The organism is Streptomyces sp. NPDC020898 (genome assembly GCF_044333925.1).
Classification (GTDB): domain Bacteria; phylum Actinomycetota; class Actinomycetes; order Streptomycetales; family Streptomycetaceae; genus Streptomyces.
Genome location: NZ_JBIRRV010000003.1, coordinates 542,739 through 598,551 on the forward strand (window position 1 = coordinate 542,739; position 55,813 = coordinate 598,551).

Annotated in this window: 58 protein-coding genes (1 of these 58 running past the window's edge); 39 read left to right on the forward strand and 19 right to left on the reverse strand. The window is 70.5% G+C overall.

Annotation, left to right across the window (positions count from 1 at the left end; translation table 11 throughout):
• Positions 1-119 precede the first annotated feature (119 nt).
• Positions 120-770, reverse strand: a complete 651-nt coding sequence (locus ACH4TV_RS13650) for a TetR/AcrR family transcriptional regulator (RefSeq protein WP_398397485.1) — start codon at positions 768-770, stop codon at positions 120-122.
• A gap of 190 nt (positions 771-960) precedes the next feature.
• Here ACH4TV_RS13650 and ACH4TV_RS13655 point away from each other — a divergent pair, with 190 nt between their 5' ends.
• Genes ACH4TV_RS13655 through ACH4TV_RS13680 form a run of 6 tightly spaced genes read left to right on the forward strand, consistent with a single transcriptional unit; the run spans position 961 to position 6,994 of the window.
• Positions 961-2,238 carry an acyl-CoA dehydrogenase family protein gene (locus ACH4TV_RS13655; protein ID WP_398397487.1) on the forward strand — a complete coding sequence of 426 codons (1,278 nt, stop codon included), beginning with the start codon at positions 961-963 and terminating at the stop codon, positions 2,236-2,238.
• On the forward strand, positions 2,235-3,251 hold the full coding sequence (locus tag ACH4TV_RS13660) for a phosphotransferase family protein (protein WP_398397488.1): 1,017 nt from the start codon (positions 2,235-2,237) through the stop codon (positions 3,249-3,251). The genes ACH4TV_RS13655 and ACH4TV_RS13660 overlap by 4 nt, the downstream gene beginning before the upstream one ends.
• Positions 3,248-4,189, forward strand: a complete 942-nt coding sequence (locus tag ACH4TV_RS13665) for an NADPH:quinone oxidoreductase family protein (protein ID WP_398397490.1) — start codon at positions 3,248-3,250, stop codon at positions 4,187-4,189. The genes ACH4TV_RS13660 and ACH4TV_RS13665 overlap by 4 nt, the downstream gene beginning before the upstream one ends.
• Positions 4,179-5,030 (forward strand): acyl-CoA dehydrogenase family protein, encoded by an 852-nt coding sequence (locus tag ACH4TV_RS13670; protein ID WP_398397492.1) that lies wholly within the window; start codon positions 4,179-4,181, stop codon positions 5,028-5,030. Before ACH4TV_RS13665 ends, ACH4TV_RS13670 begins: the two co-directional genes overlap by 11 nt.
• Positions 5,027-6,175 (forward strand): acyl-CoA dehydrogenase family protein, encoded by a 1,149-nt coding sequence (locus tag ACH4TV_RS13675; RefSeq protein WP_398397494.1) that lies wholly within the window; start codon positions 5,027-5,029, stop codon positions 6,173-6,175. The genes ACH4TV_RS13670 and ACH4TV_RS13675 overlap by 4 nt, the downstream gene beginning before the upstream one ends.
• 27 nt (positions 6,176-6,202) lie before the next feature.
• Positions 6,203-6,994 carry an enoyl-CoA hydratase gene (locus ACH4TV_RS13680; protein ID WP_398397496.1) on the forward strand — a complete coding sequence of 264 codons (792 nt, stop codon included), beginning with the start codon at positions 6,203-6,205 and terminating at the stop codon, positions 6,992-6,994.
• 96 nt (positions 6,995-7,090) lie between these two features.
• Here the strand turns inward: ACH4TV_RS13680 and ACH4TV_RS13685 are convergent, their stop codons facing one another.
• The 5 genes from ACH4TV_RS13685 to ACH4TV_RS13705 are packed head-to-tail and all read right to left on the reverse strand — an operon-like array spanning position 7,091 to position 11,171.
• The gene (locus ACH4TV_RS13685) at positions 7,091-8,317 is read right to left on the reverse strand and encodes an amidohydrolase family protein (RefSeq protein ID WP_398397498.1); all 1,227 of its coding nucleotides are present in this window, start codon (positions 8,315-8,317) and stop codon (positions 7,091-7,093) included.
• A 6-nt stretch (positions 8,318-8,323) separates the two neighbouring features.
• A complete protein-coding gene (locus ACH4TV_RS13690) occupies positions 8,324-8,644 on the reverse strand; it encodes a hypothetical protein (protein WP_398397500.1) in 321 nt (106 codons plus the stop codon).
• Positions 8,631-9,896, reverse strand: coding sequence for an aromatic ring-hydroxylating dioxygenase subunit alpha (locus tag ACH4TV_RS13695; RefSeq protein ID WP_398397502.1), 1,266 nt, complete (start codon positions 9,894-9,896; stop codon positions 8,631-8,633). Before ACH4TV_RS13695 ends, ACH4TV_RS13690 begins: the two co-directional genes overlap by 14 nt.
• Before the next feature lie 34 nt (positions 9,897-9,930).
• A complete protein-coding gene (locus ACH4TV_RS13700; protein WP_398397504.1) occupies positions 9,931-10,464 on the reverse strand; it encodes a carboxymuconolactone decarboxylase family protein in 534 nt (177 codons plus the stop codon).
• The gene (locus tag ACH4TV_RS13705) at positions 10,461-11,171 is read right to left on the reverse strand and encodes an SDR family NAD(P)-dependent oxidoreductase (protein ID WP_398397506.1); all 711 of its coding nucleotides are present in this window, start codon (positions 11,169-11,171) and stop codon (positions 10,461-10,463) included. Before ACH4TV_RS13705 ends, ACH4TV_RS13700 begins: the two co-directional genes overlap by 4 nt.
• Before the next feature lie 310 nt (positions 11,172-11,481).
• On the opposite strand from ACH4TV_RS13705, the gene ACH4TV_RS13710 reads away from it, so the two are divergent.
• The 14 genes from ACH4TV_RS13710 to ACH4TV_RS13775 all read left to right on the forward strand — a co-directional run bounded on the left by ACH4TV_RS13710 (position 11,482) and on the right by ACH4TV_RS13775 (position 24,594).
• Positions 11,482-12,213: an SDR family oxidoreductase gene (locus ACH4TV_RS13710; protein ID WP_398397508.1), complete on the forward strand. Its 732-nt coding sequence runs from the start codon at positions 11,482-11,484 to the stop codon at positions 12,211-12,213.
• A gap of 34 nt (positions 12,214-12,247) precedes the next feature.
• Positions 12,248-13,684 (forward strand): aldehyde dehydrogenase family protein, encoded by a 1,437-nt coding sequence (locus tag ACH4TV_RS13715; protein WP_398397510.1) that lies wholly within the window; start codon positions 12,248-12,250, stop codon positions 13,682-13,684.
• On the forward strand, positions 13,681-14,889 hold the full coding sequence (locus ACH4TV_RS13720; protein WP_398397512.1) for a CaiB/BaiF CoA transferase family protein: 1,209 nt from the start codon (positions 13,681-13,683) through the stop codon (positions 14,887-14,889). The genes ACH4TV_RS13715 and ACH4TV_RS13720 overlap by 4 nt, the downstream gene beginning before the upstream one ends.
• 56 nt (positions 14,890-14,945) lie before the next feature.
• Positions 14,946-16,316: an ABC transporter substrate-binding protein gene (locus ACH4TV_RS13725; RefSeq protein ID WP_398397514.1), complete on the forward strand. Its 1,371-nt coding sequence runs from the start codon at positions 14,946-14,948 to the stop codon at positions 16,314-16,316.
• A 51-nt stretch (positions 16,317-16,367) separates the two neighbouring features.
• Positions 16,368-16,559: a ferredoxin gene (locus ACH4TV_RS13730; RefSeq protein WP_398397515.1), complete on the forward strand. Its 192-nt coding sequence runs from the start codon at positions 16,368-16,370 to the stop codon at positions 16,557-16,559.
• Positions 16,560-16,575: 16 nt separating this feature from the next.
• Positions 16,576-17,940: a cytochrome P450 gene (locus tag ACH4TV_RS13735; RefSeq protein WP_398397517.1), complete on the forward strand. Its 1,365-nt coding sequence runs from the start codon at positions 16,576-16,578 to the stop codon at positions 17,938-17,940.
• Positions 17,937-19,610, forward strand: coding sequence for a thiolase C-terminal domain-containing protein (locus ACH4TV_RS13740; RefSeq protein ID WP_398397519.1), 1,674 nt, complete (start codon positions 17,937-17,939; stop codon positions 19,608-19,610). The genes ACH4TV_RS13735 and ACH4TV_RS13740 overlap by 4 nt, the downstream gene beginning before the upstream one ends.
• Entirely contained in the window at positions 19,607-20,521 is a 915-nt protein-coding gene (locus ACH4TV_RS13745) for an alpha/beta hydrolase (protein WP_398397521.1), read from the forward strand. The genes ACH4TV_RS13740 and ACH4TV_RS13745 overlap by 4 nt, the downstream gene beginning before the upstream one ends.
• Positions 20,518-21,066 (forward strand): DoxX family protein, encoded by a 549-nt coding sequence (locus ACH4TV_RS13750; RefSeq protein WP_398397523.1) that lies wholly within the window; start codon positions 20,518-20,520, stop codon positions 21,064-21,066. The genes ACH4TV_RS13745 and ACH4TV_RS13750 overlap by 4 nt, the downstream gene beginning before the upstream one ends.
• Positions 21,066-21,926 (forward strand): NAD(P)-dependent oxidoreductase, encoded by an 861-nt coding sequence (locus tag ACH4TV_RS13755; RefSeq protein WP_398397525.1) that lies wholly within the window; start codon positions 21,066-21,068, stop codon positions 21,924-21,926. The genes ACH4TV_RS13750 and ACH4TV_RS13755 overlap by 1 nt, the downstream gene beginning before the upstream one ends.
• Positions 21,927-22,016: 90 nt before the next feature.
• Complete coding sequence (locus tag ACH4TV_RS13760) at positions 22,017-23,306, forward strand: cytochrome P450 (protein WP_398397527.1); 1,290 nt, start codon at positions 22,017-22,019, stop codon at positions 23,304-23,306.
• A complete protein-coding gene (locus ACH4TV_RS13765; protein ID WP_398397529.1) occupies positions 23,303-23,491 on the forward strand; it encodes a ferredoxin in 189 nt (62 codons plus the stop codon). The genes ACH4TV_RS13760 and ACH4TV_RS13765 overlap by 4 nt, the downstream gene beginning before the upstream one ends.
• A 36-nt stretch (positions 23,492-23,527) precedes the next feature.
• On the forward strand, positions 23,528-23,839 hold the full coding sequence (locus ACH4TV_RS13770; protein ID WP_398397530.1) for a DUF1330 domain-containing protein: 312 nt from the start codon (positions 23,528-23,530) through the stop codon (positions 23,837-23,839).
• Positions 23,840-24,024: 185 nt separating this feature from the next.
• Positions 24,025-24,594, forward strand: coding sequence for a TetR/AcrR family transcriptional regulator (locus ACH4TV_RS13775; RefSeq protein ID WP_398397532.1), 570 nt, complete (start codon positions 24,025-24,027; stop codon positions 24,592-24,594).
• On the opposite strand, the gene ACH4TV_RS13780 is transcribed toward ACH4TV_RS13775, so the two are convergent.
• From ACH4TV_RS13780 to ACH4TV_RS13790, 3 genes are all read right to left on the reverse strand, one after another.
• The gene (locus ACH4TV_RS13780) at positions 24,548-25,324 is read right to left on the reverse strand and encodes an alpha/beta hydrolase fold domain-containing protein (RefSeq protein WP_398397534.1); all 777 of its coding nucleotides are present in this window, start codon (positions 25,322-25,324) and stop codon (positions 24,548-24,550) included. The genes ACH4TV_RS13775 and ACH4TV_RS13780 overlap by 47 nt on opposite strands.
• Before the next feature lie 466 nt (positions 25,325-25,790).
• On the reverse strand, positions 25,791-26,513 hold the full coding sequence (locus ACH4TV_RS13785; protein ID WP_398397536.1) for an enoyl-CoA hydratase/isomerase family protein: 723 nt from the start codon (positions 26,511-26,513) through the stop codon (positions 25,791-25,793).
• Between the two features lie 44 nt (positions 26,514-26,557).
• Positions 26,558-27,568: a 2Fe-2S iron-sulfur cluster-binding protein gene (locus ACH4TV_RS13790; protein ID WP_398397538.1), complete on the reverse strand. Its 1,011-nt coding sequence runs from the start codon at positions 27,566-27,568 to the stop codon at positions 26,558-26,560.
• A gap of 62 nt (positions 27,569-27,630) precedes the next feature.
• Here ACH4TV_RS13790 and ACH4TV_RS13795 point away from each other — a divergent pair, with 62 nt between their 5' ends.
• The 9 genes from ACH4TV_RS13795 (at position 27,631) to ACH4TV_RS13835 (ending at position 37,193) form a co-directional block, all read left to right on the forward strand.
• Positions 27,631-29,187 (forward strand): AMP-binding protein, encoded by a 1,557-nt coding sequence (locus ACH4TV_RS13795; protein ID WP_398397540.1) that lies wholly within the window; start codon positions 27,631-27,633, stop codon positions 29,185-29,187.
• A 36-nt stretch (positions 29,188-29,223) separates the two neighbouring features.
• A complete protein-coding gene (locus ACH4TV_RS13800; protein WP_398397541.1) occupies positions 29,224-30,402 on the forward strand; it encodes an amidohydrolase family protein in 1,179 nt (392 codons plus the stop codon).
• Complete coding sequence (locus ACH4TV_RS13805; protein ID WP_398397543.1) at positions 30,399-31,826, forward strand: FadD3 family acyl-CoA ligase; 1,428 nt, start codon at positions 30,399-30,401, stop codon at positions 31,824-31,826. Before ACH4TV_RS13800 ends, ACH4TV_RS13805 begins: the two co-directional genes overlap by 4 nt.
• A complete protein-coding gene (locus tag ACH4TV_RS13810; protein WP_398397545.1) occupies positions 31,823-33,400 on the forward strand; it encodes a methylmalonyl-CoA mutase family protein in 1,578 nt (525 codons plus the stop codon). The genes ACH4TV_RS13805 and ACH4TV_RS13810 overlap by 4 nt, the downstream gene beginning before the upstream one ends.
• Positions 33,400-33,810, forward strand: coding sequence for a cobalamin B12-binding domain-containing protein (locus ACH4TV_RS13815; RefSeq protein WP_398397547.1), 411 nt, complete (start codon positions 33,400-33,402; stop codon positions 33,808-33,810). The genes ACH4TV_RS13810 and ACH4TV_RS13815 overlap by 1 nt, the downstream gene beginning before the upstream one ends.
• A 62-nt stretch (positions 33,811-33,872) precedes the next feature.
• Positions 33,873-34,832, forward strand: coding sequence for a TIGR03564 family F420-dependent LLM class oxidoreductase (locus tag ACH4TV_RS13820; protein ID WP_398397548.1), 960 nt, complete (start codon positions 33,873-33,875; stop codon positions 34,830-34,832).
• Positions 34,829-35,905, forward strand: coding sequence for a CaiB/BaiF CoA transferase family protein (locus ACH4TV_RS13825; RefSeq protein WP_398397550.1), 1,077 nt, complete (start codon positions 34,829-34,831; stop codon positions 35,903-35,905). Before ACH4TV_RS13820 ends, ACH4TV_RS13825 begins: the two co-directional genes overlap by 4 nt.
• Positions 35,902-36,366: a VOC family protein gene (locus ACH4TV_RS13830; protein ID WP_398397552.1), complete on the forward strand. Its 465-nt coding sequence runs from the start codon at positions 35,902-35,904 to the stop codon at positions 36,364-36,366. Before ACH4TV_RS13825 ends, ACH4TV_RS13830 begins: the two co-directional genes overlap by 4 nt.
• Positions 36,363-37,193, forward strand: coding sequence for an SDR family oxidoreductase (locus tag ACH4TV_RS13835; protein WP_398397554.1), 831 nt, complete (start codon positions 36,363-36,365; stop codon positions 37,191-37,193). The genes ACH4TV_RS13830 and ACH4TV_RS13835 overlap by 4 nt, the downstream gene beginning before the upstream one ends.
• 477 nt (positions 37,194-37,670) lie before the next feature.
• Here ACH4TV_RS13835 and ACH4TV_RS13840 read toward each other — a convergent pair whose 3' ends face one another.
• Both ACH4TV_RS13840 and ACH4TV_RS13845 read right to left on the reverse strand, forming a co-directional pair.
• The gene (locus tag ACH4TV_RS13840; RefSeq protein ID WP_398397556.1) at positions 37,671-38,459 is read right to left on the reverse strand and encodes an SDR family NAD(P)-dependent oxidoreductase; all 789 of its coding nucleotides are present in this window, start codon (positions 38,457-38,459) and stop codon (positions 37,671-37,673) included.
• Positions 38,456-39,220 carry an SDR family NAD(P)-dependent oxidoreductase gene (locus ACH4TV_RS13845; protein ID WP_398397558.1) on the reverse strand — a complete coding sequence of 255 codons (765 nt, stop codon included), beginning with the start codon at positions 39,218-39,220 and terminating at the stop codon, positions 38,456-38,458. The genes ACH4TV_RS13840 and ACH4TV_RS13845 overlap by 4 nt, the downstream gene beginning before the upstream one ends.
• Positions 39,221-39,274: 54 nt before the next feature.
• On the opposite strand from ACH4TV_RS13845, the gene ACH4TV_RS13850 reads away from it, so the two are divergent.
• A complete protein-coding gene (locus ACH4TV_RS13850) occupies positions 39,275-40,720 on the forward strand; it encodes a class I adenylate-forming enzyme family protein (protein WP_398397560.1) in 1,446 nt (481 codons plus the stop codon).
• Positions 40,713-41,858, forward strand: a complete 1,146-nt coding sequence (locus ACH4TV_RS13855) for a thiolase family protein (RefSeq protein ID WP_398397561.1) — start codon at positions 40,713-40,715, stop codon at positions 41,856-41,858. The genes ACH4TV_RS13850 and ACH4TV_RS13855 overlap by 8 nt, the downstream gene beginning before the upstream one ends.
• 12 nt (positions 41,859-41,870) lie before the next feature.
• On the opposite strand, the gene ACH4TV_RS13860 is transcribed toward ACH4TV_RS13855, so the two are convergent.
• The 5 genes from ACH4TV_RS13860 to ACH4TV_RS13880 are packed head-to-tail and all read right to left on the reverse strand — an operon-like array spanning position 41,871 to position 45,544.
• On the reverse strand, positions 41,871-42,680 hold the full coding sequence (locus tag ACH4TV_RS13860) for an acyl-CoA thioesterase (RefSeq protein ID WP_398397563.1): 810 nt from the start codon (positions 42,678-42,680) through the stop codon (positions 41,871-41,873).
• A 29-nt stretch (positions 42,681-42,709) separates the two neighbouring features.
• Positions 42,710-43,498, reverse strand: coding sequence for an acyl-CoA dehydrogenase family protein (locus ACH4TV_RS13865; RefSeq protein WP_398397565.1), 789 nt, complete (start codon positions 43,496-43,498; stop codon positions 42,710-42,712).
• Positions 43,499-43,500: 2 nt separating this feature from the next.
• The gene (locus ACH4TV_RS13870) at positions 43,501-44,601 is read right to left on the reverse strand and encodes an acyl-CoA dehydrogenase family protein (RefSeq protein WP_398397567.1); all 1,101 of its coding nucleotides are present in this window, start codon (positions 44,599-44,601) and stop codon (positions 43,501-43,503) included.
• Positions 44,598-45,017, reverse strand: coding sequence for a nuclear transport factor 2 family protein (locus ACH4TV_RS13875; RefSeq protein ID WP_398397569.1), 420 nt, complete (start codon positions 45,015-45,017; stop codon positions 44,598-44,600). Before ACH4TV_RS13875 ends, ACH4TV_RS13870 begins: the two co-directional genes overlap by 4 nt.
• 56 nt (positions 45,018-45,073) lie before the next feature.
• Positions 45,074-45,544, reverse strand: a complete 471-nt coding sequence (locus tag ACH4TV_RS13880; RefSeq protein ID WP_398397571.1) for a pyridoxamine 5'-phosphate oxidase family protein — start codon at positions 45,542-45,544, stop codon at positions 45,074-45,076.
• A gap of 114 nt (positions 45,545-45,658) precedes the next feature.
• Here ACH4TV_RS13880 and ACH4TV_RS13885 point away from each other — a divergent pair, with 114 nt between their 5' ends.
• From ACH4TV_RS13885 to ACH4TV_RS13910, 6 genes are read left to right on the forward strand one after another with little or no spacing between them, the layout of a single operon-like run.
• Positions 45,659-47,773: an ABC transporter permease gene (locus tag ACH4TV_RS13885; RefSeq protein WP_398397573.1), complete on the forward strand. Its 2,115-nt coding sequence runs from the start codon at positions 45,659-45,661 to the stop codon at positions 47,771-47,773.
• Positions 47,774-47,777: 4 nt separating this feature from the next.
• Entirely contained in the window at positions 47,778-48,464 is a 687-nt protein-coding gene (locus ACH4TV_RS13890) for an ABC transporter ATP-binding protein (protein ID WP_398397575.1), read from the forward strand.
• Positions 48,461-49,171 carry an ABC transporter ATP-binding protein gene (locus tag ACH4TV_RS13895; protein ID WP_398397577.1) on the forward strand — a complete coding sequence of 237 codons (711 nt, stop codon included), beginning with the start codon at positions 48,461-48,463 and terminating at the stop codon, positions 49,169-49,171. Before ACH4TV_RS13890 ends, ACH4TV_RS13895 begins: the two co-directional genes overlap by 4 nt.
• The gene (locus ACH4TV_RS13900; protein ID WP_398397579.1) at positions 49,168-49,530 is read left to right on the forward strand and encodes a hypothetical protein; all 363 of its coding nucleotides are present in this window, start codon (positions 49,168-49,170) and stop codon (positions 49,528-49,530) included. The genes ACH4TV_RS13895 and ACH4TV_RS13900 overlap by 4 nt, the downstream gene beginning before the upstream one ends.
• A gap of 40 nt (positions 49,531-49,570) precedes the next feature.
• Positions 49,571-49,882, forward strand: coding sequence for a hypothetical protein (locus tag ACH4TV_RS13905; RefSeq protein WP_398397580.1), 312 nt, complete (start codon positions 49,571-49,573; stop codon positions 49,880-49,882).
• Positions 49,883-49,938: 56 nt separating this feature from the next.
• A complete protein-coding gene (locus ACH4TV_RS13910; RefSeq protein WP_398397581.1) occupies positions 49,939-50,670 on the forward strand; it encodes an enoyl-CoA hydratase-related protein in 732 nt (243 codons plus the stop codon).
• Positions 50,671-50,810: 140 nt separating this feature from the next.
• On the opposite strand, the gene ACH4TV_RS13915 is transcribed toward ACH4TV_RS13910, so the two are convergent.
• Positions 50,811-51,776 (reverse strand): enoyl-CoA hydratase/isomerase family protein, encoded by a 966-nt coding sequence (locus ACH4TV_RS13915; RefSeq protein WP_398397583.1) that lies wholly within the window; start codon positions 51,774-51,776, stop codon positions 50,811-50,813.
• A 49-nt stretch (positions 51,777-51,825) separates the two neighbouring features.
• On the opposite strand from ACH4TV_RS13915, the gene ACH4TV_RS13920 reads away from it, so the two are divergent.
• Positions 51,826-52,830 carry a CoA transferase gene (locus tag ACH4TV_RS13920; protein ID WP_398397584.1) on the forward strand — a complete coding sequence of 335 codons (1,005 nt, stop codon included), beginning with the start codon at positions 51,826-51,828 and terminating at the stop codon, positions 52,828-52,830.
• A complete protein-coding gene (locus ACH4TV_RS13925; RefSeq protein ID WP_398397586.1) occupies positions 52,824-54,131 on the forward strand; it encodes an amidohydrolase family protein in 1,308 nt (435 codons plus the stop codon). The genes ACH4TV_RS13920 and ACH4TV_RS13925 overlap by 7 nt, the downstream gene beginning before the upstream one ends.
• Positions 54,132-54,137: 6 nt before the next feature.
• Here ACH4TV_RS13925 and ACH4TV_RS13930 read toward each other — a convergent pair whose 3' ends face one another.
• Positions 54,138-54,914 carry an SDR family NAD(P)-dependent oxidoreductase gene (locus tag ACH4TV_RS13930; RefSeq protein ID WP_398397587.1) on the reverse strand — a complete coding sequence of 259 codons (777 nt, stop codon included), beginning with the start codon at positions 54,912-54,914 and terminating at the stop codon, positions 54,138-54,140.
• 14 nt (positions 54,915-54,928) lie between these two features.
• A protein-coding gene (locus ACH4TV_RS13935) for an acyl-CoA dehydrogenase family protein (protein WP_398397589.1) crosses the window boundary here: on the reverse strand, positions 54,929-55,813 show its 3' portion. 264 nt of this gene lie beyond the right edge of the window; the window shows 885 of its 1,149 coding nt (coding positions 265-1,149); its start codon lies off the right edge, out of view; it ends in the stop codon at positions 54,929-54,931.

A 55,813-nucleotide genomic window follows, 5' to 3' on the forward strand; every position in this document is an offset into this window, starting at 1 on the left:
GGCGCCGCCGCGGGGGTGCGGCGGCCGCGCCGGCCCCCCGAGCCCCCGGGGTGCCGACACCGCGGTCCGCGCCACCGCGGGCGATCAGTGTCAGGTGGGTGAGATGTGCCCCGGGCGCCTCACGCGCCCGAGATGCCGCCGAGGCAGAACTGCCACACCTCGTCGACGGTCACCGGGTGGGAGTGGGTGTGCTGGGGGACGACGCTGGCGTGAGCGGCGAACATGACGGTCTGCATGAGCAGCGCGGCCAGCCGGCGGGGCTTGTCCGCGTGGATGCTGCCCGCCTCGGCGGCCTGCTCCAGCAGCTCGGTGAACAGGGTCAGCAGGGGCAGGTGCGCGGTGGCCACCTGGGCCGGGTGCTTGACCATCAGCTGCAGTGCGAAGTCGCTGAACAGGGGGCGCTGGACACCGGGGTTGGGCAGTGACTGCTCGAACAGCATCTCCACCGCGACACGCAGCCGGGGCAGCGCCTCCTCGGTGCCCGAGGTGGCCTCGCGGATCTCGGCCGCCGACTTGGACAGGGCGTCCTCGAACAGGGCGAGCAGCAGCTCGTGCTTGCCGTCGAAGTGCTGGTAGAAGCTGCGCAGCGACTGCTTCGAACGGTCGACGACCTCCTGGACGGTGAAGTCCGTCGTCCCCTTCTCCGCGATGAGTTCCTGTGCCGCGTCGAGGAAGCGCTGAACGCGTTGCTCGGCGCGCTGTTTGGCGGCACGGGTGGAACGCTCGACGGCGCGCTGGCGCCAGGCTGGCTCTTCGGGGATGGCGGTCACCTGTAGAACGATACTGCACTTCAGCGGTAATCAGGCGAAGCTCCCTACCGAATGACGCACCGCAACTTTCGAGACCCTTACTTGCTTGGAATGAGAATGTTATTCTCACCTCCATCACGGGCGTACCGGTCGCGGACGTCCTTAGCAGTGCCCGCGCGACATCGAGTTGTCGAAACGAGGGTCGTCTGACATGGCATGGGACTTTTCCACCGAGCCCGAGTTCGAGGAGAAGCTGGAGTGGATCAGGAGGTTCCGCGCCGAGCGCGTGGACCCACTGGACCTCCTCCACCCCGACCGGGCCTACCACCCCCTCGACGACGAGACCGGCCCGGTCGTCCGGGCGCTGAAGCAGCAGGTGCGCGACCAGGGGCTGTGGGCCCCGCACCTCGGCCCCGACCTGGGCGGCCGAGGCTTCGGACAGCTCAAACTGGCCCTCATCAACGAGATCCTCGGTACGTCGAGCTGGGCACCCGTCATCTTCGGTACGGCGGCCCCCGACACCGGCAACGCCGAGATCATCGCCCGCTACGGCACCGAGGAGCAGAAGGCCCGCTATCTCCGGCCGCTGCTCGAAGGCGAGTGCTTCTCCTGCTTCTCGATGACCGAACCGCAGGCCGGCGCCGACCCGACGATGTTCACCACCCGGGCCGAGCGGGACGGCGGCGACTGGGTCATCACCGGCCGCAAGTACTTCTCCTCCAACGCCCGCACCTCGACGTTCGTCATCGTGATGGCGGTGACCGACCCGGACGTCAGCCCGTACAAGGGCATGTCGATGTTCCTGGTGCCGAGCGACACCCCGGGCATCCGGATGGAACGGAACGTCGGGCTGCTCGGCGAGGGCCCCGAGGACGGGATGCACGCGCTGATCGCGTACGACGGGGTCCGCGTCCCCGGCGACGCGCTGCTCGGCGGGGAGGGGCAGGCGTTCACGATTGCGCAGACCCGGCTGGGCGGCGGGCGCGTCCATCATGCGATGCGGGTCGTGGGGCAGTGCCAGCGGGCACTGGACATGATGGCCGAGCGGGCGCTGTCCCGCGAGACACAGGGCAGCCGGCTGGCGGACAAGCAGCTGGTGCAGGCCGATCTCGCCGACTCCTACGCGCAGTTGACGCAGTTCCGGCTGTTCGTCCTCTACACGGCCTGGCAGATCGACCAGTACAACGACTACAAGCGGGTCCGCAAGGACATCGCCGCGATCAAGTTCCTGACGCCGAAGGTGCTGCACGACGTCGTCTACCGATCGATGCATCTGCACGGAGCCCTGGGCGTCTCCAACGAGATGCCCTTCGCCGACATGTGGACCGGCGCGGCCGTCATGGCCGTCGTCGACGGACCGACGGAGGTCCACAAGATCACCGTGGCCCGCGACCTCCTGCGCGGCTACGAGGCCACCCCCGGACTCTGGCCCACCCAGCATCTGCCCGCACGCCGGGAGTGGGCCCGCAAACAGCTGGAGGACATGTGAACACCGAGTCCCTCGCCCGCTGGCTGGACGGCCAGGACATCGCCCCCGGCGAACCCGTCGAGGTCTCCCTCATCTCCGGGGGCACCTCCAACGACATCTACGAACTCCGGCGCGGCGACCGCCAGTTGGTCCTGCGCAAACCGCCCGAGAAGGTCCCGCCGGGCCGCAACGAGACCATGCTGCGCGAGTTCCGGGTGCTGAACGCCCTGAACGGCACGGACGTTCCGCATCCGGAGGCCGTCGCGGTGTGCGAGGACACCGACGTCATCGGCTCCTGCTTCTACCTCATGGACCATGTCGACGGCTGGTCTCCGATGAACGTCGAGGGCGGCTGGCCCGAGCCCTTCAAGAACGACCTCGCCTTGCGCCCCGGTCTCGCCTACGAGCTGGTGGAAGGCATCGCCCGGCTCGGCAACGTCGACTGGCGGGCACAGGGGCTGGAGGGATTCGGGCGCCCCGACGGCTTCCACGACCGTCAAGTCGACCGCTGGCAGGCCCACTTGGCGAAGTTCTCGTTCCGCGAGATACCTGGGCTGGATGCGGCTGCCGGCTGGCTGCGCACGCACCGGCCGAGCCACTGGACCCCGGGGATCATCCACGGCGACTACCAGTTCGCCAACGTGATGTTCCAGCACGGTGCCCCCGCCCGCCTCGCCGCCCTCGTCGACTTCGAGATGGCCACCGTCGGCGACCCACTGCTCGACCTCGCCTGGGTGATCATGGGCTGGCCGGACGCCGACGAGGACCGCACGCAGAAGGGGTACGTCAGCTACGAGGGCATGCCCGACCGGGCCGACCTCCTGGAGCACTACGCCAAGGTCAGCGGCCGGGACGTGAGCGAGATCGACTACTACGTGGTGCTGGCCCGCTTCAAGATGGCCATCGTCCTCGAAGGCGGCTACGCCCGGCACGTCAAGGGCGAGGGCGGCAACCCGAAGATGGCCTACTACGGCGACACGGTCCTGACGATGGCCGCCCAGGCCGCCGAACTGGCCGCGACGACCCGGCTATGAGGGCCGCCCGCTGTCACACCGTCGGCGGCCCGGTGGTCGTCGAGGAGATCCCCGAACCGCAGGGCGAGGTGCCGGTCGACGTGCACTTCGCGGCGGTGAACTTCGCCGACGTGCTGGTGATCGAGGGCGCCTACCAGGTGAAGGCCGAGGTGCCCTTCACCCCCGGGAGCGAGTTCGCGGGCGTGGTCGCCCGGGACGGGCACGGCTTCGGCACGGGTGAGCGGGTCTTCGGCTCCGCCTTCGTCGGCGCCTTCGCCGAACGTGTCGCCGTCCCCGCGACCAGCCTCCACCGCATCCCCGACTCCGTGCCCATGGCACGCGCGGCGGCCTTCGGCGTCTCCCACGCCACCGCCTTCAACGCCCTGCGCCTCGTCGCCGACGTGCGCGAGGGCGAGCGGGTCGCGGTGCTCGGCGCCGCCGGCGGGGTCGGCCTCGCCGCCGTCGAACTCGCCCTGCTGCTGGGCGCGGAGGTGATCGCCGTCGCCTCCAGCGAGGAGAAACGCGCCGCCTGCGCCAAGCTCGGCGCCCACACCGTCCTGCCGTACGAGAACCTGAAGCGCGCGCTCCAGGAGGCCGGCGGCGCCGATGTCGTCGTCGACCCGGTCGGCGGGCCGCACTCCGAACAGGCGCTGCGCGGGATGCGCTGGGGCGGCCGGTTCGTCAGCGTGGGGTTCGCGAGCGGGGAGATTCCGGGTATCCCGCTGAACCTGGCGATGCTCAAGGGCGTCACGATCCACGGCTTCGACTTCGGCGGCTGGGCCCGGCACGACCGGCAGAAGCTGACGGCCGCCCGCACCGAACTGCACCGCCTGTTCGCCGAGGGGGCCATTCACCCCCGTATCCACGCCGTCCACCCGCTCGACGAGGTGGGGGCCGCGCTGCGGCTGGGCCGCGGTGCCATCGGCAAGGTCCTTCTGGAGGTCGCCCGTGGAGTTTGAATTCGACGAGGACCAGCGCATGCTGCAACGCCTGGTCCGCGAGACGGTGGCCAAGTCACGGGCGCTGCCCGAGGACCAACTCTGGTCCACCTACCTGGAGTTGGGCTGGCTGGAGGCCGGTCCGGTGGAGCTGGCGATCATCCTGGAGGAGCTGGGGTACGCCGCCGATCCGACTCCGTTCCTGGCCACGGCCACCTGGTTCGCACCGGTGGCCGGTCGGCTGCCGAACGGGTCGGGGACGGCGGTCTTCGACGGCGTCGGGGAGTTCGTCCTCGACGGCGACCGGGCCGACGAGATCGCGCTCGTCACCGCGGACGGCGTGGTCGTACGGGACGGCGGTGAAGTGCGCGCCGAGCGGGTCGCCGTATTCGACCCGACGATCCATGTGGCCCGGGTCGACGCACCCGAACTGGTCGCTGATGTACCGGAGTTGGCGTTGATGGGGTTGGCCGTCTCCACTGTCGGCAGCTGTCGGCGCATCCTCGATCTGGTGGTCGCGCATGTGAAGCAGCGGCAGCAGTTCGGGGTACCCATCGGGTCGTTCCAGGCGGTCAAGCACAAGGCCGCCGACATGTATGTGGCCATCGAACGGGCGCGGGCGCTCGCCCTCTACTCCGCCCTCACCATCGCCGAGGACGACCCGGAACGGACGAGGGCCGCCGCGATGGCCAAGGCGGCGGCGGGGGAGTGTCAACGGCTGTGCTTCCAGGGCGGGTTCCAGCTGTTCGGCGCGATGGGCTACACCTGGGAGAACGAACTCCAGATCCACCTCAAACGGGCCAAGGCCGGTGACCTGCTGCTGGGGACGGCGGCCGTGCACAGGAGGGCGTTGCTGGTATGAGACTCGCCGCCGACCCCGAGATCGAGGAGTTCCGGGCCGAGTTCGCCGCCTTCCTCGACGCGAACCTGCCCACCGCCGAGGAGGCCGTGCCCCGGGCGAAGTCGAGCGCGGACGTGCCTCCCTGGGCGCGGAAGTGGCAGCGGAAACTGTTCGACGCGGGCTGGCTGGTGCCCGGAAACCCGCCCGAGTACGGCGGGCGTAACGCCACCCTGCCCCAACTGCTCGCCCACGCCGAGGAGATGTCCAGGCGCCGGATCTACCACAGCTTCAACCCGCAGGGCGTCGGCATCATCGCCGCCTCCATCCTGAGCTTCGGCACCGAGGAGCAGAAGCGTCGGTGGGCCGCGCCCATCCTGCGCGCGGAGCTGACCGCCGCCCTCGGCATGAGTGAGCCGGGGGCCGGGTCCGACCTCGCCGGGCTGCGGACCCGTGCGGTCCTGGAGGGCGACCACTTCGTCGTCAACGGGCAGAAGGTGTGGACCTCGGGGGCGCACGACGCGGATGTGCTGCTGACGTTCGTACGGACCGATCCGTCGGCGCCCAAGCACAAGGGGATCAGCGTGCTGATCATCCCCACCGACACGGAGGGCGTGGTCAGGCGGCCCTTCGGGTCCATCGCGGACCCGGACGACTTCGACTTCAACGAGGTGTTCTTCAGCGACGTCCGCGTGGACCGGGAGAACCTGATCGGCCCGCTGAACGAGGGCTGGAAGGTGGCGAACGGCTCGCTCGGGCACGAACGGACCCTGCTGTGGCTGAGTTACGCCGAACGCCTTGAGGACCTGATCAGGGACGCGCCGAGCGACGAGGAGTGGTACGCCACGCTGCTGATGGACTTCCAGGCGCTGAAGCTGCTGGGCTACCGCCAGCTCGGCGCCGACCGGAACCCGGCCGAGGTGTCCGTGCTCAAGCTGTTCGGCTCGGAAGCCGTGCAGAACGCCAGCCTGCGTGCCCTGGAGGCGCACGGCACCGAGGCGCTGCGGCACCCCGCCTCGACGGCCCCGCACTGCCACATGAACATGGAGGTGTTCTCCTCCAGCTGGTTCGAACGGTATGCGCGCAGCTTCGGCGGGACCATCGCCGGCGGCACCTCCGAGATCCAGCGCAACATCATCGCCGAGCGCATCCTCGGCCTGCCCAGATAGCCGCCGGGACCGACAAGGAGCACGCGCATGGACCAGATTCTGTACGAGGTCAAGGACCGGGTCGCGGTCATCACGCTCAACCGGCCCGAGGTCGCCAACGCCCAGACGATGTCGCTCCTCGACGACCTGGACGCCGCGTGGAGCCGGGCGGCGGCCGACGAGGACGTACGCGTCATCGTGCTGCGCGGCAACGGGAAGCACTTCTCCGCCGGGCACGACCTGAAGGACCGCTGGCCGGGCCCGAAGGAGATCACCCTGGAGTGGATCTACAACGCGGAGACGCGCCGGTATCTGGACTACACCCTGCGCTGGCGCAACATCCCCAAACCGTCGATCGCCGCGGTGCAGGGCAAGTGCATCGCGGGCGGGCTCATGCTCTGCTGGCCCTGCGATCTCATCGTGGCCGCCGAGAACGCCGAGTTCTCCGACCCCGTCGTACATATGGGCATTGGGGGCGTCGAATACCACGGCCACACCTGGGAGTTGGGCGCCCGCAAGGCCAAGGAGATCCTCTTCACCGGGCGGGCCGTCACGGCGGCCGAGGCGGAGAAGGCCGGCATGGTCAACCAGGTCGTCCCGCTCGACGAACTCGACGCGGCCACGATGGATCTGGCCGACCGCATCGCCCAGATGCCGCCCTTCGGGCTCCGCCAGGCCAAGCGGGCCGTCAACCAGACCCTCGACGTGCAGGGCTTCTACGCGGCCGTCCAGTCGGTGTTCGACATCCACGAGACGGGACACGGGAACGCGCTGAGCGTGAGCGGGTATCCGGTGCTGACCCGGCTGGAGGGCATGAAGGAGCACATCAAGAGCCAATGAGGTCGTGAAACGCGAGCGGGCCGCTCGGCGGGGGTGGGCGATACCCCGCTGAACGGCCCTTTCGCATGGCTGGAGTCGGGTCTGGCTGGTGTCGGGTCACTGCGGCTCGTTGCGGAAGACCTTGCCCCCCTTCATCACGAACCGCACGTCGGCCAGCACCGACATGTCCTCAAGGGGGTTGCCCGGTACGGCGATCAGGTCTGCGAGCAGGCCCTTCGTGACGCGCCCGCGGTCGTCCGCGTCGATCAGCTCGGCCGCGTTGACGGTCGCCGCACGTAGCACCTCCAGCGGCTCCATGCCCCGCTCGACGAGGGCAACCATCTCCTGCGCGCCCCGCCCGTGCGGGATCGCCGGCGCGTCCGTGCCCACCGCGATACGGACGCCCGCCTTTGCGGCCCTGGCGACGACGGAACGGGCGTGCGGGAACACCTCGGCGGCCTTGGCGCGCAGTTCGGGCGCGGCCCGGGACACGTCCATGCCGTCGATCAGCGCGGTCGTCGGGACGAGGAAGGTGCCGCGCGCCGCCATCAGCTCGATGGTCTCGTCGTCCAGCAGGAAGCCGTGCTCGATACAGTCGATGCCCGCCTCCACCGCCGCCCGCACCGCGTCGGCCCCGTGCGTGTGCGCGGCCACCTTCAGCCCGCGCCGGTGGGCCTCGTCGACGATCGCCCGCAACTCCGCGTCGGAGTAGTGCTGCGCGCCGGGGGTGCCCGTGTGGGACATGACACCCCCGGAAGCGCAGACCTTGATGAGCCGCGCCCCGTGCTTGATCTGGTACCGCACGGCCCGGCGCACCTCGTCGACCCCGTTGGCGACGCCCTCTTCCACGGAGAGCGGCATGATGCCGGGGGCCAGCGCGCCGAACACGCTCGGGTCCAGATGACCGCCGGTCGGCGTGATGGCGTGCCCCGCGGGGACGATCCGGGGCCCCTCGATCCAGCCCGCGTCGACGGCCTTGGCGAGGGCGACGTCCAGCAGATAGCCGCCGGTCTTCACGAACAGCCCGAGGTTCCTGACCGTGGTGAAGCCCGACCGCAGGGTGCGCCGGGCGTTGCCCACGGCCCGCAGCATGCGCAGCGGCGGGTCGTCCTGGACCATCGACAGGACCGGGGTCTCGCCCCGGCCGCCCATGAGGAGGTTGACCTCCATGTCCATCAGGCCGGGCAGCAGGGTGACGTCTCCCAGATCCAGTACGTCACCGTCCGGTACGCCGTTCCCGGCGCCGACCCGCGCGATGCGGTCCCCGTCGACATGGACGAGGCCCGGTTCCTCGAACTCCCCGGTCTCGACGTGCAGTACACGCGCCGCCTTGAGTATGACCACGACCGGTCAGACCTTGGGTTCGACGACGAGGTCCATGTAGGCGGCCCCGCTGTCCGGTACCCGGGCCTGCTTCCAGACCTCGACCGGGAACGAGACGTTCACCAGGGCGAACATCAGCAGGAGCAGATTGCGCTCCGGCTCGGGCAGTTCGTCGAGGGGGAACGCGTCGAGGTGGTCGGAGGCCCGCTCCAGGAACGGGAAGGCCACGTCGTAGAAGGCCTGCATCTCCTCCATGGAGCTGGCCAGCCGCTTGCTGTAGCGCTCCCGTTCGGTCTCCAGGACCCATGCGCTGAACGGTTCGAGCGTCGCGAACTCACTGGGCAGCATCGGTGTGCTCCTTGACGTGGTCGGCGACCGTCTTGTGCAGATGGCGGAGCAGCAACTCCTGGTCGCAGAGCGGGAACTCGGTCACGACCCGGCTCTTGAGCATGGTCTGGGTGGCCTCCAGGGTGTTGCCGTCCTGGAGGGCGTACTCCTTGAACGTCACCGCCGCGAGTTCCTGCTTCAGCCGCTCCCGAGCCGTCTTGGCGGGCACGAAGTACAGGTTGGCCTCGAAGATGTGCTTGTCCACGGCCGTCGGCCAGTAGTGGTACGTCAGGTACCAGCCGGGCTTCCAGATCAGTAGCGTCATGTTGGGGAAGAACTCGAAGGAATCGTTCCCCCACGCCCGGTGCCCGCCCGGGTTGAGACCGGGGGGAAGAGGGTCGAGCCCCTCGATGTCGGGCGCCTCCCACGGGCCGAACAGGCCGCTGCGCAGGACGCGTTCGATGGGCTTGACGATGCTCAGGTCCTTGGGCGGAGACATGCCTCCCCAGGACGAGATCATCGAGTGGGGGCTGTGGATCTCGTAGTGCAGCGCCTCGTACCCGACGTTGAAGAGCTTGTCGGCCTCGTCCTTGACGGCCTGCTTCATGTGCAGGACGGGGGCGTGGTAGAACTCCGCGAACGCGTCGATGAACAGCTTCCAGTTGCTGCCGATCTCGGCCTTGTACGTGAAGACCTCGGTCATCTCGTGGAAGGGGTAGCCCTCCAGGCCCTTGGCCAGGTCGCCGAGGTACTCCCGCAGCGGCAGGGCGTTCGGGTCGAGGTTGACGAAGACGAAGCCTTCCCAGACCTCGCAGCGGACCTGCTTGAGGCCGTAGTCGGACTTGTCCAGGTCGAAGAACTCCTGCTCCTGCTGGACGAAGGTCAGATCGCCGTCGAGGCTGTAGCGCCAGGCGTGGTACTTGCAGGTGAACTGACGGCAGTTGCCCTTGACCTCCTCGCCCGGGAAGTCGTTCCACACCAGCTTGTTGCCGCGGTGCCGGCAGAGGTTGTGGAAGGCGCGGATCTCCTTGTCCTTGCCCCGCACGATGATCAGCGAGGTGTCCGCGACCGCGAGCTCCTTCGTGAAGTAGCTGCCGGTCCTCGGCACCTGCTCCACGCGCCCGACGTTCAGCCAGGTCCGCTTGAAGACGGCTTCCCGCTCGGCCTCGTAGTACGCGGGGTCGATCGAGTCCTCGTAGTTCACCGGACTCGTGCCCAACTCGGGGTACTGCTCGGTCCAGCTTCCTGCCGCCGGCTTGGCGAAGTGTGGCATGATCACTCCCTTCTCCAAAATGAGAATAGCATTCTCAAGACTGGCTATTGAAGTTCTCTTCCGGGATTCCTGGATCCGGCTCCACCTCGAAGGTGTTGAGGGCTGTGGCCAGCAGGCCGTACGTGCCGACCGTGAACACCAGGTCCATGAGCTGGTGGTCGTCCAGGTCCGCGCCGAGCTCCTGGTAGGTCGCGTCGGACAGGCGCGAGTCCGCCTCCAGTTCGTCCACGGCCCGGTTGAGGAGTGTGGGGGCGCCGGTCCGGACGAGGTCGATCTCCTCGTCGGTGACTCCGGCCCGCCGGGCGATCAGGACGTGCTGCGCCCACTCGTACCGGCACCGCCGACGCCACGCCACCCGCAGGACGGCCAGTTCGCGGGTGCGTTTCGGCAGCGTCGATTCGACGAGCAGGTACGTGTTGAACGCGAGGAACGCCTTGGCCAGTCGGGGATGCCGGGCGAGCAGCCCGAGTGCGTTCGAGGGCGGTTTCCGCGGGTCGGGGGCCGAGGAGCCCAGGGCCTTCAGGTACTCGGCGTGGGGGAGGGGGGTGATGCGGTGCGTGCGGTTCACGTGTTGCGCCCGCCGTTCACTCCGAGGATCTGCCCGGTGATGTACCCGGCCTCCTCGGAGATGAGAAACGCGCAGGCCGCGGCGATGTCCTCGGGGCGGCCCACCCGCCGTACGGGAGTGCGCTGGATGTGTTCCTCGACGGTCCCGCCGAGCAGTTCGCGCGACTCCGCCTTGCGCAGCATGGGTGTGTCGATGAAGCCGGGCGGCACCGCGTTGACGGTGATGCCGGCCGGGCCCAGTTCGAGTGCGAGCGACTTGGTCAGGCCGTTGACCGCCGACTTGGCCGCGACGTAGTGCGTCATGAACTGCTGCCCGGACTGGGCGCTGGAGGAGGAGATGTTGACGATGCGCCCCCAGCCGGCTTCCAGCATGTCGGGCAGTACCGCCTGGACGCAGTGGAAGACGCTGTTGAGGTTGACGTCGACGACCCGCTGCCAGGCGGCGAACGTCAGATCCTGGAAGCGCTTGTAGCCGGCCGCCCCGGCCGCGTTGACCAGGACGGTGACCGGCCCGAGCCGTTCCCGGACGGCGGCCAGCGCCTCGTCCACCTGGGCCCGGTCGGTGACATCGGCGATCTGGGAGAGCACCGGTGCCGAGCCGGAGGGGTTCAGGTCGAGGGTCGCGACGTGATAGCCGTCGGCCTTCAGCCGCTCGGCGACGGCCAGTCCGATTCCGGAGCTGCCTCCGGTGACAACTGCGGTCTTCATGCGGTCTCCCACGTTGTGCGGTCGCTGGTCTGCCGGTCGTGAACCGCGGCCGGACTCGACGCCCTCGTGTCGATCATGAAAATATCCCTTCCGTGAATGAGAATGATATTCTCACCGCTGGCCACCGGGAAGTGTCGTGCGGATCTCGTGTCAGTGGCTAGGGGCTTGAGGTCGCCCGCAGGGGGTTCGCCGCTCGCCTGCAAGTCACTGTGATGCTGCACATTCTCGTGTTCGGATGGTTGATTTGCTGAAAGTGAGAATGTAGTTTCCGCCACGTTGGGGCAAGCCGTCCATCCAGCAAGGAGACAGGATGCGGTTCCAGGACAAGGTGGCGATCGTCACCGGTGCGGGGCAGGGAATCGGTGAGGACTACGCCCGGGCGCTGGCCGCCGAGGGGGCCCGCGTCGTCGTGGCCGAGATCAACGAGGACCAGGGGAAGCGGGTCGCCAAGGACATCGACGGGGCGATCTTCGTCAAGGTCGATGTCGGGGACCCGGAGTCGGCCGAGGCGATGGCCGCCGCCGCGGTCGCGGAGTTCGGCCGGATCGACTACCTGGTCAACAACGCCGCGATCTACCACAGCATGAAGCGCGAGGGCATCACCACCGTCGACCTGGGCTACCTCAACCGCTTCCTCCAGGTGAACCTGATGGGCGCGGTGTACTGCACCAGGGCGGTCGTCCCGCACATGACCGAGGGCGGCGCGATCGTCAACCAGTCGTCCACCGCCGCCTACATGGTCTCCGGGTACTACGGGCTCGCCAAGGCCGGCATCAACCACCTCACCGCCTCGCTCGCCGCCGAACTCGGCGGCCGCAACATCCGGGTCAACGGCATCGCCCCCGGGCCGACGGACACCGAGGCCACCGGCACCATCGTGCCGAAGGAGCACCGGGACGCGATGGCGCAGCGGCTGGCGCTCGGGCGGATGGGACAGCCGGGCGATCTGACACCCACCGTGCTGTTCCTGCTCTCCGACGCAGCGGGCTGGCTGACCGGCCAGGTCATCGCCGTCGACGGCGGCCAGGGGGTCCGGCTGTGAGGCGGCAAGTCAGCGACGTACAGGGGGTTTCGCGGTGAAGCAGCTGCTCATCGACGGTCAACTCGTCGGAACCGAGAAGACCTTCCCCTCGCTCGACCCCGCCACCGGCGAGGTCCTCGACCAGGCCCCCGACGCCACGGTCGCCCAGGCCGAGGCCGCCGTGGCCGCCGCGCGACGCGCCTTCGACACCACGAGCTGGTCGACCGACGTCCAGTTCCGCATCCGGTGTCTCGACCAGCTGCACCAGGCGCTGACCGACCACCTGGAAGAGCTGCGCGAGCTGACGATCGCCGAGGTCGGCGCGCCCCGCATGCTCACCTACGGCCCCCAGCTCGAGGACCCCGTCAAGCTGGTCCGCTACTACGCCGACCTGCTGCGCAAGTACCCCCTGACCGAGGATCTCGGCGAGGTCGAGAGCCGGGGGCAGCGCCACCGCCGCTGGGTGGAGAAGGAAGCCGTCGGGGTGGTCTCCGCGATCATCGCGTACAACTACCCCAACCAGCTGGCCCTCGCCAAGCTCGCCCCCGCGCTCGCCGCCGGCTGCACGGTCGTCCTCAAGGGCGCCCCGGACACCCCCCTGACCACCCTGTTCCTCGGCGAACTGATCGCCGAGCACACGGACATCCCGCCCGGCGTGGTCAATGTCCTGACGTCCTCCGCGGTCGAGGTCGGCGAGGTGCTCACCACCCACGCCGACGTCGACATGATCTCCTTCACGGGGTCCACCGCCACCGGCCGGAAGATCATGGAGGTCGCGAGCCGCACGGTGAAGAAGGTCTTCCTGGAACTCGGCGGCAAGTCCGCCATGATCATCCTCGACGACGCCGACTTCGCCACCGCCGCCATGTTCGCGGCCGGCACCATCTGCTCCCACTCGGGACAGGGCTGCGCGCTCACCACCCGGCTCCTCGTGCCCCGGGCACACCACGACGAGATCGTCGAGAAGGTCGCCGCCGGCCTTGCCCGGATGCGCATGGGCGACCCCGCCGACCCCAAGACCTTCGCCGGCCCGCTCATCAGCGCCAAGCAGCGCGACAAGGTCGACGGCATGGTCCAGCGGGCCGTCGCGGCGGGCGCGAAACTGGTCACCGGCGGCGCGTTGGTCGACCCCGGCTTCTACTTCACGCCCACCCTGCTCACCGACGTCGACCAGGACAGCGAGATCGCCCAGGACGAGGTCTTCGGACCCGTGCTCGCGGTCATCCCCTACGACGACGATGACGACGCCGTCCGCATCGCCAACAACTCGGTGTTCGGTCTGTCCGGCGGGATCCAGAGCGCGGACGAGGAGCGGGCCATCGCGCTGGCGCGCCGCATCCGCACCGGCACGTTCAGCATCAACGGCGGCAACTACTTCGCCGCGGACGTCCCGTTCGGCGGCTACAAGCAGTCCGGTATCGGCCGCGAGAGCGGGGTTCCCGGACTAGAGGAGTTCCTGGAGTACAAGTCCTTCGCGGCGGTTGTCCGATGAGGCCGCTGGAGGGAATCCGCGTCCTCGAAGTCGCCATGTACGGCTTCGTCCCCTCGGCGGGCGCCGTCCTCGCCGACTGGGGCGCCGACGTCATCAAGGTCGAACACGCCGTGAACGGCGACCCGCAGCGCGGCCTGCGGCAGACCGGCACGTTCGTCGTCGAGGGCGACCCGAACCCCAACGTCGAGCACGCCAACCGGGGCAAGCGCAGCCTGGGCCTCGACATCTCCAAGCCCGAGGGCCGCGAGGTGCTGTACGACCTGGTCCGGCGCGCGGACGTGTTCCTGACCAGCTTCCTGCCCGGGCACCGCGAACGGTTCGGCATCGACGTGGACGACATCCGCGCCGTCAACCCGGACATCGTCTACGCCCGGGGCAGCGCCCTGGGACCACGCGGCCCCGAGGCGGTCAAGGGCGGCTACGACATGACCGCCTTCTGGTGCCGGGCCGGCACCGCCGCCAGCATCACCCCGGCCGGCACCGAAGGCATGATCAGCCCGCCCGCACCCGCCTACGGGGACACCATCTCCGGGACGAACCTCGCCGGCGGAATCGCGGCGGCGCTGCTGCGACGCGAACGCACCGGCGAACCCTCGGTCGTCGACGTCTCCCTGCTCGGCAGCGGCGTCTGGGCCATGGGCCACGCCACCGCGCTCTCCCTCCACCTGGGCCGGCCCTGGGCGGCGCCACCGGCCGGCGCCCACGGCTCACCGGCCAACCCCCTGTCCGGGCTGTACATCACCGCCGACGGCCACTACCTGACCTTCGTCATGATGCAGCCCGGCAAGTTCTGGGCCGACGTGTGCCACCACATCGACCGCCCCGAACTCGCCGACGATCCCCGCTTCGCCACCGCCGAACTCATCGCCGCCAACACCGAACAGGCCGTCAAGATCCTGCGCGAGGTGCTCGCGGGCCGCACGCTCGCCGAGTGGACGGAACGCTTCGCCACCCTCGCCGGACCCTGGGCCCCCGTACAGAACACCCTCCAGGTCGGCCAGGACGCACAGGTCCGGGCCAACGAGTACCTGGTCACGGCCGGCGAGCTCGAACTAGCCGCCAGCCCCGTGCAGTTCGACGTCACCGCACCCGTACCACTCGGGCCCGCGCCCGAGTTCGCCGCCCAGACCGAGGAGATCCTTCTCGAACTGGGCCTGGACTGGTCCCGCATCCTCGAACTGAAAGAGGCGGGCGCGGTCACCTGATCACCGCACCTGGGTGATCACCGCAGTTCCAGCACACAACTCCATCAGGAGGACCGATGAGACGTCTGCTCATCGCGACCGCGCTCGTCCTCGCCCTCGCCGGGTGTTCCGACCGCTCCACCCCCGCAGCCAGTGCCGGTGGGCCCTCCGCAGCCGCGTCCGGTGCCGCTGCGAACGCGGACTTCGGAACCCTCAAGAACGTCTGCCACTCCGGCAGCCCCAAGTCCGTGACGCAGCAGGGAGTCACCGACAGCGAGATCAAGGTCGGTGTGTTCAGCGACGTCGGATTCACCAAGAACCCGGAGTTCGTGAACGCGGCCAAGGTGTTCACCTCCTGGTGCAACGCCGCCGGCGGCATCAACGGCCGCAAGATCGTCTCCGTCACCCGCGACTCCAAGCTCATGGAGGTCCAGCAGCGGATGATCGAGGCCTGCCGGGACGACTTCGCCCTCGTCGGCGGCGGCGCCGCCTTCGACGGCACCGGCGTCAAGGAACGGCTGAGCTGTCTGCTGCCCGACTTCCCCGCGCAGTCCAGCACCGTGACCGCTCTCGGGGCGGACCTCCAGGTGGTGGCCCAGGGCGCCGGAGTCGGCTACGCGGCCTACGGCGGCTACTACACGTGGCTGATCAAGGAGGCCCACCCGGACTCCGCCGACCACGTCGGCATCATCTCCGGCGACGTTCCGCTCACCAAGGTCCTCGCCGAGCAGGCCAAGGAACTGATCCCGGCCATCGGTGGCAAGGTCGCCTACACGGACGTCTACCCGGCGGCCGGAGTCTCCGACTGGACGCCGTACGCGCAGACCATCAAGAGCAAGAAGATCAAGGGCCTCATCTTCAACGGGCAGTTCAGCCAGCTCGCCAAGCTGGAACAGGCGCTCGCCAACACCGGTTACCAGCTCGACTGGATCGACACCAACAACAACGCCTACGGCCCCGCCTTCCTCCAGCTGACCGGCGCCGCGCTCGCCACGCAGAACAACTACGCCGACCTCAGCGGCGTCACCCCGCTGGAGCAGGCCTCCACCAACCCGGCGACCAAGCAGGTCGAGGACCTGTTCGCCCAGTACGCGCCCGACGCCGAGGTCACCCTGCCCACGCTGCGCTCCTTCACCGCCTGGCTGCTGTTCGCCACCGCGGCCGGCGAGTGCGACGAGCTGACCCGCACGTGCCTGTACGAGAACGCGACGAAGCAGTCCGCGTGGACGGCGGGCGGACTCCAGGCCCCGATGGACCTGACGAACGTCACCAACCCGCCCAAGTGCTTCAACGTGGTCAAGGCGACCGAGAAGGGCTGGACCGTCGCCGATTTCCAGCCGGATCAGGGCTCCTACCGGTGCGACACACCGGCGTACAAGTACAAGAAGTCCTATGGCGAGCCGATGACGCTCGCCGACGTCGGCAAGTCCATGGCGGATCTCAAGTAGCGGAAAGCCACGGGAAGTTGCCGGAAAGCAGCGGCAGGAAGGAAACAGGCCGTGAAGGTACGGGTCGACCCGGAGCGCTGCCAGGGGCACACGCTCTGCGCCATGCAAGCACCGAAGGTGTTCGAGCTCAGCGAGATCGACGGGCACTCGTCGGCGATCAACGAGGAGGTTCCGGACGACCAGCAGGACCAGGTCGTCGAGGCCGTCAGGTCCTGTCCGGAACGCGCGATCTTCGTTTCCTGAGGGGAGAAGCAACACGATGACCACGGACGACGACGCCGACCGCAAGAAGCACACTGTCCACTTCGACCGGCACACCCCCGAGTACCGGCACCAGTTCACCGAGACCACCCACGAGTTGCAGTCCAAGTGCCCGATCGCCTGGACCGAGACGCACGGCGGCCACTGGGTCGCCAGCGGCAACCGTGAGGTCTTCGAACTGGCCAGGGCCGCCGAGTTCATCTCCAACGACCACGACGTGAAGGGCGAGCGGCGCGGATACCAGGGCATCACCATCCCGCCACCGTCCAAGGAACGGGGGCAGGTCCAGGGCGGGTTCCTGGAGATGGACCCGCCGGAGCAGCGCCACTACCGCCAGGCGCTCAACCCCTACCTCTCCCCGGCGGCCATCAGCCGCTGGATCCCGGTCATCGACGAGGTCGTGCGGGCCGCGATCGACGAGAAGATCGAGGAAGGGCGGATCGACTTCGTCGACGACCTCGCCAACGTCGTGCCGGCCGTCCTCACCCTGGCGATGATGGGCATCCCGCTCAAGGACTGGACCGTCTACAACGAGCCGGCCCACGCCTCCGTCTACACCCCGCCGAACTCGCCCGACATCAAGCGGGTCGCCGAGATGGCCCGGAACATGGGCATCGGCCTGGCCACGGCCATCGCGGAGATCCGCGCCCACCCCAGGCCGGGCCTGGTGGACGCCCTGATCAACGCGGACATCAACGGCAGCACCCCGCCGGACAGTGAACTCCTGGGCGTACTCGCCCTGTTGATCGGCGGCGGCTTCGACACCACGACCGCGCTCACCGCGCACGCGCTGGAATGGCTGGGCGAGAATCCCGCTGAGCGGGACCGCCTCAGCCGCGAGCGCGACACCCTGCTGGACTCTGCCACCGAGGAGTTCCTGCGTTTCTACGCGCCCGCGCCGGGCGACGGACGCACGTTCTCCGCCGACTGCGAGATCGCCGGAACCCGGTTCAAGGAGGGTGAACGACTCTGGTTGTCCTGGGCGATGGCCAACCGCGACCCGTCCGTCTTCCCCGACCCCGACACCATCCACATGGAACGCCCGGCCAACCGGCACAGCAGCTTCGGCCTCGGAATCCACCGCTGCATCGGCTCCAACGTCGCCCGAACGGTCTTCAAACGCATGGTCACCCAGGTGCTCGACCGGATGCCCGACTACCGGTGCGACCCGGAGGGCACGGAGCACTACGAGACCATCGGCATCATCCAGGGCATGCGCCACCTCCCGGCCACCTTCACCCCGGGCCCCCGGCTCGGCGCCGGCCTCGACGAGACGCTGGAAAAGCTGCAACAGGTGTGCGACGAGCAGCGGATCGCCGAGCCGGTGACGGTACGCAAGACGAAAGCGCAGATCGCTGAATGAGCTCTGAGACACCCGACACGTCGGGGCGGGCCGCGCCGGAGATCACGGAGGAGAACGCCTTCTTCTGGACCTCCGGCGCGGACGGCCGGCTGCGTCTGACGGAGTGCGGGTCCTGCGCGGCCCTCATCCATCCGCCGCAGCCGGTGTGCCGCTACTGCCGCGGGCACGAGACCGGCGTACGAGCCGTCTCCGGCTTCGCGACCCTGATCGGCTTCACCGTCAACCACCGTTTCCCCGCACCCGGGTTGCCGACCCCGTTCGTCGTCGCCCAGGTCGCCGTCGAGGAGGACCCCCGGGTCCGCCTCACCACCAACGTCGTCCAATGCGAGCCCGAGCAGCTGAAGTTGGGCATGCGCATGGAGGTCGTCTTCGAGCGGGCCGGGGACGCCTGGCTGCCCCTGTTCCGCCCGGCCGCCGATCAGGAGTCACCGGCGCCCTTCCCCGCGGACGACGTCGAGCCGTCGCAGTTCCGGTCCCGGGTACGCCCGATGGTGACCCCGGAGAAGTTCGAGGACAAGGTCGCGGTCACCGGCGTCGGCGCCTCGCAGATCGGCCGCCGCCAGCTCGTCCCGCCGCTGTCGCTGACGGTGCAGGCCTGCGAACGCGCCGTCGCCGACGCCGGGTTGACCATGGACGACATCGACGGTCTGGCGTCCTACCCGGGTGCCGGGGCGTACGGCGGATTCGCCGAGGGCGGGGTGACCGCCCTGGAGTCCGCGCTGGGCGTCCGGCCCACCTGGTACAACGGCGGCAGCGAGACCTTCGGCCCCGGCGGCTCACTGATCGCGGCGATGCTCGCGGTCGCGGGCGGCCTCGCCCGGCATGTGCTGTGCTTCCGTACGGTCTGGGAGTCGTCGTACGGCGAACTGGTCAAACGCGGCCGGATCGCCCCGCCCGGCGGCAACGCGGCGGCGGGCTGGATGAAGCCCTTCGGCGCGTACTCGGCCGCGCACACCCTCGCCATGAACGCGCAACGCCACTTCGACCGCTACGGCACCACCCGCGAGACCCTCGGCTGGATCGCCCTCAACCAGCGGGCGAACGCCGCGCTCAACCCCACCGCGATCTACCGCGACCCGATGACCATGGACGACTACCTCCAGGCCCGGATGGTCACCACCCCCTTCGGCCTGTACGACTGCGACGTGCCCTGCGACGGATCGGTCGCCGTGATCGTGTCCGCCGTCGACGCGGCCCGGGACCTGGCCAAGCCGCCCGTCCTCGTCGAGGCGGTCGGCACCCAGCTCCTCGAACGCATCGAGTGGGACCAGAGCACCCTCACCCACGAACCACAGGTGCTCGGCCAGTCGGCCCACCTCTGGACCCGCACCTCGCTGCGGCCCTCGGACGTCGACATCGCGCAGCTCTACGACGGCTTCACCTTCAACTGCCTTTCCTGGATAGAGGCGTTGGGCTTCTGCGGGATCGGCGAGGCCAAGGACTTCCTGGACGGCGGCAAGAACATCGCACGTGACGGACTGCTGCCGCTGAACACCCATGGCGGGCAGCTCTCGCACGGCCGCACCCACGGTCTGGGGCTGGTCCACGAGGCGATCACCCAGCTGCGCGGGGAGGCCGACGCGCGTCAGGTGCCGGACGCCCGGGTCGCCGTGGTCAGTACCGGCGGACTCGCTCCCAGCGGTGCGATCCTCTTCCGGGCGGACGGATGACCGACGTCCAGCGCGTCGTCGTCGACGTGGACGGCATCGCCGTGTCGGCGCTGCTGTGCGAGGCACACCAGCCTCGTGCCGTCGTCCTCGCGCTGCACGGCGGGGCCGCGTTCTCGGGCTACTTCGACTACCCGGACCGGCCCCGGCTGTCACTGCTGCGCACCGGCGAGGCCCTCGGTTTCACCGTCATCGCCATCGACCGTCCCGGGTACGGCAGTTCGGCCCCGCGCGCCGACGAGTTCACGTCCGCCGAACGGCGCGTCGACGTCGCCTACGGGGCCGTCGAGCAGCTGCTGGCCTCGCGATCGCGCGGCGCCGGCGTCTTCGTGCTGGCCCACTCCATCGGCTCCGAACTCGGGGTACGCATGGCGGCCGACGAGCGGCGCGGACCGGACCTGCTCGGCCTGGAGATCGCCGGCACCGGACGCCGCCACCACGACGACGCGGCCGGAATCCTGGGCGACTGGCGACACCGGCCGTCCAACACCGGGGTGCGCAACCTGCTGTGGCAGCCGTCCCGTCTGTACGCGGACGACGTGGTCGGCGGCGCCCGCATCTCCTCGCGATCCCCTGCGTACGAGGGTGCGGTGGCCCGGAGCTGGATCGACACGTTTCCCCAACTCGCCCCGCGGATACGGGTCCCCGTCCGCTACACCCTCGGTGAACACGAACGGGTGTGGAGCAGCGGACCCTCGGCGCTCGCCGACATCGCCTCCCTGTTCACCGCGTCACCCCGGGTCACCGTGGACGAACAGGCGGGCGGCGGACACAACTTGAGCATTGGGTTGACCTCTTTGGCCTATCACCTCAAGGTGCTGTCGTTCGTGGAGGAGTGCGTGCTCGCACGCGAGGAAGCAGAAGCGGCTTCGGCGGCGCAAGTCGCCGAACGGCAGCAGGGGAGAGCAAGTTGACGAACGCGGAAGTGGTCGCGTTGCTGGTCGTACGGGTGGTCCTGGGCGTCATTATGATCGCGCACGGGTTCAACCACTGGCGGGGCGGCGGAAAGATCGAGGGCACGGCCCGCTGGTTCGGCGGGCTCGGACTGCGGCACGGCACGCTCCAGGCGTGGATGAGCGTGCTCACCGAGATCGGCGCGGGCGCGCTGCTGATCCTCGGCCTGTTCACCCCGCTGGCCTGCGCGGCGGTCATCTCGGTGATGCTGGTCGCGGGGCTGCTGGCCCACCGGACCAACGGGTTCTTCGTGTTCAAGGACGGCTACGAGTACGTCCTGATGCTGGCCGCGATCTCCCTGGCGCTCGGCGTCCTGGGGCCCGGCAAGGTCTCCGTGGACCATGCGGCGGACATCGAGGTCACCGGCTGGGCCGGCGGCGGCATCGCACTCGGGGTGGCCGTGGCGGCGACGGCGGGACTGCTGGCGGTGTTCTGGCGCCCCGAGCGGCCCGCGAAGGCGGCGGAAGCGTCGGTGTCCGAACCGGCCGGGCAGGAGGCCGGTTGATGCGGGTCGGATTCATCGGCCTCGGGAGCCAGGGCGGGCCCATGGCGCGGCGGATCGTCGACGCCGGATTCACGACGACCCTGTGGGCGAGGCGGCCCGCCGCGCTCGCCCCGTTCGCCGGTACACCCGCCCGACGTGCCGTGTCCGCCGCCGAGTTGGCCGGCGCCAGCGACCTCGTGTGCGTCTGTGTCGGCGACGACGCGGACGTCGAGGAGGTCCTCGTCGGCGACCAGGGTGTGCTGACCGGACTCCGCCAGGGCGGGGTGATCGCCGTGCACAGCACCGTCCACCCCGACACCTGCCGCCGGCTCGCCGACCGGGCCCGGCTGCGCGGGGTCGCCCTGGTCGACGCACCGGTCAGCGGAGGCGGCACGGCGGCGGCCGAGGGACGGCTGCTGGTGATGGTCGGGGGCGACTCCGGGACCGTCGCGTTCTGCCGGCGCGTGTTCGAGACGTACGGCGATCCGGTCGTCCACATGGGCCCGCTGGGGTCGGGGCAGGTCACCAAGCTGCTTAACAACGCCCTGTTCACGGCGAATCTGGCGACCGCGGCCGACGTACTCGCCCTCGGGCGCACCCTCGACGTCGATCCGTCCGGTCTCGCCGGCGTCATCGCCCACGGCAGCGGGGCGAGCTTCGCGCTCGGCCGGGTCGCGGCGGCCGGCGGCACCCTCGACCGGATCGCCGCGCACGGCGGACCGCTGCTGCGCAAGGACGCCCGGCTGCTGGCGGACCTTGCTGAGGGGGCCGGTACCCCGGCGGGCGCGACGGTGATGCGGGCGGCCGACGACGCCCTCGCCCTCATGGCGCAGGGGGATCGGCCGGTCCGGGGAATCGTCAGGGGGCGCCGGGCCGGGTGAGTCCGTCTCCAAAAGCGGAAATGGCCTTCTCGCTAGCGAAGAGCATTGCTATCGTCTGTCGTCAGGGCGACGAAGGGAGCCGTACAGGCCGTGAGTGACTTCGATGCGATCGACTTCTTCCGGGACGAGGAACCCGTAGCGGACCCGTACCCGTACTTCGAGGCCCTGCGCGGCCGGTGTCCCGTACAGCGCGAGAGTCATCACGACGTGGTGATGGTGACGGGGTACGACGAGGCGGTGCAGGTCTTCAGTGATTCCGAGACGTTCTCGTCGTGCGTGTCGGTGACCGGGCCCTTTCCGGGATTCCCGGTCCCGCTGGAGGGCGACGACGTCAGTGAGCTGATCGAGCGCCACCGGGACGAACTTCCCATGAGCGACCAGCTGCCGACGCTCGACCCACCCGTGCACACGGCCCACCGCGGGCTGCTGATGCGGCTCATCACACCCAGGCGCCTCAAGGAGAACGAGGCGTCCATGTGGCACCTCGCCGACGCCCAGTTGGACGAGTATCTGGCCGCGGGCGAGGGCGACTTCATCGGCGGCTTCGCCGGGCCCTTCACCCTGCGGGTCATCACCGACCTGCTCGGCATCCCCGAGGCCGACCGGGAGGAGTTCGCCGAGAAGCTCCAGCGTCAGTCGCACTCAGGGCCGGGCGTCGGCAGCACCGAGGGCGAGATGGCGCACACGCCGCTGGAGTATCTGTACGAACGGTTCGCGGCCTATGTCGAGGACCGCCGCCGCGAACCCCGCGACGACGTGATCACCGGCCTCGCCGTCGCCGCCTTCCCCGACGGGTCGACCCCCGAGGTCGCCGATGTCGCCCGTGTCGCCACCAACCTCTTCGCGGCCGGCCAGGAGACCACCGTCCGGCTGCTGAGCAACGCATTCAAGATCATCGCAGAACAGCCGGAGATCCAGGCGCTGTTGCGTGCCGAGCGGGACCGCGTCCCGAACTTCATCGAGGAGGTGCTGCGGATGGAGAGCCCCATCAAGGGCGACTTCCGGCTCTCCCGCGTGCCCACCACGGTGGGAGGGGTCGACGTCCCCGCCGGCACCACGCTCATGGTCCTGAACGGCGCCGCCAACCGCGACCCACGCCACTTCGAGAACGCGCAGACCTTCGACGCCACGCGCGCCAACGCCCGCCACCACCTCGCGTTCGGCCGCGGCGTCCACACCTGCCCCGGCGCGCCCCTCGCCCGCGCCGAGGGTCGCGTGGCCATCGAGCGCATCCTCGACCGTACGACCGACATCAGGATCTCCGAGCGGGTGCACGGCCCCGCCGACGCCCGCGAGTACCGGTACCTGCCGACGTACATCCTGCGCGGACTGACCCACCTCGGCCTGGAGTTCACGCTCGCAGAGGAGCCCGCCCGATGAAGGCCGCCGTGGACGAGGACCGCTGCCGGGGACACGGTGTCTGCTGGACCCTGTGCCCGGAGGTCTTCGACCTCACCGACGACGGGTACGCCGAGGTCCTCACCCCCGAGATCCCCGCCGAACACGAGAACGCGGTGCGCACCGCGGTAAGCAGTTGCCCCGAGCGGGCCATCATGCTCAGCTGAGGCCTCAACTGCACAATGAACCGAGAGGAGTTGGCGATGCCCAAGGGGTATGTGATCGTCACGGAAGCCATCAAGGACCCGGTGGGCATGGAGGCCTACGCCCGTGCCGCCGGGGCGACGCTGGCCGCGAGCGGCGCGAAGGTCCTGGCCGTCCACGACGGGCCGGAGCAGTTGGAGGGCGAGTGGCACGGCGACCGGACCGTCGTCCTCGAATTCGAGTCGGTGGAAGCGGCCCGCGCATGGTACGAGTCCGCCGAGTACGAGAAGGCGAAGCCCCTGCGGCATGCGGCGGCCGACTCCAACATGGTGATCGTCGCCGGCTTCGAGCCGCCCGCAGGGAACGGCTGACACCGGCCCGGCCCTCTGGGGTCGTGCCGTCGCGACACGCCAACTCCCGCCTCTTCGGAGGGCGTTGGCGTGTCGTGCGTGTCGTGCCGGAAATGGCCGGCACCCGGCAGTGGCCGGAAGGGCCGCTTGTGTGGTGTGGTGACCGTACTGTCACATCGGTGTGTCAGTGGCGGAAAGGGTGACGCGTGGAGACGACGGCCCGACGCGAGGAGATCCTGGGCGCGGCCCTGGAGGTGTTCGCCGAGCGCGGCTACAGACGCGCCTCGATCGACGCGGTCGCCGAGCGCGCGGGGCTGACCCGGCAGGGCGTTCTGCACTACTTCCCCAGCAAGAAGCGCCTGCTGCACGCGCTCGTCCGGCGCCGGGAGGATCTCGCCCGTGAACACCTGGCCGCCGGCCACCTCGACAAGGACCTGCCGAACCTGGTCGCCGAGGTCGTCGCGTACGACCACCAGAACGCCGGACTGGTCCAGATCCACAGCGTGCTGGTGGCGGAGGGGATCATCGGGGACGACGTCGCCCACGCGTTCTGCCACGACCACTACCGCTCGATCCAGGACAACGCCGCCGCACATCTCGGCAAGCTGTACGGCGACCGCCTGCCCAGCGGCCTCACCCCGCGCGCCGCGGCGAGCGCCCTGGTCGCGATGCTCGACGGGATGCAGCTCCAGTGGCTGCTGGACGACGAGCAGTCCGACTACCCCGAGATCATGCGGGACGTGATGACCCTTCTGATCGGGTCCACGCCCGGATGAACCCGGCCATGGCCGTCACCGTCTCGGGCCGCAGCCGCTCCGCGTCCTCCCGTACCCGCAGATCCACGGTGACCCCGGAACGGGCCGCGCGGGCGGCGAACCCCAGCGAGTCGTCCAGCAACGGATCGGTGCCCGCGACCAGCAGCTGAACCGGCGGCAGCCCGTGCAGGTTCGCGTGCAGCGGGCTGAGCAACGGGTTGGTCGGATCGGTGCCGGCCGCGTAGAGGGCGGCGCGCAGACGGAGTTCGTCGAGGTCGAAGGAAGGCTCCGCCGCCGCGTTGAACAGCAGACTCGGCGCGTCCAGGGTCAGATCGAGCAACGCCGACCCGAGCACCGCGCACTGCGGCGCCGCCGCGCCCATGTCCCGCAGCCGCACCAGCAGGGACGCCGCGAGCCCGGCGCCCAGCCGCTCCCCGGCCAGCGCGACCGGACCCCGGGCCCGGCAGGAGTCGTACACCGCGTGTACGTCGTCCAGGGCGCCCGGGAACGAGGTGCGGTAGCGCGGGCAGACGACCACCGCTCCCGTGCGCAGCGCGAGCCGCTCGGCCAGGTCGAGCGCCGACTCCGGAGTGCCCGCCAGATGCCGGTCGCCGTGCAGATAGAGGATCACGAGATCGGTGGGGTCCGGCGGGCGCACGATCGGCCCGACCGGGCTCGACTCGACCCGGACGGGGCCGAGTTCGCCCGAATAGGCCGCCGCGTCACCCGTCTCGGTGCGTACGCCGGTCAAGTCGGACTGAGTGGGGGTGGGTTCGGCTGACGGGTGTGGGCGGTCGGTTTCGGTCCGTGCCGGCAGGCTGGGGTCGTCGTGTCCGGTGGGTCGGCTTGTGGTTTTGACTCGGGCTCGTGTGGAGCCGGCTGCGCCCGTGTCGATCGCCGACGTGCTCGTCTCGGTGCGTACGCCGGTCAAGTTGGGCTGTGTGGGGGTGGGTTCGGCTGACGGGTGTGGGCGGTCGGTTTCGGTCCGTGCCGGGTCGCCGGGATCGCCGTGTCCGCTGGGACGGCTTGTGGTTTTGACTCGGGCTCGTATGGAGCCGGCTGCGCCCGTGTCGATCGCCGACGTGCTGGACTCGGTGCGTGCGCCCGGCAAGTCGGGCTGCGTGCCGACGGGTTCGGCCGATCGGTGTGGGCGGTCGGAGTCGGCCTGTGCCAGGACGGCCGGGCCCCCGTATTCTCCCGCCGCGTCAACTCGTGTGTCATCCACGGGACATCACCCTTTCCGCTGCCTGCCAGTGCTCGTCGGACACCCACAGCCGGGCGAAGGCGTGGGCCGCCTCGTCCGCCGTCAGGTCTCCCGAGACCACCCGCTTGATCTCCTGTGCCGGGCGGGTGGCGAGTGTGCGGGCCAGCGTGCGCCAGCCCTCCTCGAAGGCGGACCGGGGGAGTACCCGGTCCACCAGGCCCAGGCGTTCGGCCTCCGGGGCGGTGAGGATCTGCGCGGTGCCGGCGAGCAGAAGCGCCCGGCCCCTGCCGACCAGCGCGGTGAGCCGTTCGGCGCCGCCCCACGCGGGCATGATCGCCAGGGCCGTCTGGTTGAAACCGATCTTTATGTCGTCGGCCGCGATACGGATGTCGGCGGCCACCGCGACCTCGGCGCCACCGCCGAAGGCATGGCCGTTGAGGGCGGCGATCACCGGCCCCGGAAACCCCGCCAGCCGGTCGCAGACACCCCGCATCCGCAGGGCCATCGCCAGCGCCTCGTCCTCGGTGCGGATCGCGGCGAGTTCCTTCAGGTCGCCGCCCGACACGAAGGCCTTGTCGCCGGCGCCTCTGATGACCAGCGCGCGGGCGCCCGCCGCCGCGTCGAGGGCCTTGTCGAGTTCGTCCATGGTGGACGGCGCGATGGCGTTGCGGGCGTGCGGGCGGTTGATCGTGATGACCGCCAGGCCCTCGTTCAGTTCGAGTTCGAGATCAACCATGTGTGCCTCTTCGGTCGGTGGGGCGGGGGCTTCGGTGCTCGGACTCAGCTCTCGTACTCGACGGTGACGTGCGGGGTCACCGGTTCGCCCTGGCAGGTCAGGACCCAGCCCTCGGCGACCTCGTCGTCGTCGAGGGCGTGGTTGACGCGCATCTTGGCCTCGCCCTCGGTGAGGCGGGCGATACAGGTACCGCAGTTGCCCATCTCGCAGGAGAAGGGCGGCATGAAGCCGGCCCGGCGGGCGCTCTCCAGCAGCGACTCGCGGGGATGTTGGTCGACCGTGCGCCGCTTGCCGGCGAGCGCGACGGTGACGGTGCCGCCATCGCTCTCCGGTACGGCTTCGGCGGTGTCGTCGGCGTTTGCCTCGTCCGCTGTGTCCGGTGCGATGAAGCGCTCGGCGACGATTTGTGCGGTCCGGGCGCCGTGCGCGAGAAGCGTGTTCTCGGCCAGCTCCATGAAGGGTGCCGGGCCGCAGAGGTAGAAGTCCGCCCCCAGGTCACCCCCGACGAACTCCCGTATCTCGGCGCCGGTGACGAACCCCCGCGCATCGTCGAGATGGTGGCGGATCTCGAAGCGACCCGGGTGAGCTTCTGCCAGCTCGGCCAGCGTGTCGCCGAAGATGACCGAGTCCGCGTCCCGGTCGGCGGCCAGGACCCGCACCCGTCGCCCGGTCGTGGCCAGCGCGGTCTTCACCAGGGAGAGGATCGGCGTGACCCCGCTGCCCCCGCAGAGGGCGACCAGTGGCGCCGTGCCCTCGCGCAGACAGAACACACCCGCCGGAGACGTCGTCTCGATGACGTCCCCAGGCGCGAGGTGGTCGTGCATCCAGTTCGACACCAGGCCCCCCGGAACCCGCTTCACCGTGGTCATCAACTCGCTGTCGGTGTCCGGAGAACTCGACATCGAGTAGCTGCGCAGGGCGCCGCACGCCCGCACCGTCAGGAACTGCCCCGCGCGGTAGGGGAAGGGCGCGTCGAGTACGTACGTGCGTGTGTCGGCTGTCTCCTGAACGATCCGCTTGATCCGGACAGGGTGGAAACCGTGGTCTCGTACCATGTATGGAATTTACCTTCTCCCTCTGCGAGAGTGCAATTCTCGTTACAAGGGAGGGAGTTCCCGTGAAGCGAACGATCGACACGCGCACGGTCCCCGCCGAGTTGGCCAAGCGCTATGAGGCGGAGGGCTGGTGGACCCGGGACACGCTCGGGGGCCTGCTGGCGTACGGGCTGGGCGCCGCCCCCGGTACGGAGTTCCGCGTGCACTCGGCCGTGCGGCCGTGGGAGGGCACCTTCGCCGACGTCGAGCGGGTCGCGCGCCGGCTGGCGGCCGGGCTCAGGGCGCGCGGGGTCGGCCCCGGTGACGTGGTCGCGTTCCAGCTGCCCAACTGGATGGAGGCGGCGGCGGTGTTCTGGGCGTCGGCGTTCCTCGGTGCGGTCGTCGTGCCGGTCGTCCACTTCTACGGGCGCAAGGAGGTCGGCTACATCCTCGACGCCGTCCGGCCGCGCGTCTTCGTCACCGCCGCCCGCTTCGGCCACCTCGAATTCCAGCCCGACCTGAGCGCGGACGTGCCCGTGGTCGGCGTCGTGGGGCGGGACTTCGACGATCTGCTCGCCGACGAACCCTTCCCCGGGGTCCTCGCGGCCGACCCGACAGGCCCTGCCCTGATCGCGTTCACCTCAGGAACGACCCGCGATCCCAAGGGAGTTGTGCACAGCCACCAGACCCTCGGCTTCGAGACCCGCCAACTGGCCGGGCTCTACCCGCCCGACCGGGGCCGCCAGCTCACCTCGGCGCCCGTCGGCCACTTCATCGGCATGGTCAACGCCTTCCTCATCCCCGTCCTGGACGGCACCCCGGTGAACCTCGCCGACACCTGGGACCCCGGCGAGGCCCTCCGCCTGATGCGGAGCGACGGACTGACGGTCGGTGGCGGCGCCGCGTACTACATGACGAGCCTCCTCGACCACCCCGACTTCACGCCCGGCCACCTCGCCGGCATGAAGTACGCGGGCCTCGGAGGCTCGGCGGTCCCGGCCGCCGTCACCCACAGGCTGGCGGGGCTCGGCATCACCGTCTTCCGGTCGTACGGGAGCACGGAGCACCCCTCGATCACCGGCTCCCGGCACACCGCGCCCGAGGTCAAGCGGCTCTACACCGACGGTGATTCCCTGCCCGGCGTGGAGGTCAGGCTCGCCGACGACGGCGAGATCCTCAGCCGGGGACCCGACCTGTGCCTCGGCTACACCGACCCCGCGCTGACCGGGCAGGCCTTCGATGCCGACGGCTGGTACCGCACCGGCGACATCGGGGTGATCGACGGCGACGGGTATCTCACGATCACCGACCGCAAGGCCGACATCATCATCCGGGGCGGCGAGAACATCGGCGCGCTGGAGGTCGAGGAGGTGCTCCTCGCCCTGCCGGCCGTCGCGGAGGCCGCGGTGGTGGCCGCGCCCGACGAGCGGCTCGGTGAACACGCGGCGGCCGTCCTCCGCCTGAAACCCGGTCACCCCGCACCCACGCTCGACGAGATGCGCGCCCACCTCTCCCGGGAGGGCCTCGCCCGCCAGAAGTGGCCGGAGGAACTGCACGTCGTCGACGAGTTCCCGCGCACCGCGAGCGGCAAGGTTCAGAAGTTCGTTCTCCGCAGGGACATTGCGGGACGCAAGAAGTGAGAATAAGATTCTCGCAATCTGCGAAGGAGGATCTCAATGCCGTCGCGCGAGCTGCCGTATCCGCTTTTCGACGCGGACAACCACCTGTACGAGACCGAAGAGGCGCTGACCAGGCACCTCCCCAAGCAATACGAAGGCGCGATCCAGTACGTGCAGGTGAAAGGCCGTACGAAGATCGCGATCCGGGGGCAGATCAGCGAGTACATCCCCAACCCCACCTTCGAGGTGGTCGCCCGCCCCGGGGCGATGGAGGACTACTTCAAGTTCGGCAACCCGGACGGCAAGAGCCGCCGCGAGATCTTCGGCGAGCCGATGCGCTCCATCCCCGCCTTCCGTGAACCGGGGCCCCGGCTGGAGCTGCTGGACGAGCTCGGAGTGCAGAAGACGCTGATGTTCCCGACGCTCGCCAGCCTCATCGAGGAGCGGATGCGGGACGATCCCGAACTGATCCACGCGGTGATCCACTCGCTCAACGAGTGGTTGCACGAGACGTGGGGCTTCACCTACAAGGACCGCATCCTCACCACGCCGGTCATCACCCTGCCCATCGTCGACAAGGCGATCGCGGAGCTGAACTGGGCGGTCGAGCGCGGGGCCAGGGCGATCCTCGTACGCCCCGCCCCGGTGCCCGGCTACGGCGGCTCGCGCTCCTTCGCGTCACCCGAGTTCGACCCGTTCTGGAAGCGCGTCGTCGAGACCGGCGTCCTGGTCGCGATGCACTCCTCGGACAGCGGCTACGCCCGGTACACCAGCGACTGGGAGGGCGGGACCAACGAGATGCTCCCGTTCAAGCCCAACGCCTTCCGTACGGTGTCCGAGTGGCGGCCGATCCAGGATGCGGTGGCCGCGTGGGTGTGCCACGGCGCCCTGTTCCGCGTCCCAGGGCTGAAGATCGCGCTCATCGAGAACGGCTCCTCCTGGGTGGCGCCGCTGCTCGACCAACTCCGGGACGTCTACAAGAAGATGCCGAACGAGTTCCTGGGCGACCCGGTGCAGGCCGTCAAGGACAGCATCCACGTCAGCCCGTTCTACGAGGACGACCTCAGCGACCTCATCGACCTGATGGGCGTGGACCGGGTCCTGTTCGGCTCGGACTACCCGCACCCCGAGGGCCTGGCCCAGCCGCAGAGTTACGTCGACGCCATCCAGCACCTGAGCGTCACCGACCAGGCCAAGATCATGGGCGGCAACCTCTCCCGGCTGATCCCGGGATGAAGTGGGAGACCATCCCGCGGATGGTGCTGAGCGCGGCCGACCGCTTCGGTGACGCCGAAGCGGTCGTCGACGGCGAACTCAGGCTCACCTTCACCGAGTTGGTCGACCGGGTGCGCACAGCCGCGGGCGCCTTCGCCGCGGCCGGGATCGAGAAGGGCGACCGGGTCGCGATCTGGGCGCCCAACTCCGCCGAGTGGATCGTCGCCGCCTTCGGGCTGCTCACCGCCGGCGGGGTGCTCGTCCCGGTCAACACCCGGTTCAAGGCGGACGAGGCCCACGACATCGTCCGACGCAGCGGGGCCAAGCTCGTCCTCGTGGAGGCGGGTTTTCTCGGGCTCGACTTCGAGGGCCCGCCGGGCGTGCCCGTGATCGACCTTAAGTCGGGCTTCCTGGCGAGCGGTTCGCCGTTCGAGCGGGCGGTCAGCGGCGACGACGTCAGCGACATCGCGTTCACCTCGGGCACCACTGGGCGGCCCAAGGGCGTCCTGATGACCCATGCGCAGACGCTCCGCCTGTACGGGGAGTGGTGCGACCTGGCGACCTTGCGGGAGGGCGACCGCTATCTGATCGTCAACCCGTTCTTCCACATCTTCGGCTACAAGGCGGGCCTTATCGCCTCCCTGATCCGGGGCGCGACCATCCTGCCCGTGCCCGTCTTCGACGTGGACCGCGTACTGGAGCTGGTGGAGCGGGAGAGGGTGACGGTCCTCCCAGGGCCGCCCACGCTCTACCACTCGCTCCTAGCGGCGGGGGACCGGCACGACCTGTCCTCCCTGCGGGTGGCGGTGACCGGCTCCGCCGACATCCCCGTCGAGCTGATCCGCCGGATCGTCAGCGACCTGCCCTTCCAGCACATCATGACCGGGTACGGCCTGACCGAGGCGGGCACGGCCACGGCCTCCCGCCCCGGCGACTCCTTCGAGTCCATCGCGACCACGGTCGGCACCCCCTGCGACGGCGTCGAGGTGAGCATCGCGGACGACGGCGAGGTCCTCATCCGCGGCTACAGCGTCATGCGCGGCTATCTCGACGATCCCGCCGCCACCGCCGAGGCGATCGACGCGGACGGCTGGCTGCACACCGGAGATCTCGGCACTTTCGACGACCGGGGGCACCTGAGGATCGTCGGCCGCAAGAAGGACATGTTCATCGTGGGCGGCTTCAACGCCTACCCGGCGGAGATCGAGGGCTTCCTCCTCGAACACCCCGCCGTCGCGCAGGCCGCCGTGATCGGCGTACCGGACGAACGGCTCGGGCAGGTCGGCAAGGCGTTCGTCGTCCGGGGCGCACCCGTCTCGGCGGACGAGCTGATCGCCTGGAGCCGTGAACGGATGGCCGGGTTCAAGGCGCCCCGGTTCGTGGAGTTCCTCGAAGAACTGCCATTGAACGCCACCGGCAAGGTGATGAAGGACCAGCTGAGATGACACGACCGGACGAGACCGCTTCAGGCATCCCCCTCCAGGCGGTCTACGGACCCGCCGACCGGGGCGCCGACCCGCCCGAGCCGGGCAACTACCCTTTCACCCGCGGCAATTACGCGACCGGCTACCGGGGACGGCTGTGGACGCTGCGCCAGTACTCCGGCTTCGGCACGCCCGAGGAGTCCAACCGCCGCTACCGCTATCTCCTCGAACAGGGCGGTACGGGCCTGTCGGTGGCGTTGGATCTGCCCACCCAGTGCGGCTACGACTCCGACGACCCGGAGGTGACCGAGGAGGTCGGCCGCGTCGGCGTCGCCCTCGACACCCTCGCCGACGCCGAGATCCTCTTCGAGGACATCCCCCTCGACAAGATCAGCACCAGCTTCACCATCAACGGCACCGCGGCGATCCTGCTCGCCTTCTACGTCGCCGCCGCCGAACGCAAGGGCGTGCCGCGCGCGAAACTCACCGGCACGATCCAGAACGACATCCTCAAGGAGTACGCGTCCAGGGGGACGTGGATCTGGCCTGCCCAGCCGTCCCTCCGTCTCATCGCCGACACCATCGAGTTCTGCGCCGCCGAAGTACCCCGGTTCAACGCGATCTCGGTGGCCGGCTCGCACTTCCGCGACGCGGGCGCCAACGCCGTACAGGAGATGGCGTTCACGCTCGCCGACGGGGTGACGTACGTCGACACGGTGCTGGAACGCGGCCGGATGACGGTCGATCAGTTCGCCCCGCAGATCTCCTTCTTCTTCTACACGCACGGCGACTTTTTCGAGGAGATCGCCAAGTACCGCGCAGGACGCAGGCGTTGGGCGACGATTGTCCGGGAGCGCTACGGGGCTACGACGGACAAGGCATCCATGTTCCGCTTCGGCTGCGTGGCCGGCGGGGCCTCCCTCTACGCGCCCCAGGCGCAGAACAACACCGTCCGGGTGGCGTACGAGGCGCTGGCCTCCGTGCTCGGAGGCGTCCAGTCGATGTTCACGGCCGCCTGGGACGAGCCGTTCGCCCTGCCCAGCGAGGAGTCGGCGACGCTGGCCCTGCGCACGCAGCAGATCCTGGCCCACGAGACCGGCGTGACCCGGGTCGCGGATCCGCTCGGCGGCTCGTACTTCGTCGAGGCGCTCACCGATGCGACCGAGGCACGGATCGTCGAGATCATGGACGACCTGGAGCGGTACGGGGGCATGGTCCGCGCCATCGAGGACGGCTACCTGCAAGGACTCATCGCCGACGAGGCCTACCAGCTGCACCTGGACGTCGAGGCGGGCACGCGCCCGGTCGTCGGCGTCAACCGGTTCGTCTCCGACGAGCCGCCGCCGGACCTGGTGACGTACGAACTGGACGCGGAAGGCCGCGACCGGCAGCTGAAGCGGCTCGCCGATGTGAAGGCGACTCGGAATGCCGCCGTCGTGCGGGAGCAGCTGACTCGGCTGGCGCGCGCGGCGGAGGGGACGGAGAACCTGATGCCCGTACTGATCGACTGCGCTAACGCCTACTGCACGGTGGGGGAGATGGTCGCCGCGCTCAAGGCGGTCTGGGGCGAGTTCCAGCAGCCGGTGGTGTTCTGATGGGCGCCGCCACCCGGATCCTGGTCGCCAAGCCCGGCCTGGACGGTCACGACCGCGGGGCCAAGATCGTCGCGCGGACGCTGCGCGACGCCGGTTTCGAGGTCGTGTTCACCGGCATCCGCCAGCGCGTCGACACCATCGTGGCGACCGCCGTTCAGGAGGACGTGGCCGTGGTCGGGCTCAGCATCCTCTCCGGCGCGCATCTCGCCCTGACCACCCGGGTGGTGGAGGCGCTGCGGGCCGCCGGGGCGGACGACATCGCCGTCGTCGTGGGCGGCACCATTCCGCCGGCCGACATACCCCGGATGCGGGCGGCGGGCGCGGCGGCGGTCTTCCCGACCGGTACGCCGCTCGATGTGCTCGTGGCGGAGATGCGGGCGCTCACGGAGGGCGCGGCCACCGGCTCGTAGGACCCACCTGAAGCTCTGACTCCTGTCGGATACATCGGATACGTCGGATACCTGGAGGCACTGTGCGGGTCGGTGTGATGATCGGGCCGGAGCGTGGGGACTCCGCGCGCAAGGTCGCGCGGATGATCGACGACGTGACGTGGGCCGAGCAGGCGGGCCTCGACACCGCGTGGGTGCCCCAAATACCCACGGACTTCGACGCGTTGACGGCCGTGGCGCTGATGGGCGCGCGGACGGAGCGGATCGAGATCGGGACGGCGGTCGTACCGCTCCAGGCCCAGCATCCGATCGCCCTCGCCCGTCAGGCGCTGTCCGCGCAGGCGGCGACCGGGGGAGGACGGCTGGCGCTGGGCGTCGGGCCCTCGCACCACTGGATCGTCCGGGACATGCTCGGGCTGCCGTACGAGAAGCCGGCCGCGTTCACCCGCGACTACCTGGACGTCCTGGACGCGGCCCTGCGCGGCCCCGGTCCGGTCGACGTCGAGAACGGCACCTTCACCGTGCACAACCCGCTCGACCTCGGCCCGGTCGGCCCGCTGCCCGTCCTGATCGCCGCCCTCGGCCCGGTCATGCTGGCCCTCGCGGGCGAACGCGCCGACGGCACCATCCTCTGGATGGCCGACGAACGCGCGGTCTCCGACCACGTCGTACCGCGCATCACCAAGGCCGCCGAGGCCGCGGGCCGGCCGGCGCCCAGGGTCGTCGCGGGCATCCCCGTCTGTCTGTGCCGGCCGACCGAGGTCGACGCGGCCCGGGAGCGCGCGAACCGCATCCTCGGTGAGGCCGAGATCTCGCCCAACTACCAGCGCCTGCTGGAGAACGGCGACGCCAAGGACATCGGCGACCTGTGCGCGGCCGGAGACGAGGCGGCCATCCTGGCCCGGTTCCGCCGCTTCGCCGACGCCGGCGTCACCGACCTCTCCGTACGGCTGCTGCCGATCGGGGAGGGCCGGGACGAACTGGTCGCCTCCAAACGGCGTACGCGGGACATGCTCGCGGCACTGGCGGTGGAAGTCCGATGACTCCCGAGCCGACGGCCGGACCCCTCGCGGGCATCCGCGTCCTGGAGGTCGGCCACATGCTGGCGGGCCCCTACGCCACGATGATGCTCGCCGACCTGGGCGCAGAGGTCACGAAGATCGAGCCGCCCGGCGGGGACATCTCGCGGCAGGTGAGCGACGCCTACTTCGCCAGCCTCAATCGGGGCAAGCGCAGCGTCTGCCTGGACCTGACGACCTCGGCCGGACAGGACCGACTCGGTGAACTGGCCGCCGACGCCCACGCGTTGCTCGTCAACCTCAAGCCGACGGCGATCCATCGGCTGGGGCTGACCTATGAGGCCCTGCGGAAGTGGAACGAGCGGATCGTGTGTGTCGCGCTCACCGGGTTCGGCCTGGCGTCCGGCGACGAACCCGCCTTCGACTACGTCGTCCAGGCCGCCACCGGAGTGGCCGCGCTCACCGGCGATCCCGGCGGCACCCCGACGCTGCCCGGGTACTCCGCCGCCGACAACTCGACCGGGCTCACGGCCGCGTTGGGTCTGCTCGCACAGATCGTCTCCGGGCGCGGCGGCCAAGTCGAGGTGTCCCTACGGGATGTGATGCTCTCTCAGCTCAACTACCGCGCCTCGGCCTACCTCAACGAGGGCACCGAGCCACGGCGCCTGCCGCTCGGCGCGCACTCCTACTACGTACCGGCGCAGCTCTTCCCCACCGCCCAGGGCCACTTGGCGCTGTTCATCACCCACGACGGCTTCTGGAAGTCCTTCGCGGCGGAGGCGGGCGTCGAGGGGTTCCCGACCATGGCCGAGCGGTCGGCCCGGCGCGAGGAGGTGCTGGACGCGGTGACGCGGGCCCTGGCCGGCGACACCGCCGCCGGCTGGGAGTCCCGGCTGCGGCCCTTGGGCGTACCGGCCGCCGCCGTACGGACGCTGCCGGAAGCGCTGGCCGCCACACCGGAGGCCGTGGTGACGGCGGGCGACTACCGGCTGGTCCGCAGCCCCGTACGAGTCGCCGGCCACGAGCCCGACTACCGGCCGCCGCCCCGACTGGGCGAGCACGGCGACGCAGACGCCGGTGCGGTGATCGCGTCATGAGGGGAGAGGACCAGTTCCATCTCGGCATCGTCGCCGAGGACTTCGAGGGGACGCTGGCCAGCCTGTCGGCGGCGTTCGGGTACGAGTGGTGCGCGGAGATCTCCGGACCGCTGAACGTGACGCTGCCGACCGGCGACGCCGTCGTACGGCTGAGCTGCGTGTACTCGCGGACCTCACCCCGGCTGGAGATCCTCCGGAACATCCCCGGCACCCTCTGGGAAGCGGCGCCCGGCGGGGGTGTCCACCACGTCGGCTACTGGTCCGACGACGTCGCCGCGGACTGCGCCGGACTGACCGGCCTCGGCTACACGGTCGAGGCGTCCCGCATCGGCTCCGCCGGGTCCGATTTCGCCTTCCTGCGCGGCCCGGGCGGTGTACTGGTCGAGCTGGTGGACCGGGCGGCGCAGCCGATGCTGGAGAAGTTCTGGGCCGAGGGAGCCGACGAAGGGGGAACGGCGTGAACACGGTAGGTATCGCCACCGGTGCCGGACGCGGGATGGGACTCGCGTGTGCGCAGCGGCTGGTCGGCATGGTGGACACGCTGCTGCTCGTCGACCGGGACGAGGCGACCGTGACGGCGGCCGCGAAGGAACTGTCGGCCGAAGGGGGCGCGGCCGTCGAGCCGTTCGTCCTCGACATCACCGACCGGGACGGCCTGGCCCGGCTCGCCGCCCGCACCGCGGAACTCGGCACCCTGCGCGCCGTCGCCCACGCCGCCGGCATCTCGCCCACGATGGCCGACTGGCGGCGGATCTTCACGGTCGACCTGGTGGGCACCGCGCTGCTCGCCGAGGCGCTGCGCCCGCTGGCCAGGGACGGCACGGCGATGGTGTGCTTCGCCTCGATGGCTCCGTTGCTCGGCGGCCTCGAAGCGGATCCGGCCGTCGCCGCCGTCCTGGACGACCCGCTCGACGACGGGTTCCTCGACAAGCTGCACGACGCCCTGGGACCGGCCGTCGAGAACAGCGGCACCGCCTACGGCTGGGCCAAGTACGGGGTGCACCGCTTCGTACGACGGGAGGCGCTCCGGCTCGGCCCGCTGGGCGCCCGGATCTGCTCGGTCTCACCCGGCGTCATCGACACTCCGCAGGGCCGCCAGGAAGCCGCGAGCCAGCCGGTCATGGACGCCCTCGTCCGGGAGTCGGCCACCGGCCGCGCGGGACGCGCCGAGGAGGTCGCCGCCGGGGTCGCCTTCCTGTTGTCGCCCGAGGCGAGCTTCGTCACCGGCATCGACCTGCTGATCGACGGCGGCGCCTGTGCGGCGGCACGGGGAGGGGCGCGGGGGTAGAGCGGTTCAGTCCTCGGCGAGTCCCGGCCTGGCCTGCGGCGCGGGCCGACAGGCGTGCCCCGCGCGACTCCCCGGCCGCCTAAGACCTGTCCGGCCGATCAGGTCGCAGGAAAGCGGCGGCACCTGATCAACACCGGTGAGCGGGTGGATGGGGGTCCCCCGCGCGAGCGCAGCCGAGCGTGGGGGATTCGGCAACCGACGACAACGCGGCAGATGGGCGCCCGCCGCGGAGCGGCTGATGTCACGGCCACCCCGCGTCTGCGGCATGATCGGCCGGACAGGTCCCAGGGGAGCCGATTCGCCCGAACGGCTCCCGAAATGACCGGCACCTCCGACCGGCACGAGGTGGGCGCGTGCTTCGCCAGGGCCGGCGGCGACAGCCGCTGACGGGGAGCCGGTATCGCGAGTCGATGCCGGCCACCGGACGGCGACCGGTGGCCGGCATCAGCCATCCGTCCCCGTCCCCGTCCCCGCTGCTCAGCCGGCCGGCCTCCCGACCGACTCCGAGCGCTGTACGGTTCCCGTGACGCCGCTCGCGTCCTGCCCGGCCAGCAGTGCCGCGGCCCGGGCCATCGCCTCCGGCGGCTCCACCATCTCGGGCGGGATCTCCCGGCCGCCGCCCCCCGCCTGCCACCCCTCTGTCAGGACGATCCGGGACGGGGCAAGGCAGTTGACGGCGATGTTGTCGGCCCGCAGGTCGGTGGCGAGCCCGAGGTAGAGGCGCTCCACGGCTGCCTTGGACACCCAGTACGCGTTGGCGCCCCGGTCGGTCATCCCGACCCCGCTGGTCGTCACGGCCACCAGTGAACCGCCGCCGCGCTGTCGGACGTACGGAATCACCGCCTTGGTGACGAGGAAGACGCCCGTCAGATTGACGTCCAGACAGAGCTGCCAGCGCTTGAGGGGCGTGGACTCGACCGGGCCGAGCCACAGCACCCCGGCGTTGGCGATCAGGATGTCGATACCGCCGAACTCGGCGACGGCCGCCGTCACGGCCGCCTCGACCGACTGCTCGCTGCTGACGTCGCAGGGCACCGCGAGCGCACGGCCACCCGCCTCCGTGATCCGGTCGGCGACCGAGTGGATCGTCCCCGGCAACCTCCCCTCCTCCTCGGACCGCGCGGCCACCGCCACCGACGCCCCGGCCGACGCCAGCGCCACCGCGACCGCTCGCCCGATGCCTCGGCTGGCCCCGGCGACGAACGCGACCTTCCCTTTCAACGACCCGCTCAACGACCCACCGGCGTCGCTCACTTCGTCACTCACTTCGGCGGGAACCTGAGTGCACCGTCGAGGCGGATGACCTCGCCGTTGAGATAGCCGTTCTCGCAGATGTGCTCGACGAGCGCCGCGTACTCGGGGGAGCGGCCCATCCGCCGGGGGTGCGGAACCTGGGGCCCCCAGTAGGCCTCCAGCTGATCGCCCGACTTGCCGTAGGCCGGGGTCAGGAAGGTACCCGGGGCGATGGTGACGACCCGGATGCCGAGCGGGGACAGGTCGCGGGCGGCCACCAGCGTCATGCTGACGACGCCGCCCTTGGCCGCCGCGTACGGGAGTTGGCCGATCTGGCCCTCGTACGCGGCGATCGAAGCGGTGTTGACGATGACCCCTCGGCCGCCGTCCTCGGTCGGTTCCTGCTTGGCGATGGCAGCGGCGGCGAGGCGCAGCACGTTGAAGACGCCGGTCAGATAGACGTCGATGGTCGTCCTGAAGCCCTCCAGGCTGATGGGCGTACCGTCCTTGCCGATCAGCCGGCCCCCGCTCGCCGGGCCGCCGTGGCAGTCCACCGAGATCCGCAGCGGCCCGGCCGACTCCGCCTCGGCCAGCGCCGCCAGGACGTCGTCCTCGCTGGTGGCGTCCGTCCGTACGTAGCGCACGCCGAGCTCCTGCTCCAGCGCCTTGCCCTTCTCGTCGGCGAGGTCGGCGACGACCACCTTCGCGCCCGCCGCGTGCAGCCGACGGACGGTGGCCTCGCCCAGGCCTCCCGCGCCACCGACGACAACTGCTGAGCTGCCACTGATCTGCATCAAGGTTTTCCTCTCTTGCAAGCAGAGCTCTAGTCAGATGAGAATAGCATTCTCATGAAGATAACCATGATTCTGGAGATGGCGGCCTCGGCCGGAGACAAGGCGGTGGCGACGGCGGACGGCCGTTCCCTGACCGCCTCGGAGTTGCTCGACCGCGCCCGGGCCGCCGCGCACCGCTTCCGGCACCGTTCGGCCGTCCTCTACCTGGGCGCCAACCATCTCGCCTATCCCGTAGCCCTGTTCGGCGCCGCCTTGGCGGGCGTGCCCTTCATCCCCCTCAACTACCGCCTCGGCGCAGACCAGTTGGCCCGGCTGCTCGACCGTCACCCTGGCGCCCTGGTCCTGCGCCCCGCCGACCTCGACGCACTCCTCGAAGGGGGCGGGGCGCAAGACCACGAACCGGCCCCGCAGGACCAGGACGCCGTCGCCGTCGTGCTCTACACCAGCGGGACGACGGCCGAGCCCAAGGCGGCTCTCCTGCGCCACCGCCACCTGCTCGCCTACGTGTTCAACACCCAGGAGTTCGGCTCGGCCGAGCCCGACGCCGCGACCCTGGTGGCGGTGCCGCCGTACCACGTGGCCGGTCTGATGAACCTGCTGACGAACCTCTACTCCGGGCGCCGGATCGTGTACCAGCCCGCCTTCGACGCCGCCGACTGGCTGGCGACCGTCCGGCGCGAACGCGTCACCCACGCACTGGTCGTCCCGACGATGCTGGCCCGGATCGTCGCCGAGGTCCCCGACGGCGCCACCGCCCAGGTACCGGCGCTGCGCAGCCTCGCGTACGGCGGCGCCCGCACCCCGCGACCCGTCGTCGAACGGGCGCTGCGCGCCTTCCCGGACACCGGTTTCGTGAACGCGTACGGCCTGACCGAGACGACCTCCTCGATCGCCGTGCTCGGCCCCGACGACCACCGGCAGGCGTTGGTGTCCGACGACCCGGCCGTGCGTGACCGGCTCGGCTCGGTGGGGCGCGTGCTGCCCGGCGTCGAGATCCAGATCCGCGGCGAGGACAGTGAGGCGGCGGGCGAGCTGGTCCAAGTCGGCCGCACCGGGCTGGTGTTCGTGCGCGGGGAGCAGATCTCCGGCGAGTACGGCGGACGCGGCAACGCGCTGGATGCCGACGGGTGGTTCGCCACCCGGGACCGGGGCCGGCTGGACGCCGAGGGCTATCTGTTCATCGAAGGACGCGCCGACGACACCATCATCCGCGGCGGTGAGAACATCGCCCCGGCCGAGATCGAGGACGTCCTCCTCGCCCACCCCGGCATCGTCGAGGCGGCGGTGATCGGGGTCCCCGACCCCGAGTGGGGGCAGCGGATCGTCGCCGTGCTCGTTGGGGAGGGCGACCCGGCCGAGATCCGCGCCTGGGTCAAGGACCGCCTCCGCTCCTCCAAGACGCCCGACTCCGTCGTCTTCCGCGCCGAACTGCCGAAGTCCGACACCGGAAAGCTGCTGCGCCGCATCCTGCTCGCCGACCTGGAGACCACCCATGCCTGAAGCAGTCATCGTGTCAGCCCTGCGCACTCCCGTCGGCACCGCCTTCAAGGGCACCCTGCGTGACACCACGGCTTTCGACCTGGCCCACCACATCGTCGCCGCGGCAGCCGCCACGGAGGGTCTGGACCCGTCCCGCATCGACGACATCGTCCTCGGCGAGGGCCTGTACGGCGGCGGTGTCATCGCCCGGCACGCGGCGGTGACCACGGGCCTCACCTGGGTTCCGGGACTCGCCCACAACCGGCACTGCGCCGCCGGGCAGGCCGCCGTCCAGAGCGCGGCGGCGAGCATCCGCGCCGGCATGGACGAGCTCGTCATCGCGGGTGGCGTCAACTCGGCGTCCACGTCGCCGCGTTCGGTGACCAAGGTGGACGGCGAGTGGGAACCCTGGATGTCGCCGACCCACCCCGCCCGGCCCGACGCCCCCAACACCGACATGTCGATCACCGTCGGCTGGAACACGGCAGTCCGGGCCGACATCAGCCGCGCCGAGATGGACGACTGGGCGCTGCGCTCGCACCGCAACGCCGTGCGCGCCATCGACGAGGGCCGCTTCGACGCCGAACTCGTCCCGATCGACACCCCGCACGGCCTGTTCTCCGTCGACGAGCACCCGCGCCGCAACACGAGCGCGGAGAGGCTGGCCGCGCTCAAGCCGCTCCATCCGGAGATCGAGGGGTTCAGCATCACGGCGGGCAACGCGGGCGGCGCGAACGACGGCGCGGCGGCCCTCGTCATCGCCAGCGACCGCCTCGGACTCCCGGCTCTGGGTACGGTCAGGTCGTGGGCGTCCGTGGGTGTCGACCCCGCCGACATGGGCCTCGCACCGGTGACCGCGATCCCCAAGGCCCTGGAGCGCGCCGGGCTTTCGCTCTCCGACGTCGACCTCTACGAGATCAACGAGGCCTTCGCCGTCGTCCCCGTGGCCGCGATCAAACAACTCGGCCTCGACCCGGACCGCGTCAACGTGAACGGCAGCGGCTGCTCGCTGGGCCACCCGGTCGCCGCCACGGGCGCGCGGATGCTGGTCACCCTCGTCCACGAACTGCGCCGACGCGGCGGCGGAATCGGCGTCGCCGCCATGTGCGCGGGCGGAGGGATGGGCTCGGCGACGGTGATCGAGGTGCTCGCACCGTGAATTGACAGACGGTCAGCTTGCTGGGTTCTTGAAACGGAGCAGGGCTTCCTGGGTGTACGAGGCGACCAGGGAGCCCTCTTCGGTGAGTACGTCACCGAGGCCGTAGCAACGGCCGTGCGCCAGAAGGGGGCTGTGCTGGCGCAGGAGCAGCCAGGAGTCGGTCCGGAAAGGGCGGTGGAAGCGCACGGTGTGTGCCGTCACGGCTGAGGTGAACAGCGTGTTCGCATCGTGCTGGCCGACTCCTTCGACCTGGCGCAGCGCGGTGCCGATGAGGCTCAGATCGGTGGCGTACGCCGTGAGGGCCGGGGCCAGTTCGGGCGCGACGGCCGGGGTGCGCATCCAGAGGTCGTACTCGGGTGCCTCCGACTTCGGGGTGTCCAGGTCGGTGGTCGCGCGGGTGTCCCAGGGCAGCAGATCCAGGTCCACGGCGTGCTCCTCGCCCGGCACAGGGGGCACTTGGAACGGCGTCTGGTGGTCGGGGCCGCCCTCGGGGACGTGCATCGACACCGACGCGGTGGCCATGACCCCAGGCGACTGGCGGGCGACGACCGTCAACGTCGCGAAGGTGGAGCCCTGGTGATGACGGGTCACCTCGTAGCGGACAGGCTCGTCGGGGCGCCCCGCGCGGGCGAAGAGGGCGTGTACGGACTTCACCGTCTTGTCCGGGCAGGCGAGCGAGGCGGCCCGGACGAACTGGCCCAGCAGCTGCCCGCCGAACAGCCGGTGATAGCCGAGGCGTTGGTTGGCTCCCTCGAACTCCAAGTCCCCCTTGACGGGACGGAGTTCCAGGCATGCGAGCAGGTCACTCCAGAGATCCGTCACAAGGGCTCCCAAGGTGAGAAGAGAAGCTGTCAGAGCTGAATCAGCCGAGGAGCCGACCGTCTCTCCCGTACGAGCGCCCCCGCCTCCCGCGTCAACTCCCGCGCGCTGCCCAGCAGTCCGTCAAGCACGAGCGCCCGTCGGACATGCCGGTGCAGATCGTGCTCGGCGGTGAAGCCGATCCCGCCCAGCACCTGCTGACAGTGCCGGGCCGCCGTCAGCGCCGCTCGCCCGGCGGCGGCCTTGGCCAGCAGGGAGCCCAGCTCGTCCTCGGCAGCCATAAGAGTCGCCTCGGCGCCGTCGAGCGCGACGAGTGTCTCCGCGAGCCGGTGCCGTACGGCCTGGAAGGAGGCGAGGGGCCGGCCGAACTGGGTGCGGTCCAGCACATGCGACCGGGCGAGCGCGAGCATGGCCCGCCCGGTGCTCAGCAGCCACCACCCGAGCGCCCGTCGGCCCGCGCCGAGCGGGACGGGCTCCCCAACAGGGCTGGCCAGCAACGGAAGTTCGCCGTCCAGACAGCTGCCCGGCGTCCGGCTTCCGCCGCGCTCCCACACCACCCACGAACCGCCCGTGTACGGCAGCGGCAGGGCGCCCCCGAGTGGCCGGCCGGCCCCGTGCAGCACCACGTCGTTGAGGAGCGGCGCGTGGGCGCCGGTCTCGCCGAGCAGCCCGAAGACGAGCGGGACCGCGACCTCGGGCACCTCCGTCAACAGGTCGGCCCAGCCGAGGTCGGCCAGCGCGGCGTCGAGGGCCGGACCTGTCGCCGTCGCCATCGTCTTGCGGAGTGTCTCGGCGAGCAGGTCCTGTTCGGCGGCGTCCATGGCTACTCCCTCCCGAGATTCAGCAACCGGCGCGCGATGATGTTCCGCTGGATCTCGGCGGTGCCGCCGTAGATGGTTGCCGCACGCGAGTACAGGTACTCCGACCGCCAGGGCGTCTGGGCCAGCTCCAGTACTCCGGGGAGCAAGTCCCGTACGGTGTCGAAGAGTTGTTGCTCCGACGTGGCCAGCAGGACCTTGTCGACGGAGGTCTCCGGGCCCAGGTGCTCACCGTCGGCCAGGCGCCGCTGGGTCGCGTGGGAGCGGCAGCGGGCGGTGTGGAGGGCGAGATAGGCGGCGCCGAGAGCCTCGTCGTCCTGTGCGGAGTCAGGAGTCGGCGTCTGTTCCAACAACCGGTCGAGTCGTGTGTAGAGATGGGCGATCCGGTGCCAGAAGCACGTGGAGCGTTCATGCGGGAGCAGATCCATCGCCAGCTGCCAGCCGTCGCCCGGGCGGCCCAGCATCCGGTCGCCGGGGACGACGACGTCGTCGAAGAACACCTCCGCGAACTCGTCCACGCCGTGCATTGTGCGCAGCGGCCGGATGGTGATCCCCGGGGTGTCCATGTCGACGAAGAAGGCGGTGATGCCACCGTGGCCGGGGGCCGTGCGGGTGAGCAGGACGCAGCGGGCGGAGTACTGGGCGAGGCTCGTCCACACCTTCTGGCCGCTCACCACCCAGTCGTCGCCCCGGGGGACGGCCCTCGTGGTGAGCGAGGCCAGGTCACTGCCGGAGCCCGGTTCCGAGAAACCCTGACACCACTGCTCCCGGCCGCCGAGCAGCCGCGGGACCACCTCGGCGGCCAGCTCCGGACGCGCGTACAAGATCATCGTCGGGGCCAGGACCTCGACCATGGAGTAGATCCCGGGCTCGGCCAGGCCCCGGGTCGCGACCTCCTCGCCCAGTACCGCGCGCAGTACGGCGGGCCCGCCGAGCCCCCTCACCTCGGCGGGCCATCCGTACCGCATCCACCCCGCCTCGTACAGCGCGCGCCGGACCCGGGCGAGCTGTGCGACCTGCGCGTCGAGCGAGTCGTCGGGGCCGGGGGAGAGGTCGTTCACGTCGAGCCAGCGCCGCAGGTCGGTGCGGAACTCGGTGACGTTCATGTCCCCGGGCTCTGGTAGGCGTGCGGGCGGCCAGAGTCGTGCGCTCCGCTGCGGCGGATGAACGTCATGGCGCGGGTGCGCAGCCGCCAGCCGTCGGCGGTGCGCACGTAGGCGTCGTTGTAGTAGCCGATGCGCAGGTCGTGGGTGGCGTGGTCGACGAAGCACAGCGGCTGGGTGCCGGTCGCCAAGTCCTCGTCCGCCCCCGGCTCGACCACGGCGGTCCCGGTGAGGAAGAGCCCCTTGGGGGCCGCCGCGACCAGCGCCGGGAACTCGTCGAGGGCGTACGTGTCGCCGAAGGCGCTGTAGGTCCCGTCGGGGGTGAAGACCGCGAGCACGCCGTCCAGGTCGCCCTGGGTGATGTACACCGCGTACCGGGCCAGCAGTTGCTGGATCTCCATCAGGTCGTCAGTGGACATTGAGAATTCCATTCTCTCAAAGTGAGCGGAAGGTTCTCACGGCAGAGGGTGAAGCGTCAACGGTCCTTCCGCAGCTTAGAGAAGTCCCAGCTCACCACTTTCTCCGCCGTCAGCCGCAGCCAGGCGTGCCGCCCGTCGTACGGGAAGTCCCGGCCGCCCGCGTACTTGTCCGCGAACAGCCGTTCCGGCTCCCGGAGTTCCTCCAGGGGAGCCCCCTTCCGAGGTGTCTCGCCGACCACCTGAACGCTGCCTCGCAGCTCCACGCCCCGCAGTTGCATGAAGTCGGCGCCTCCGTCGTCGACGATCACGCCGATCCGCGAATCGCGGTCGAGGTCGGTCCAACGCTGGCTGCGGACAAGCGAGTTGAGCCACAGGGCGGTTCCGTCCCACACGAACCACAGGGCACTGACATGGGGGTGCCCGCCTGCTCCGACAGTCGCCACCCGGCACACGGGCTGGGCGCGCAGGAACGCGTCCCGTTCCGGCTCGGTCATGGCGATCGCGGTTCCCCTGCGCTGTCCGGTCATGGTTTCTCCCAGGGTTGTCCGAATGGTTGATTCTCTCTGAATGAGAAGCTAGTTTCCAGCCTTAGAGAGGAGGACACTCAGTCGGCCTACCCCGACATCGAGTGGCGGCGCGTCATGGACCAGTTCCTCACCTTCGGGATCGTCGGCCTCAGCACCGCCGCGATCTACGCGGTCATCGGCAGCGGTCTCGTGCTCACCTACACCACCACCGGCGTGTTCAACTTCGCCCATGGCGCCGCGGGCATGCTCTCGGCGTTCACCTACTGGCAGCTCACCGTCGGCTGGGGCTGGCCGGTTCCGGTCGCACTGGCTGTCGTCCTGCTCCTGCTCGCCCCGGCGTTCGGTCTCCTCGTCGAACGGTTCATCCTGCGGCCTGTCCAGGCGCTGGGGGAAGCGGAACGGCTGGTGATGACCGTCGCACTATTGAGTGGCCTCATTGGGGTCGCGCGCTGGATCTGGGACCCGAACGTGGCCCGGCCCCTGCCCGTCTTCTTCGCCGACCGGGCCCCCTTCCACATCGGACCGGCCGCCGTCACCTGGCACCAGGCCATCACCATGGGCGTGGCCATCGCGGTCGCCGTCGTCCTGCGCGTCCTGCTCTACCGCACCCGCTCCGGCGCCGAGATGCGCGCCACCGTCGACGACCGCGCGCTCGTCGGACTCACCGGTGCCGACCCCGTACGGGCCAACAAGGCCGCCTGGATCATGGGCACCCAACTCGCCGCGCTCGGCGGCATATTGATCGCGCCGACCGTCACCCTCGACGCCGCGCAGCTCTCCCTCCTGATCGTCAGCGCCTACACCGCCGCCGTCTTCGGCCGGCTGCGCAGCATGCCGCTCACCTTCATCGGGGCCGTCGTCATCGGCTGCACGGAGAGCTATCTCACCGGCTATCTGCCCCAGAACGACTACTTGCCGGGCCTGCGCCTCGCCGCCCCCGCCTTGCTCCTCTTCATCGCCCTGCTGGTGTTCCCGCACCGGCGGCTGCGCGGACGCGACCGGCGCCTGGCACCCGTCCCGGTGCCCACGGCACGCGGCACACTCGTGTTCGCCGCCGTCACCATCGCCTTCGGCGTCGTCCTGGCGTCGATGCTCGGCGAGGCCGACCTCATCACCTACGGGCCGATCTTCTCGCTGGGCGTGGTGGCGCTCTCGTACGTCCCCCTGGCCGGTTACGCGGGCCAGATCTCCCTGTGCCAGCTGAGCATGGCCGGGATCGGCGCGGTCGTGTGGGCGCACTTCGGCGCGCACGGCCAGCTGTGGGCGCTCGGCCTGGCGGTACTGGTCGCCGCGGTCGCCGGGGCGCTGATCGCGCTGCCCGCACTGCGCCTGTCCGGCGTGTACCTGGCCCTCGGGACCGCCGCCTTCGCCGTCGTACTCGACCGCTGGATCTTCACCCTCCCCGCCTTCCATGTCTTCGGCGTCGAAGTCGTGCTGTTCGACCAGGGCTCGGTGGAAGTGGCCGGACCCTCCCTGTTCGGGCTGCGCCTGGACAGCGGGGAGGAACTGATGGTGCTCGCCGCCGTCTGTCTCGCCCTCGCCTCGGTCCTCGTGGCCGCGCTGCGACGGGGCCGGTTCGGGCGGCGGCTGATCGCGCTGCGCGACAGCGAGGCCGCGTACGCCACACTCGGCGGCAACCTGCTCGTCGCCAAGGTGATGGTGTTCGCGCTGGCCTCGGGCATCGCGGGCCTCGGCGGCGCGCTCTACGGAATGCAGCAACGGGCCATCACTCCCGACCAGTTCAACCTCATCGCCGGACTGCCGATCTTCCTCGTCGCGGTGATCGGCGGACTCGGCGCGGTCGGCAACGGCCTCTTCACCGGTACGGCGCTCATCGGGCCGGCGAACGCGCTGGTCGCCGTCGCGCCCTCACTGCAGAACCCGGTCGCCCTGCTGCCGGCCCTCGCCGGTATGGGCCTGGGCAAGAACCCCGACGGCATCGCGGCCCACTTCCGGCGCCAGTGGGAGCCGCTCGGCCGCGACCGCATCGCGCTCACCGCGCTCGTCGCCTGGCTGGCAACGGCCTGGCTGCTGCGCCTCGGTGACGTCATCAACGGCTGGACCTTCCTCGGCGGAGCCGTCGTCGTCGCACTGGCCCTGCGGATCTGGGCAACTGTCCGGCAGGCCCCGACGGCCGAGCCGGAGATTCCGGTCGAGTGGTGGGGCGTACGGCGCGACTGGCGCCCGGAGGACGGGGAGGTGCTGGCCCGTGGCGTCGCTGCGCGTTAGTGGAGTGACGGTTTCCTTCGGCGGCAACCGAGCCCTGGACGGGGTCGGCATGACCGCCGAGCCCGGCCGTGTCACCGGGCTCATCGGGCCCAACGGGGCAGGAAAAAGTACCCTGTTCGACGTCGCCTCCGGGCTGCGCAGACCGTCGTCGGGGCGGGTGTTCCTCGACGACCGGGACGTCACCCGGATGCGGCCCTCCGCCCGGGCCCGCTGCGGACTCGCCCGGACGTTCCAACGGCTGGAGCTGTTCGGCCGGCTCAGCGTCCGCGACAACCTGCTCGTCGCCGCCGAACTCGGCCCCGAACGCCCGCGTGCGGCCGGTGTCGTGACGGAGATCCTCGACCGGCTGGGCCTGACCGGCATCGCCGACACCGCACCCGACACGCTGCCCACCGGCGTCGGCCGCCTCGTCGAGGTCGGCCGGGCGCTGACCCTGCGCCCCAAGGTGCTCCTGCTCGACGAACCCGCCGCCGGACAGGACGGCGAGGAGACCGAACGCTTCGCCGCCCTCCTGCGCTCCCTCGCCGACGACGGCACGGCCGTCGTCCTCGTCGAACACGACATGAGCCTCGTGATGAGCGTGTGCGACGACGTGTACGTCCTCGACCTCGGAAAGGTCATCGCCGTCGGCCCGCCCGAGGTCATCCGCAACGACGAGACGGTCCTGGCCGCCTACCTGGGGGACGCGTGAACGCGCTGCTCGAACTGCGCGGCATCCGTGCCGCCCACGAACGGATCACGGTCCTGCACGGAGTCGATCTCGGCGTCGCCGCCGGTGAGGTGGTGGCGCTGCTCGGCCCCAACGGTGCCGGAAAGACGACCACCTTGAGGGTCGCGGCGGGCGTCCACCCCGTCCAGTCCGGCCAACTCCTGCTCGGCGGACGGGACATGACGGGCGCCGCCCCGCGCGACCTGGCCCGCGCCGGAGTCTGCCTGATCCCCGAGGGACGCGGCGTGTTCCCCAACCTCTCGGTGCGCGACAACCTCCTGATGATGACGTACACCGGCCGCACCCGCGCCGAGATCGAGGAGATCGCGTTCACCCGCTTCCCCGTTCTCGCCCAGCGTGCCTCCCAGCCCGCCGGCACGCTCTCCGGCGGTGAACAGCAGATGCTCGCCCTCTCACGGGGCCTCGCCACCGACCCGGCCGTCCTGCTCCTCGACGAACTCTCCATGGGACTCGCCCCGTTGGTGGTCGCCCGGCTCTACGAGCAGGTCGCCGAGATAGCTCGGCAGGGGGTGGCCGTCCTGGTCGTCGAGCAGTTCGCCGCCGCCGTACTCGACATCGCCGACCGCGCCGCCGTCCTCGTCCGTGGCCGCGTCGAACGCCAGGGCCACCCCGACGACGGCCTCCGCGCAGAACTGTCCGCCCTCTACCTCGGGAGTTCAGCAGCATGACATCCACCGAGCCCCGTGCGGACCGCTTCGTCCGCGAACTGACGGAACTGAAGATCCCCGACCCGGCCGCCGCCCGCTCCGTACTCTGGCTGCGCCTCGGCGGAGCCCTGATGGCGCTCGGCGTGATCCTCGGCGCCTCCGGCTACCTGGTCGCCCACAACACCCTCGACCCCCTCGTCCAGAACGACGGACTCGCCCTCGGCCTCGCCGGCATCGCCGCCGGCGTCGTCGGCTCGGCGCTCTTCCTTCGCTACTCGCTCACCGCCTTCCTGCGGTTCTGGATGGCCCGCCAGTCGTACGACGTCAGCCTCCTCGCCGAACGACTGCGCGAACCGGACCGGCTGCGCGACCCCGAGTGACCTCGCGACCCCCATCGCCCGTTCGAGAGGAACCTGTGTCATGACCACTCCGGCAACGACATCGCGCCCCGGCGACCAACTCGCCAGCACCGCCTGCGGCACCCGCGTGGTCGTGATCCGGGCCCCTGCCGACGCCCACCCCCCACTCGCCTGCGGGGGCAAGCCCATGGTGCCCGCCGCCTCCGCACCGCCGGTCAAGGACCCCGGCTCGGGAACCGTCATCGGCAAACGCTACGTAGATGCCACGGGCACCCTCGAACTGCTCTGCACCGCCTCCGGAGCGGGCGAACTGACCTGCGACGGCGCCCCGATGACGATCAAGGCCGCCAAACCGCTGCCCGCCTCCGACTGAGCCTGCCGACTGAGACCGCTGACTGAGACTTCTGACCGAACCGAACAGGAGCCGCCATGCCCCAGGACGACCTGGTCCTGACCGAACGGGTGGGCAACGTCCTCGTGACCACGATGAACCGGCCCGAGGCGCGCAACGCACTGAACCCGGAGCTCATTCAAGAACTGTCCGCGGCGTTGAAGGAAGCGGACGCGGACCCGGCCGTCAGGGCGATCGTCCTCACCGGGGCGGGCCCGGTCTTCTGCGCCGGCATGGACCTCAAGGCGTTCGCGCGCGGCGCCCGCTTCGACGGACTCGTCTGGTTCCTCCGCGAGGGCGTGGCCACCCCGGTCGTCGCGGCACTGAACGGTCCCGCGCTGGCCGGCGGCTTCGAAATGGTCCTGGCCTGCGATCTGGTCGTCGCCGCCGAACACGCCAGTGTCGGCATCGCCGAGGTGAAACGCGGCCTCTTCGCAGCCGGCGGCGCCACCACCCTCGCCGACCGGATCCCACTCGCCGTCGCCCTGGAAATGGGCCTCACCGGCGAACTGATCACGGCGGCCAGGGCCCGGGAGGTCGGCCTGGTGAACTGGGTCGTCCAGGCCGAAGCGGTCCGGACAGAGGCCCTGGCCCTCGCCGAACGGATCGCCGCCAACGGCCCGTTGGGCGTCACCATGACCAAGAAGCTGATCCGAGAACGCCGTTGGCCCGACCCGTCCGAAATCGAGTCGGTCTTCCGCAGCACGGACGCAGCAGAGGGCGCAAAGGCCTTCGCAGAACGAAGGCCCCCCGTATGGACAGCCAAGTGACGGACGAGGGCTGGCCTTTGCCCGGCTAGACGGTCTCGGGTGAAGTCACGTGCACAACAGCGCCCCCATAGGGGCGCGGGGAACTGCGCGATCAGCCCCTACCGGCCCGCGGTAAAAGAACTGCGTGGCCCACCCCGTACTTAGCCAACCTCAACCACCTCATCGACCAACCCCCACCGCAACGCCTCCCCCGCCCCCAACGCCTCCCCAGACAACGCCAGATAAGCCGTCCGCTCCCGCCCGATCCGCACCGGCAGACTCGCCGTACCCCCCGCCCCCGGAATCAGCCCCATCCCCACCTCGGGCAACCGCATCACCGTGTCCGGCGCCGCCCGCACCCACCCCGCGAACGCCGTCAGCTCGATACCCGCCCCCACACACGCACCGTGCAGATGCGCCGTCACCCGCGCACCGCACCGCTGAAGCAACGCGGCCGGACTGCGGAGCACACGCACCAGATGGGCCTGCGCGGGATCCCCGGCCGTGCCGAACTCGCTGAGGTCGCCGCCCGCGCAGAAGGCCGGCCCGTTGCCGTACAGGTCGACGCGAGTGATCGAGGGGTCCGCGACGGCGACGTCGAGCGCCTCGCACAGGGCGTCCCGCGTACCGGCGTCCATGGCGTTGCGCGCCTGCGGCCGGTCGAGGGTGATGGCGAGCCGGTCACCGTCACGGCTCAGCAGCACCGGCGCGGGGGAGGGGCGCGGCGTGCGGGAGGGCGCCGAGTCGAGCCAGGCGCGGAAGACTGCCGAGGCCTGGAGCGTCGAGTAGGCGAGGGACTCGGCCACGAGACGGTCGGGCGGCTCCAGCGCCGGGCCCATCCGCAGCACCTGCATCAGGGCGACGGAGGCGCCGGGCCGGTCCGCGACGATGTCACCCAGACGGCGGGCGGTGGCGTACGGGTCCGCGCAGCCCACCCAGGGGCGTGGCGGATCGGCGACGCCGGTGAGGAGAATGTCGAGGCCGGCGTCGGCCGGGCCGGGCTCCTCCGCGACGCCCACCAGCACTCGCCCGCTGACGTCCGCTGCTCCCGAACCGAGGCCGAGGCCCAGGTCCAGGCGCGGTCCACGGTCGAGGTCGACGAGGTCGAAGGGGGAGTCCAAGGTCACGTCCGGAGTGTAATTTGGGGCTACCTCGCAAGAGAAGGGCGTTTGTCCGTTGGAGAATGACGCTCTCGACAGCTGGATGGAGTCGGTCGAGCCGTATCTGCCTCCCCTCGCCTCCGTCGCGAAGGAGTTCACCGCGCTCACCGGTGTGCCCGTCGACCTGCCCACCGCCCTCTTCCTGCGCGCCCGGCTGGCCGGCCACACCCTCCCCGGCAGGACCTCGGCCGGCGGCTTCTGCCAACTGCTCGAAACCGCCGACGGCTGGACGGCCGTGAACCTCGCCCGCCCGGACGATCTGACCGCCGTACCCGCCCTCGTCGCCCTCCTTTCGGGTACGCAGGGCGAGCCGCTCCACGAGGCGGCGCGACGGGCCACGGCAGCCCAAGTCGCAACGAACGCCCAGCTCTTGGGGATCGCGGCCTCGGAGCACGCCTCCGTGAGCGGACCTCCGGTACGAGCCGTGCGCCTCGGCGAGCGATGCGTACGCGACACAGCCGCCCTGCGTGTCGTAGACCTGTCGGCCCTCTGGGCGGGCCCCCTGTGTGCACGCCTCCTGGGCCTGGCGGGCGCCCAAGTGGTGAAGGTCGAGAGCACGGACCGCCCGGACGGTGCCCGCGCCGGATCGCCCGCCTTCTACCGTTGGCTGCACGAAGGGCACGACAGCCTGGTGCTGGACTTCTCCGCGGGGGCGCTCGCCGAGGCGGTCGCCGGGGCCGACATCGTCATCGAGGCGTCCCGGGCGAGGGCGCTGCGCCGGCTCGGGGTCCACGCCGAGGAGTTCCTCGCCGCCCGTCCGGGCCGGGTCTGGGTGAGCATCACCGGGTACGGCAGGGACGACGACCGCATCGCGTTCGGCGACGACGCTGCCGTCGCGGGCGGCCTGACCGGCCTCGACGCACAGGGCGACCCCGTGTTCCTGGGCGACGCGCTCGCCGACCCGGTCACCGGCGTCTACGCGGCCCACGCCGTGGCCCGCTCCCTGGCCACCGGAGGCGGCGACCTGCTGAGCCTCGCCATGTCGGCCTGCGCCGCCTCCCTGGTTCCGTCGCCGTGCTGATCAGGAACGTCGAGGTCCAGGGAGCGGGCCGGGTCGATGTACGGGTCCTGGGTGGCCGCATCGCCGAGATCGGCAAGCGGCTGGACGGAACGCACGGCTCCGACACCCCCGGTGCCCCCGACGACCTGGACGGGCACGGCGGCGCCCTGCTGCCCGGCCTCCACGACCACCACGTACACCTCGCGGCGCTGGCCGCCGAAACCGCGTCCGTGCGCGTCGGTCCGGCCGACGTCACCGGCCGGGACGGACTCGCCGCGGCCTTGAGCGGCGGGGACCCGGCGGAGTGGGTGCGGGCCATCGGCTATCACGAGAGCGTTGCGGGCGACCTCGATCGGTGGGTCCTGGACGCCCTCGCCCCACCGGACCGGCCCGTCCGCGTCCAGCACCGTACGGGGGCGCAGTGGGTGTGGAACAGCGCCGCGTTGCGGGCGGCCGGGCTGGAGGAGGGGACGGGGACAGGAACGGGGGCGAGCGATGGACGGTTCTGGCGGGAGGACGAACGGCTGCGCGGATTCGTCCCGCCCGTGCGTCTCGACCTGGAGGGTGTGGGGCGCAGGGCGGCGGCGCTCGGCGTCACGGGGTTCACCAACGCCGATCCGCATCCGGCGGACGGCCTCCTCGACCTGCTGTCGGTGCTGCCGCAGAGGCTGCTCGTCATGACGGTCGACGCGCCCGTGAAGCTCATGCTCGACGATGCCACCCTGCCCGCCCCGGCCCATCTGGCCTCCCGTATCGCATCGCTGCGGCCACGCCCGGTGGCCGTCCACTGCGTGACCCGGGTTCAGCTGCTCGTGACCCTCCTCGCCCTGGACGAGGCCGGCCCGGTCGACGGCGACCGTATCGAGCACGCGTCCGTCGTCCCGGCCGAGACGATCCCCTGGATCGGGCACCTCGGAGTGACGGTCGTGACGCAGCCGCACTTCCCCGCCGAACGCGGCCACGCGTACACCACCGACGTGGACGCCGACGACCGCCCCCACCTCTACCGCTGCCGGACCCTGGCCGACGCCGGCATCCCGCTCGCCGCCGGCACCGACGCCCCGTACGGCACCCACGATCCCTGGGCAGTCATACGGGCGACCGTCGAACGGAGCGGGGGAGAGGCCCTGCCCCCGGAGTCGGCACTGAACCTCTTCACCGGGGAGCCCCAACGCCCCGGCCGTACCCGGAGGTTGACGACCGGCATGATCGCCGACCTGTGTCTGCTCCACGTGCCCCTGCGGGAAGCGCTCGACGCACTCTCCGGGGAGACCGTACGGGCGGCGTTCGTCGGCGGACAGCGCATCACCGCCCCCGAATGAGGCGCGTTAGACGCTGTACCCGCCGTCCACCCCCAGCGCCTGCCCCGTGATGAACCCCGCGCGCTCCGAGGCGAGGAACGCCACCGCCTCCGCGATGTCCGTCGCGGCCCCGAAGCGGCGCAGCGGGATATTGCGCCGGGTGATCGCGAGCGCGGCCTCGTCCAGTTCCCCGGTGGCGATCAGACGGGCGGCGATACCGTCGTTGAGCATGCCGGGCGCCACGCAGTTCACGCGCACCCCGTACCGGCCCTCCTCCGCCGCGAGCGCCCGGGCGACCGCCTCGACGGCCCCCTTGGTGCCCGCCGACAACCCGTCCCGGACCGGGTAGCGGCGGGTGGCCACCGTCGTCACGGCCACGATGCTGCCCCGGGTCTCCCGCAGGAGCGGCAGCGCCGGATGGATGAGACTGAAGAACGCCCCGGCGTCCGCGTCGAGTTGGGCACGGTACTGGCTCGGCGTCACCTTGCTCAGATGCGTCATCGGTACGTGGGGACCGGCCGCGTACACGACCGTGTGCAGCCCTCCGTACGCGTCGGCGGCCTCGGCCACCGCCCCCGCCGTCGCCGACTCGTCCCCCAAGTCGAGCCGCAGAGCGTGGACTTGGCGCCCGTACGCCTTCACCTCGCCGGCGATCGACTCCGCCGCCGACTCGTTGGCACGGAACGTGAACGCCACATCGCTGCCCCGCCGGGCCAGAATCCGTACGATTTCCGCACCGATGCCACCGGTGCCGCCCGCGACGAACGCGGCGCCCCTCCGGCCCTCGAAGTCCGTGTCCGGCATGGGCATCCCCGTTCTCACAGTCCCAACGACTTGGCGATGATGACCTTCATGACCTCGCTCGTGCCGGCGTAGATACGGGTGATGCGCGCGTCCGTGTACAGCCGGGCGATGGGGTACTCCTGCATGTACCCGTATCCGCCGAAGAGTTGAAGACAGCGGTCGACGGCCCGGGCCTGCATCTCCGTGCAGAACAGCTTGACCTTCGCCGCGTCCGCGCCGGACAGTTCATGGTCGACGAGTTCGAGCACCGCACGGTCGAGCATCATCTGCGCGGCCTCCAACTCGGCTGCCACAGCGGCGAGTTCGAACTTCGTGTTCTGGAAGGCGGCGACGGGTTTCCCGAAGACCTTGCGCTCCTTGACGTATCCGACCGTCGTGTCGAGGGCGGCCCGCGCCTGTGCGACCGAGCCGACCGCCACGGTCATCCGCTCCTGCGCCAGATTGTGGCCCAGGTAGCCGAAGGCGGCGCCCTCCTCGCCGAGCCGGTTGGCGACCGGGACACGTACGTCGTCGAAGGCCAGCTCGACGGTGTCCTGCACCTTGATGCCCATCTTCTTGAGCACCCGGCCCCGCGTGAACCCCGGCATGCCGTCCTCGACGACCAGCAGGGTCAGCCCCGCGCGTCGGTCGTCGGGGTCGGTGGCAGTCCGAGCCACCACGACCACCAGGTCGGCGAGCAGCCCGCCCGTGATGAACGTCTTCGCGCCGTTCAGGACGTACACGTCACCGTCCCGCACGGCGGTCGTCCGGATGCCCGCGAGGTCGGAGCCCGTGCCGGGTTCCGTCATGGCGACGGCCGTGAGCAGCTTGCCTGCGGCGAGGCCCGGGAACCAGCGGGCGCGCTGCTCCTGATCGGCGTAGGCGAGGAAGTAGGGGAGGACGACGTCGAGTTGGGTGCG

Coding starts and splice junctions, on each gene's coding strand:
- ACH4TV_RS13655 (WP_398397487.1), top strand. CDS start 961: ATGGCATGGGACTTTTCCACCGAGCCCGAGTTCGAGGAGAAGCTGGAG.
- ACH4TV_RS13665 (WP_398397490.1), top strand. CDS start 3,248: ATGAGGGCCGCCCGCTGTCACACCGTCGGCGGCCCGGTGGTCGTCGAG.
- ACH4TV_RS13675 (WP_398397494.1), top strand. CDS start 5,027: ATGAGACTCGCCGCCGACCCCGAGATCGAGGAGTTCCGGGCCGAGTTC.
- ACH4TV_RS13680 (WP_398397496.1), top strand. CDS start 6,203: ATGGACCAGATTCTGTACGAGGTCAAGGACCGGGTCGCGGTCATCACG.
- ACH4TV_RS13690 (WP_398397500.1), bottom strand. CDS start 8,644: ATGCTGCCCAGTGAGTTCGCGACGCTCGAACCGTTCAGCGCATGGGTC.
- ACH4TV_RS13695 (WP_398397502.1), bottom strand. CDS start 9,896: ATGCCACACTTCGCCAAGCCGGCGGCAGGAAGCTGGACCGAGCAGTAC.
- ACH4TV_RS13705 (WP_398397506.1), bottom strand. CDS start 11,171: ATGAAGACCGCAGTTGTCACCGGAGGCAGCTCCGGAATCGGACTGGCC.
- ACH4TV_RS13710 (WP_398397508.1), top strand. CDS start 11,482: ATGCGGTTCCAGGACAAGGTGGCGATCGTCACCGGTGCGGGGCAGGGA.
- ACH4TV_RS13720 (WP_398397512.1), top strand. CDS start 13,681: ATGAGGCCGCTGGAGGGAATCCGCGTCCTCGAAGTCGCCATGTACGGC.
- ACH4TV_RS13725 (WP_398397514.1), top strand. CDS start 14,946: ATGAGACGTCTGCTCATCGCGACCGCGCTCGTCCTCGCCCTCGCCGGG.
- ACH4TV_RS13735 (WP_398397517.1), top strand. CDS start 16,576: ATGACCACGGACGACGACGCCGACCGCAAGAAGCACACTGTCCACTTC.
- ACH4TV_RS13740 (WP_398397519.1), top strand. CDS start 17,937: ATGAGCTCTGAGACACCCGACACGTCGGGGCGGGCCGCGCCGGAGATC.
- ACH4TV_RS13745 (WP_398397521.1), top strand. CDS start 19,607: ATGACCGACGTCCAGCGCGTCGTCGTCGACGTGGACGGCATCGCCGTG.
- ACH4TV_RS13755 (WP_398397525.1), top strand. CDS start 21,066: ATGCGGGTCGGATTCATCGGCCTCGGGAGCCAGGGCGGGCCCATGGCG.
- ACH4TV_RS13765 (WP_398397529.1), top strand. CDS start 23,303: ATGAAGGCCGCCGTGGACGAGGACCGCTGCCGGGGACACGGTGTCTGC.
- ACH4TV_RS13770 (WP_398397530.1), top strand. CDS start 23,528: ATGCCCAAGGGGTATGTGATCGTCACGGAAGCCATCAAGGACCCGGTG.
- ACH4TV_RS13785 (WP_398397536.1), bottom strand. CDS start 26,513: ATGGTTGATCTCGAACTCGAACTGAACGAGGGCCTGGCGGTCATCACG.
- ACH4TV_RS13790 (WP_398397538.1), bottom strand. CDS start 27,568: ATGGTACGAGACCACGGTTTCCACCCTGTCCGGATCAAGCGGATCGTT.
- ACH4TV_RS13800 (WP_398397541.1), top strand. CDS start 29,224: ATGCCGTCGCGCGAGCTGCCGTATCCGCTTTTCGACGCGGACAACCAC.
- ACH4TV_RS13805 (WP_398397543.1), top strand. CDS start 30,399: ATGAAGTGGGAGACCATCCCGCGGATGGTGCTGAGCGCGGCCGACCGC.
- ACH4TV_RS13810 (WP_398397545.1), top strand. CDS start 31,823: ATGACACGACCGGACGAGACCGCTTCAGGCATCCCCCTCCAGGCGGTC.
- ACH4TV_RS13815 (WP_398397547.1), top strand. CDS start 33,400: ATGGGCGCCGCCACCCGGATCCTGGTCGCCAAGCCCGGCCTGGACGGT.
- ACH4TV_RS13825 (WP_398397550.1), top strand. CDS start 34,829: ATGACTCCCGAGCCGACGGCCGGACCCCTCGCGGGCATCCGCGTCCTG.
- ACH4TV_RS13830 (WP_398397552.1), top strand. CDS start 35,902: ATGAGGGGAGAGGACCAGTTCCATCTCGGCATCGTCGCCGAGGACTTC.
- ACH4TV_RS13845 (WP_398397558.1), bottom strand. CDS start 39,220: ATGCAGATCAGTGGCAGCTCAGCAGTTGTCGTCGGTGGCGCGGGAGGC.
- ACH4TV_RS13850 (WP_398397560.1), top strand. CDS start 39,275: ATGAAGATAACCATGATTCTGGAGATGGCGGCCTCGGCCGGAGACAAG.
- ACH4TV_RS13855 (WP_398397561.1), top strand. CDS start 40,713: ATGCCTGAAGCAGTCATCGTGTCAGCCCTGCGCACTCCCGTCGGCACC.
- ACH4TV_RS13865 (WP_398397565.1), bottom strand. CDS start 43,498: ATGGACGCCGCCGAACAGGACCTGCTCGCCGAGACACTCCGCAAGACG.
- ACH4TV_RS13870 (WP_398397567.1), bottom strand. CDS start 44,601: ATGAACGTCACCGAGTTCCGCACCGACCTGCGGCGCTGGCTCGACGTG.
- ACH4TV_RS13875 (WP_398397569.1), bottom strand. CDS start 45,017: ATGTCCACTGACGACCTGATGGAGATCCAGCAACTGCTGGCCCGGTAC.
- ACH4TV_RS13880 (WP_398397571.1), bottom strand. CDS start 45,544: ATGACCGGACAGCGCAGGGGAACCGCGATCGCCATGACCGAGCCGGAA.
- ACH4TV_RS13885 (WP_398397573.1), top strand. CDS start 45,659: ATGGACCAGTTCCTCACCTTCGGGATCGTCGGCCTCAGCACCGCCGCG.
- ACH4TV_RS13900 (WP_398397579.1), top strand. CDS start 49,168: ATGACATCCACCGAGCCCCGTGCGGACCGCTTCGTCCGCGAACTGACG.
- ACH4TV_RS13905 (WP_398397580.1), top strand. CDS start 49,571: ATGACCACTCCGGCAACGACATCGCGCCCCGGCGACCAACTCGCCAGC.
- ACH4TV_RS13910 (WP_398397581.1), top strand. CDS start 49,939: ATGCCCCAGGACGACCTGGTCCTGACCGAACGGGTGGGCAACGTCCTC.
- ACH4TV_RS13930 (WP_398397587.1), bottom strand. CDS start 54,914: ATGCCGGACACGGACTTCGAGGGCCGGAGGGGCGCCGCGTTCGTCGCG.